Here is a 48,514-nt window from a genome sequence, read left to right on the forward strand (position 1 = left end):
GACCGCTTCCTCGGCACCCTCCCACGAACCGGGCACCGCAGCGCCGCGTGTGCCCGCCAACCGCAGGCTCCGTCGACAGGGCGAGCACATGCTCCGGCGGCCTGCAGCACCGCCACAGCCCCTTGGGCACAGCGACCGCGCTGCTCCCCGGCAGGTGAGGGCGGTGACCTTCCGGGATCCGGTCAGCGGCCGGTGACCGGATCGACGAGCACCACGTTGCAGCCCTCGCCGACGGCATAGGCGCACACCACCTCGGCGACGCTCCGGTGGATGCTCCCGTCCGCCTCGACCAGGCCCGCCTGCCAGGCACGGTGCAGCGACACCGCCGGCAGCGTCCGCGTCCGGTCGTGGGCCAAGGCCACCAGGTCGCCCAGTGCGAGCCGCCCGTTCACCCCGCCGTCGGCCAGGAACCGCAGGCTGGCCCCGATGACAGCGGCCAACGGCGCGGCCGTCCGAACGCCGGTGTGCAGCAGCAGTTCATCCGTCACCGATTCATTACCCATGGTGACCATCCTAGAGTGTCCGATGCGCCCCGCCCGCTGGCCCGCCGGAGGCAACGCGAAGGGCCCGCCTCTCCCGAGGAGGTACGGCTGATCGCCGATCAGTTCGCCCTTGAGTACCGGCGTTCCGCGCACCTGCGCCACGGCTGATTCCGGCGGGCCGCAGCCGCCCGGCGCAGTGCTCGGATCGTCGGGGTGCGTCGCTGCGGCCGGAAGCACCGCCGTGCCCGGGTTCCGGCGCGGCCGTGAAGCCCCCGTGGCCCTGTACCGGGACCGCTGCGCCGTCGGCCGCCCCGGGCCGTCCTCAGCAGGGCGGTCAGCTCGCTTTGACGGCGGCGTTCACCCGGCGGGCGCGGCGTCAGCGAGTGCCTACCGGCGGGTGGTTCTGGTAGGTGCTCGCCTGGAGGCGCCAGAGCCGGGCGTACAGGCCGTCGGGCTGGTCCTGGAGGAGCTGGTCGTGGGTGCCGTGCTGGACGATGCGGCCGCCGTCGAGGACGACGATCTTGTCGGCGGTGCGGGTGGAGCCGAGGCGGTGGGTGATCAGGGCGACGGTGCGGCCGGCGGCGATCGCGCGGACGCGGCCGTAGAACGCGGCTTCCGCGAGGGGGTCGAGGGCGGAGGTGGGTTCGTCGCAGATGACGAGCGAGGCGTCGGCGCGGTGGAAGGCGCGGGCGGCGGCGAGGCGCTGCCACTGGCCGCCGGACAGGTCCCGGCCGCCCCACTGGGAGGGGGCGAGGTTGGTCTCCAGGCCGTCGGGCAGGCGGCGGATCACGTCGTCGGCGCCGGCGGCCTCGGCAGCGGCGAGGACGGCATCGTCGTCGGTCGGCCCCTGGCCGAGGGTGATGTTCTCGCGGGCGGTGGCGGGCCAGCGCGAGACGTCCTGGGGGATCATCGCCAGGCGGGACCAGAGCTGGTCGGGGTCGGCGTCGGCGAGGTCGGTGGAGCCCCAGCGGACGGTGCCGGCGGTGGGGTGGTAGAGGCCGGCGATGAGCTTGGCGAGGGTGGACTTGCCCGAGCCGTTGTGGCCGACGATCGCGAGGACCTGCCCGGGCTCCACGGTCAGGTCGATGTCCTCCAGTGCGGGCAGGGCGCTGCCCGGGTAGGTGAAGGCGACGTGCTGCAGGGTGATGGCGGCGGGGCCGTCGGGCAGGGGCGCGGGTGCGGCGGGCAGGCGGGTGCGGCGGGCGCAGTCGGTGAGGAAGTCGGCGTGGTCCTGCAGGTACAGGCCGGTGCGGTAGCTGGTGTTGATGCCGTTGACGAGTCCGGTGAGCAGGGCGCGGGCGCTCTGGACGGCGACGAAGGCGGTGCCGGCGGCGGGCAGCGGGATGCGGCCGGCGGTGACGAGCCACAGCAGGGCGGCGTAGACGGCCAGGGCCGCGGTGCCGGCGAGGGCGTCGCCGGTGAGCTGGCGGCGGGCGGTGGCGCGGCCGGAGTGGAGGGCGGCGGCTTCGAGGCGGTCGGTGACGGTGCGGAACTCGCGCAGGAGCCAGGGGCGCATGGTGTTGGCGCGCACGTCGAGGGCGGTGGGGCGGCCGGAGATGTTGTAGATGAGGGTGTGGCGCTGGCGGCGGTCGGCGAGGGTGTGGCGTTCGGCGAGGTGGGCGGCCTGGGCGGCGGTGATGGCGGCCCAGGCGCGGGGCAGGACCGCGAGGAGCAGCAGGGGCAGCAGGAGGGGGTGGAGGGTGGTGACGGTGCCGGCGGCGACGAGGATGCCGAGCAGGGCGCCGAGGACGGGCCCGAGCGCTTCGACGGCGAGGTGGGCGTCCTTGCTGGCGCGGTTGGCGGCTTCGGAGGCGTCGCTCCAGGCGGGGTCGTCGTAGGAGGCGAGGGGGACGCGGCTGGTGGCGTCGAGGAACTGCTGCTCGGCGAGGGAGTCGACGCGGGGGCCGAGGCGGGAGGCGACGGCACCGGTGGCGGCGGCGGCGAGGGAGCGGATGGCGGCGGCGGCGGTGATGACGGTCAGGGCGGGTAGGGCGGTGTGGACGCGGTCGAGGACGGGGCCTTGGGCGAGGAGGGCGGCCAGGCCGTGGCGGGTGCCGTAGAGGAGGGCGGCGGGCAGGGCGCCGACGGTGATCTGGAGGGCGGCGAGGATCAGCAGGGCGCGGGGGTCGGCCTTCCAGGCCAGGCGCAGCGCGGTGCTCCACAGGGCGGGCAGGCGTCGGGCGATGGCGGTGAAGGGGTGGGCGGGTGCGTCGTCGTGCTTCTCGGCGCTGACGGTGTAGCGGCCGATCGCTGCCGGGGTGGTGGTCCGGCGGCGGGGCCAGGGGAGGCGGAAGGAGGTTCGGGTGGGGGCGTCAACGCGCTGAGTGTCTGTCACCCCTGGCGCAACGCTCACTCGTTCGGGTGGTCACGGTGGCGCAGGGTGGCGAATTTCAGGGGTGTTCGATGCGCAGGGCGGCACGGTAGGGCCAGGCGCGGTCGCTCTCGTCCTGGCCGATGATCGCGTCGGAGGTCTCCGTCCAGGCGTGGAAGCCGTGGGGGGCGAAGCGGGCGCCCAGGACCCAGGTGAGGCGGCGGCCGGTGAGGGCTGCGGCGAGGAAGGTGGCGAGGGACTCCTCCAGGCACGCGGAGCGGCCCGGCCACCAGCGCCCCGTCTGGTGAACGGCTTGGGCGAGGTTGCGGGCCGCGCCGGTGGCGGAGGGGCGGCCGGGCAGGCGGGTGGCGCACCGGGCGACGGCGAGGGCCGCGCGCAGCGGCAGGCAGCGCAGCAGGGTGACGGCGAGGGCGAAGGCGGCGGCGGCCGCGATCCGGTCGGTGGGGCGCAGCGGCCGGCGGGCGGCGAACAGGACCTCCTTGTCGGGGCGGTGTTCGGGGGTGGGGGCGGGGTGCAGGAGGTCGGCGGCGGCGAGGGAGGCGTGCAGGGCGGTCATGTCGGCGCGGATGCGGTCGGGGTCGGCGCCGGTGGCGCTCCAGTGGTCGACGAGGACGTCGATGGCGCCTCGGGGGTCGCTGGTGGTGGTGAAGTGGTGGTGGGCGTGGGCGCCGACAGGGTCGAGGGCACGCCAGCGGCCGCGTCCGCGGCGGGTGTCGAGGACGGCGAGGGAGCCGTCGGCGGCGCGGGCGGCTGCAAGGGCGCTCATGCGTGGGCCTCCTGGCGGGCGGGCTGGTCGGTGCTCTCCCACCAGTGGGTGCGGGGCGGGAGGGCGGCGAGCCACAGTTCGGTGGCGATGAGGGTGTGCAGGCCGTGCAGGGGAACCGTCTCGCCGCGGACGGCGGCGGCGAGCGCGGCGCGGGCCCGGTCGGCGTCGAGGAGACCGGCGGCGGTGAGCTGGGAGGTCTCCAGGATCCGGTGGAGGGTGGGCGCGTTGGCGCGGATGCCGGCGTAGAGGCTGGACGTGAACGCGGTCTTGGTGCGCCGGTGCAGCACCGTGTCGGGGACGGTGCCGGTGAAGGCGGCGCGGGCGAGGGGTTTGAGGTCGCCGGGTCGGCGGCGCTGCCAGGCGGGGACGGCGTGGCAGGCGTCGACGACGGGGGTGTCGAGGTAGGGGGCGTGGATGTCCAGGTTCCAGCGCTGGCGGGCAATCTCGGCGTATTCGGCATGGCCGGCGCCCATCATTTCCAGGGCAGTGCGCTGGGCATGCCGGCCCGGGGCGGTGCCCGCTTGAGCGGTGTCCGCGTGGTCGGCGACCAGGTCCGCGAGGGCGGTGCGGCCCGTGGGGGTGAGCCAGGCGGCGCCGGGCAGGGTCGAGCACCAGGACAGGGGCAGGTGCGCCCGTAGGGCGGCGTCGATCGGGGCGGGGCCGCGCAGGTGGGCGGCGAGCTCGGCCAGGGCCCGCGGGTAGGGGGTGCGCAGCGTGGTGGCGGCCTGGCGCAGGACGCGATGGGCGGGGATGCGCCAGGTGCGGGCGAGGGCTGCCAGGTGGCGCAGGGCCTGGGCGGGGTGGCCGGCGAGGTGGAGATCGAGTGCGGCGGCGGCGGGCGCGTCGAGGACGTCGTCGCCGCCGCGGCCGGTCAGGTGCGCAGCCGAGCCTGCGGCGAGGGCGGGGGCGAGTTGGGCGTCCTTGATGGCCAGCAGGCCCAGGGTCAGGGCGGGCAGGTCGGTGTGCGGGAGAGTGGCGGGATCGTCGAGGCCGGAGAAGTGCAGGACACCGTGGCCGCCGCGCACGACGCGGTGGTCGATGCCCGGCACGGCGGCTGCGATGCGCCGGGCGTGGTCGAGGTCGTCCTGCCGGTCGAGGTCGGGGTCGGTGTAGGTGGTGGCGAGGATCGGGTGCGGGGCGGTGCGTGCGGCCAGGACGGTCAGGGTGGAGCTGTCGATGCCGCCGGACAGGTCCGCCGACAGCGGGTCGAAGCGCCGGGTGCGGCGCACGACGGCGTCGGTCAGGGCGGTGTTGAGCTGCTCGGCACCGTCGGTGAACGTCAGCTCCGCGTCGGCGGCGGGGACGGGTTCGGTGTGCGGCGGCCGGCCGGGGGTGAGGATCAGGCAGCGGCCGGGCGGGACGCGGTGGATGCCGGGGAAGAGGCTGTGGGTGCTGGCGTCGAGGCCGCGGACGGCCAGCGGGGCCAGCAGCGCGGCGGGGGCCGGGGCGCGGTCGGTGTAGGCGGCCAGCGGCGTGGCGGCGGTGGCCCACAGCACGGCTTTCCCGACGGTGCGCCAGTAGAGCGGGACCGTGCCCGCGCGGTCGCCCGCCACCCGCACGGTGCCGTCGTCGTGCTGCACGATGCCCAGGTACGCGCCGGGCTGTCGCAGGGCGCTCGGCCAGCGGCCGGCCGCCGCGTCCCGGGCCGCGGCCGTCCACTCCTGCTGCGTGGCCAGGCACAGGCCCACGGCGTGGGTCTTCAGCCCGGGCGCGTCGGCGGTCAGGACCTCCTCGCGGCGGTGGCCGGTGATCCAGATCCTGCTGCCGTGCCTGTCCTCGAGCGGCCTGGCGCCGCGCGGGCGCCACGGGGCCGGGGTGTGCGGTAGCGCGACAAGGCCCGCGACGAAGGTGCAGTGTGCCGTCCGGATCCGCTTCGGCCGTGGCGCCGTAGGCGGGCAGGCGGCCCTCGGTCAGCCAGTCGTGCCGGATCGCGTCGAGCCGGTCCCACAGGCGGCGCGGGCCGCCCTGGTGGACGGTGGGCGCCTGGCCGGTGGGGCCGGTGGCGCGGGCCCACGACCCGTCGGGGTGCACCATGACCGCCGTGCGCGCACCGTGCTCCTGCGCGAAGCCGTGCCGGACGCCGGGGACGGCCAGGGCGTGGGCGCTCATCAGCTCCCAGGACCTCTGGACGTCCACCACGGGGTAGCGGCCCGTGGTGACCTGCTCGCCTTCGGCGCTCCAGGCGCGGCGGTTGTCGGGCGGCGGGGGGTAGTCGTCGCCGCGGCGGGTGTGCATGAAGCCGGCGCGCTCGGGGGTGACGGTGCCGCGGGCACTGCCGTCGTCCTGCAGGTCGAGGGCCACCACCAAGCCGGTGCCGGAGAGGTTGGCGACCAGGCGGCCGCCCGGGCGCAGCGCGGTGAGCCAGGAGGAGGGGATGCCGGGCACGGCGACGGTGGCGATGATGCGGTCGTAGGTGCCGGGGAGCGCTCCGGTGAGGTCGAGGGTGTGCAGGGCGGGGTGGTGGCCGGCTTCGTCGAGGCGGCGTCGGGCGGTGTCCACGAGGTGGGGGTCGATGTCGACGGAGGTGATCTGCTTGTCGCCGAGGCGCTCGGCGAGCAGGGCGGTGCCGTAGCCGGTGCCGGTCACGCACAGGACGGTGGAGGTGTTGGTGAGCAGGGCGTGCCGGTACATGGCGATGAGGAGGGTGGGCAGGGTGCTGCTGGAGGTGGGCAGGCCTTCGGGGTGGTCGTCGGGGCCGGCGAGGTCGGCGTGCAGCGGGCCGACGCGGGTGACCAGGGTGTGGTCGTGGTAGGCGGCCGACAGCCACCGGTTCTCGTCGGCCGCGCCGTCGCGCAGTGTCCACCCGGACTGCGGGAGGTGTCGCCACCAGCGGGGGGTGAACAAGTGCCGGGGCGTTTTGGCGAGCGGGGCTGCCCAGCGGGAGGCGGGGTGCGCGACGGCGGCCGACAGCGCCGCGGCGTGAGGTCGCCAGTCCACCGGCCGGCTCCTTTCCCTGTGATCCTGCGCGCCGGTCAGTAGGCCGGGTTGCAGGCTTCGGTCTCGGCCGGCGCGCAGTCGCTGCCGTCCTGGTTCGGGTTGCAGGCGGTGGCGGTGCGTCCGGCCCCGCCCGGGCGGGGGATCGAGGCGGCGAGTTCGGCCCACCGCTCCCCGGCGAGGATCTGCGCCAGCGGGGCGCGCCGGACGTTGCCCGCAGTCATCATCGTGGCGGACATGACGCAGCCGGCGACCGAGCCGTCCGGCAGAACGGCGGCGCGGCCCCGGGCGCAGTGCCCGCACAGCTCCTTCATGCCGCCTGCCTCCGCGCCGCTCGCGGTGGCGGCGCGGCCCAGGGCGCGCACCGGGATGCCGTCGGCCAGGGCCCGGGCGATGTTGGCGCGGGTGCGGGTCCAGGAGCCGCGGCGCAGGGTGATGGCCTCGTGCTCGGCGGCCCGGTCGCTGTAGTAGCTGGTCGCCAGGGACACGCCGGGCTGCCGGAGCACCGGCCACAGGCGCTGCCTGACGTGGATGAGGTTGGAGAACACCTCCACCCGCAGCCTCCGGGCGAGGGCGAGGTCCACCAGGTCGGGGAGCGCGGGGTGCAGGGTCGGCTCCCCGCCGATGAGCTGCACCTGCCGCACACCCGCGTCAGCGGCCTGCCCCAGGGCGGAGCGCCAGTCGTCGACGGTCATCTCCCCGTGCCCGCCCGCCGGGCCGGAGCCGTTGTAGCAGGTCGTGCACGCGGCCTGGCAGGCCCGGGTCAGGTCCAGCGCCACGCTCCGCAGCCGCACGCCGACCGCTGGAGTCGTCGCACCGGGCGGTCCGAGGGCCACGGTCATCGGCGGTCCTTCCTCGCAGGATTCGCTTCGCCGACCGGATGCAGCACGGAAACGCACCCGGCGGTGACGTTCACGCTACCCACAGTCCGCGCCTCGCAGGGCCTGAACCGGCTGATCCGCCGGGCGCCGGTTTCCAGCACCGACCAGGACGGGCCACTTCAGCGGTCCGGCCCGGTACGGGCCGCTGAAATGGGACAATTCCCTGATGAAAAATCAGATTGCAAGCTTTGCAAGGTTGTTGGCCGCTATGGACGACCGGGTCAGAGCCGACCTGCTGGCCGCCCGACCCGCGGCCCTGCAACCGCCCCTGCCCCGCACACACCCTCGTTCTTCCGCTGCCCAACGGCCGCCGACCAGCCGCGCTCACCACGCAGGAGTAGCCGCCGCATCATGTCCGCCCGCGTTGTCGGCGTCGGGGATTTTCGGCGCCGCAGGATCCACGCCGGGCCCCCACGACTTCACCTCCACCGGTGTCCATGACGCCGATCGCCCTACAGGTAACCTGTCCTTGGCTGACAGCCCAGGGCCCGAGCCGAGCGAAGGTGCCTGCCGGAGCGAACTGGTTGTGCCACCGGACCTCTATACCGCTACCGGCAGGGAGAACCCGTGCACTCCGGCAAGAGCCTGAGCGAGGCCCAGCAACGGGCCCTGGTCGAAGCGCTCGGGCACCCTCGTCGAGTGCTGAATCTACGGATGGCCAAGACCGGCGAAGCGCTCAAGCGGAACCACCTGGCTGTCTACGCCCCTCCCGCTCACGGGCGCGGCGCCGAATGGCGACTCAGCGACGAAGGCGTCCGCCTCGCCCGGACTCTGGCCGACTCTCAGGACCACGAAGTTCCTGAAGAACTCGACGCCCCCCACGGCCCGGGCCTCCCGGAATCCGTCAACCGTGACCTCAACGCCCTGCGCACCGTGGAGAACAGGCTCCGACGCTACGTCGCAGAGCTGGATTCGACACGGACTCCCGAACGGCTGCAGTCGGCGGCTGTTGCGGCACGGATCTGGGACATCCTCGGCGACGCTGAGGCCCGACTGGTCCGGACAGACACCTTGTGGACCGATTGGCGCGCCAGCATCCTCCTCGCCCTTCCCGAAAGAGCCGACAAGCTCCTAGGCATGGCAGTGGAAGGCGGGGGCTGGGCGGACCGCAGTGCTCTCGGCAACGGCATCCACCGCAACTGCAACATGGGGACAGTCCGACGTGCCGTGGCCCACGGCGCGCGTCTTCGCTGCTGGCCGGCGGACATCGACCCCCCGATCGCACCTGTCTACGAGAGCAGCCGTCAACGCGCCCTCCTCGGCTACCAGATGCAGGCTGACCTGGTGCCTGTCTTCCGGGCCGCTCTCGCAGAGAACACTGGAATCCGAACTTAGGAATATGCCGTCGGCTCGGGCACTCCGGCCTTTCGGAGCCTCCTATAGCCCGGAAATCAGAGGAAGTTGGCTCCTGCCAACCCGCATGCGATGGCTGGCAAGGGCCCGCGGATCGGATTTTCGGGGCGCGGGTGCAGAACGGTCACCGCGACCACGGATTCAGCCTGCTTGCCGTGCTTCGGCGGTGGCCTCACGATCCGCCCGACCACCAGGCATACCTCGAGGTCGTCGAACGCGCCCAAGAGACCTTCGAGATCGCGCTCGCCCGTCGACGCCGCGACAGAGGGTATCTACCGGCGTTTGATCCTGGTAGGTGATCGCCTGCAGGCGCTGGAGCTTGGCGCACAGGCCGTCAGACCGGGCTTGGAGGAACTGGTCATGGTGCCAGGCCGCGGAAGGCGAGGACCGCCTGGGCGTCCGGGAGAGGACGAAGGTATGGGCGATACCGTCCACGTCATTGAGCCGGTGGCCGCGCACCCACATGCTTCCGCTGCCGCGCTCCGTGGCGACCCCGGTGCCGCCGTTCACATCGAGTACCGCACTCCGTCCCGCATCCACGAACGTGCAGCCCTGCGCGGGCCCCGCCTCGGCCACCATGACCGCCTCACCTCCGACGACCACACCTCGTACCCCGTGGACCTGCACGCCCTCCTGCTCGTTCTTCCGCTGCCCGACGGCCGCCGACCTGCCGAGCGCACCGCACGGGGGTAGCCGCCGCATCCTGCCCAACGGCTTCGCCGGCGAAGGGGACCCGACCCTGGTGAAGAGCGGACACGGGGATCAGCCGGCGGGCGCGCGGCTGAGTGGTCCCGCAGCCCGCGTCGGCGCGGCCGGACCTGAGGGAGCGTCGTACGCGGGCCGCGCCGAGGGCGCAGCCAGTGTCCACTGTTGGAGGAAGTGCGGGTCGGAGGGCTGCGCTTCGGGCAGGGGCCGTCCGTCGGAGACCAGCTCGGCGCGGGTGACGAGGTGGGCATGGCTGCGGGTGGCCGGCCCGGACAGGTGCGGGCACACCGCCCGTGCCAGGTCCACGCACTCCTGGTGCAGCGCGGCCTGCAGCACTGTGCCGTCGGGTGTGGCCAGCACCCATGCCTGCTCGGGGAGGAGGTCTGCGCACACCTGGCAGCGCCATTCGGCGTGGGCACGGGCAAGGAGCCGGGCGTCGATGGCGCGCCACCACACCCGGGCCGCGGTCCACGGGGTGATCCAGGGCACGGGGAGGCCTTGGCGGGTCGGCCGGGGCAGTCCGGTGACCGGGGCGAGCAGCATCCCTGCCTCTTCCAGCGCGCTCCACACCGACTTCTCCATGCCGAAGAACGCGCACTGCCCGTTGCCGCAGGCGAAGACGGCGGCGTCGGGGTCGTAGGCCAGCTGCTCGGCGCACTCCTGGCAGGCCGGTTCGGGCTCGACGGTCGTCATCCCGTCACTCTCCTGCTCGTCGAAGGTTTTCCGGGGGCCGGTCGCTACAGCCACTGCGCCGCGGACGCGGCCGGTAGGCAGGGGGCGGTCCAGCAGGTGCTGGTGACCTGGGTCCAACCGGTGAGCCTGGCCGGGTCGGCACGGGCGGCGGGGTCGATGGTGTAGCCCACCGCGGGCAGGAGGCTGATCGCCTCCTTGAGGGGCGGAACGGGCCGGGGCTCCGGGCTCGCGGCGACCAGGTGGTGCCCGGGGCTGTTCGGGTCGGGGACAGCGAAGGTGTCGGCCGGGCCGAGGTCGAGCGTGTCGACGACGACCTCGGGGCCCGGTGCGACGACGATCAGCTGCCAGCGTTCCCGGTGCACAGATAGCTCGGCCATGTACAGCGCGGGCAGGCCCGCGTGGTCGGGGTGCAGTGCAGCCGGAGCGTGCTCGGTCAAGAACTCTCCTTCGGCCCGTACGGATTGTCGTCCCCCGCTCGTACCGGGCTTGGGTCCGCTCTGATCGTAGAGGGCGCGGTGCAGTGGAGGTGGGGCGGGAACCCGGCCCGACTGTGGACAGAAGTTCCAGGTCACACCCATGTGGCAACTTCGACTCTGTCAAGGCTGGTTGACGCTGTGCCATCTACCTGCTGCGATCGGCGCTGGTGAGAAGCACGGTCCGCTCCGGTCCCATCTACGCGATCTGTCGCAAGCTGCTCGGTCGCCAGCCCACCGACAAGGCGAAGTCGGGCAAGCTCTGCCACGCGCGCTGCCTTGAAAAGCCCGTCAAGACCGGTGGAGGCAGCTCTACTCCGTCCCGGACCCCGTCGTGCCGCTCCGCAGGAGAGGCCCGTGACAGCAGACCAGCAGATGGTGCGCCAGTTGCCTGCGGCAGGACGGACCGCGCGGACGCTCACCAACCGCAGCCGCGCCCGTCTGCCGGAGAACTTGCAGGTCGACCGCTTCGACGGCCCGCCGACGGTGTCCAAGCAGCCGCCAGCCTCACCGGTCCGACGCGCGAGCGGCCCCCGTTCCGACGTGCCCGGTGTGCGAACGTTCCGAGGACCGCGCGAGCCAGAGCACCTGACGGCTGGGCCCACGCCAGCTGTGTCGACCCCGGAGGCCTGGCGCCCGACGGCCGGCGCCAGGCGGGCAGCCGGAGCGAGCTCGAACGCAACAGGACAGCTGTGGAGTCCGGTGAGACGTTTCGCGGCCACAAGCTGAGCACTTGGAGGCGGGGCGGCTCCCCGCCCAACACCCGCGAGTCCCGCCGGTGACGGTGGCCCGCTGACTGCGCCGCGCGGGCGGCGGGGGATCGGCCGGCGTGCGGGAGAGTGGTTCTGCGGTTGGGCACGGCGGCGTTCCGGGTACGAAGGTGGCTGGCCTGCGTCGGCGCCCGTGTTCGCAGCGGACTTTCGCGCAGGACCGGGAGCAGGGCGGCGTCCACGTTGTTGGGCCAGGCGCAGCCTAGGATCACCGCAGCCACCGAGCCGAGGTCGGCCGGGGCAGCAGCCCGGCCGACGAGTCCGTCACCGGCAGACGAGGACGTGGACCCAATGGCCTGCGACCGGTTCTCCCTCCCGGTCCGCCAGAGTGTCACCCGATCGAGGGCGGGTGGTGGGCACCAGCCGACTGCGGGCACCCACCGGGCGTAGGGTGCGGCGGCATGGAGACCTGGGGAGAGCTGGCGGCCGCCGCGCGGGCGGACGGCATCGGGCAGGTGGCGGCGGACGCCGTGGTGATGGCCGATGGCGGCGGCGTGCTGCTGCTGCAATCAGAGGCTAACGGCGGCTGGACCGCCCCTTCGGTGGCGGGCGCCGGACCGGACGGCGGGTCGGTGGCCGCCGACCTGCGTGCCGAGGTGCTGGCCGCCAGCGGGCTCGCTCTCGGGCCGCTCACTGGCCCCGAAGCCGCGTACGACACCCGCTCTGCTGACGGCGGCTCGGCCGCGGTGGTGCGGCACTACCTCTACCGCGCGGCCGCGCCCGAGCCGGGGCTGGGAGACCTGCACCTCGACCGCAGCCGCTACCGCTTCGGCGGCTTCGCCGCCTGGCCGTCCCCCTCCCGCCCGCTGGCGGACGGCGCCCTCGCCGATGCCCTCGACGCGCTGTTGCGGACGGCCGAGGGGCGGGCGGCGCGGGAGGCGCTGTTCGTCGAGGTGCCCGGCGGCCGGGCGGAGGTGGTGGCGGGTGCCGTCGACTACGGCCACTTCACACTCCTGCTCGCCACCGGTCCGGAGGCGCTGGCGGCGGCAGTGGTGCCGGAGGACGGCCGGATCGCGGCCGGTGCGGGAGGGGCGGTGGTGGCGGTCCCGACGGCCGCGTACAGCCAGGAGGAGGCGGTGTTCCGCGTCGCCCTGTGCACCGGGCCGCAGGAGGGACCGGGCGCGCCCTGGACGCCGCTGGGCGCCGTCCCCGTCCACCTCGATCCCGTGTGCGGTGTCATCCTCGCGTCGACCGTCCACGGCGCGCTGCTGACCGTGCCGGTGGGCGCCGACGCGGCGAGGCGCCACACCCTGGCGGTGTGGCGGCTCGCCCGGCCGGACGGCGCTCAGGGGGACCTGTTCGACGTCCGGCTCTGGCCCGACTACCCGATCTCCACCCAGTAGGGATCGCCGTTGAGGATCCGGTCGGAGTTGTAGTAGGCGACGAGGCTGCCACCGGCGGACAGGTTCTGCGTCTTGGGCACCGGCCGGACGCTGAAGTTGCCGTTCGCGTACCCGGCGCCCTCGTACGAGGACGCGAACGGGTACTCGTCGCACTGCAGATCGGTGTCGAGGGTCCCGAACTCCTGGTCGCACGTTGTCGAGACGGTGGAGCGGTTGAGCTTGTAGCGGGTCTCCTCGGCGCTTCCCGGGCGGGGGTAGAGGCGGTGCAGCGGCTGGCCGCTGGCCACCCCGCCCGGGATGGCCTTGTCCGCCTTCGCCGGGCGCGTGTACACCGGGGTGGCCTGCGCGTCGTAGATGTGCAGCGCGACAGCGGCGTGGGCGGGGTTGGTGCGAGAGTAGGCGTTCATGGAGCCGATGGTGTCCGGGAAGAGTCCGGCAGTCGGCTGGCCGGGGATGTAGGTGGCGGAGTCCAGGCGGACGGGCTTGGAGGCGATCTCACCCCAGATGGGGATGTCGGAGTGGGCGTTGGCCTGCGCCGTGCACCGGCTGATCTTGTCGTCGCCGTAGCCGTTGCTGTCGGTGTCCCAGACCTCGGCGGTGCCGGTCATGCCGAGCTGCCACAGCAGCTTGCGGGTCGGGGCGGAGTAGACCAGCGAGCAGGGGCCGTTGCTTCCGTCGTCCCCGCTGTACCCGGCGGCCGTCCAGCCGACCACGAGGTCGGTGTCGACCAGGACCAGGCCGACGTCCTGGAAGTTGTCGAACCCGATGTCGAACAAGACGTGCCGGTCGTCCGTCTGTCCGCGCCCGGCGATGGTGCAGCGGTAGGTGGTCACGCCGGTGACGATGCCGTCGGTGAGGGAGTAGTAGCCGCAGGTCCCCACGAAGCACCAGCCCCAGCGGGAGAGCTGGGCGCTGATCGGGGAGGAGGGGTTGGGGTAGAGGGAGCGGCAGTAGTCGAGGGTCGGGGCTCGGTTGTCACCGCTGGCGGCGGCCATCCCGGCCGGGGCCGGGATGGCGGCGGCCTTCGCCGACTGCGCCACTGCGGCCTTTTCCCCGGTGTCGTGCAGCGTCGGCGGCGTGGGCGCCTGCTGGCTGCCGGCCTTCGCCTGCAGTTCCGCCTTCGTCCCGATGTACGTGCCGATGGGCAGAGGGTGGGCCGGGTCGTAGGCCAGGGTGTAGGACTCCTTCGCGGGCGCGGCGTGCGCCGTCTGCACCGTGGTGGTGAGGAGTGCGAACAGGGCGAGGACCAGGGCAAGGAGGGCGATCGGGCTACGCGCCCGCACACCTGCGTGCATGCTCTAACTCCCTTGCAGAGCAAGAATGTTGGTGCACGCACTCTAGGGATGGGAGGCTGTGCCCGCCAGAACTCCCCCGAATCGAACGGGCGATCGGCGAGAAACAGGTGCAGGCAGGCCGATTTCCAGCCACCCTCGCCACCTGCCCGCACGCCTGAGCGGCCCGGACGTCCATGGCCCGCCGGGCGGCTCAGCACAGAGTGGTCTGCTCGAAGTCGGGCAGGCCGAAGTGCGTGATGCAGGCGGGGTCCAGGCCGGCCTCGAACAGCAGGCGCGCCTCGCGGGCGTTGCGGACGAAGACCCGCTCACGAAGCAGCTCGGGGCAGCGCCCCACCAGGGACGGGCAGGGGCGGATGACTCCGAACAGCCCGTACCGGCTCCCGCCCGCCCAGGCGGCCACTCCATAGGCGTACTGCGGCGAGAGGGCATCTGGGTCGATCTGCGCCCGGGTGGTCAGCGTCGTCCACGCCTCCTGCTCCACGGCGGCCGCCAGCTCCGCCCGCTGCGCTGCGGACACCTCCGACCACCAGGCTCGGCCCGCTGCCAGATCGGCCGCCTGCTGCTCCTCGCGGCGGCGCTCTTCCTCCTGCTCCTGCAGCCGGCGCTGCTCGGCGTCGTGCTCCGCCCGTCGGCGCTCCAGCGCGCGTCGGCCCCGGGAGATCAGGGCGCTCAGGTCCCACTGGAGTTCCTGGTGCTCACGTCGTGCCTGCCGGTGGTGCTCCTCCCGCTCCCGCTGGCGGGCCGCGGCCTGGACTTCCTCCTCCTTGCGCTGCTGTTCGAGTTTCGCCTCGCGTTCCAGCCGGGCCTGCTTCAGCTCGTCCTGGCGCTGCCTCATCGTTTCGTGCTTGGCCTCGGCGTGCCGGGAGGTACGGCTGGCCCACACCAGCGGGCGTTTGGCGAAGTCCTCGTCGGCCGCCCGGCGCACCCGCCGGTAGCGGGGCAGGACCTGGTGGACGGTGAGACCGCCGGTGTGGACCCAGCGCACCACGTCGGCCAGCGGGGACGGCACGGTCTGCCACCGGCCGGCGCGCGGGTCGAAGCCGGCGACTCCGTCGTCGACGCGCCATCTCCCGTCTGCGGGGTCGACCCGCACCGACGGCACCCGGCCCATCCAGGCCGCTGCTTTGCGGCTGGTCACCCAGCACACCTCGATCCCGTCCCGGGCGTAGCGGTCGGTGCGGGCCCGGATGTCCTCGACGGTGATCGGTGACAGCTGTGCTTCCCAGGCGATGCGGCGGCTGCCGTCGGGTGCGCAGGCCATCACGTCGGCGCGCCAGGATCCGTCCGGGGCGCCGACTTCGAGTTCGGCGTGCCAGCCGCTCGCGCGAATGGCCACGGCGAGCTCCAGTTTGGTCAGGTGGTGCTCCATCGACTCCTCGGCGAGTTCGCAGTGTTCGGGCCGGCGGCTGTCGTGGGCGAAGTGGGCGAGTTTGCGGGAGGAGCGGCGGGCGTGGACGCCGTGACCGCAGTCGGGGCATGTCAGGGCGATGCGGGGTCTGACCTTGTGGACCGACTCCCATGCCAGGCCGCATCCCAGGTCGGGCAGGGTGGCGTCCAGGCGGCCGGCGTCGGGGTGCAGAGCGGTGAACACAACACCTCCATTCGCTGAAGGTCGCCCCTGGTGCAGGACTCGCAGTGCTGGAGTACCAGGGGCCTCTGACAAAGACGCCGCCTCTTGCCGCTTTTGCCCGCCCGATCGGCACGTCAGCCGTCGGCCTCCCTTCGCCCGGTCCCGGCTCAGCCCTCTGAGGCGGCGACCGCGGCGAGCCGCCCGGCCTCGATGATCAGCTCGGCTGCGTGATGCCAGTCCTCGTCCCCGCGCGAAGGCGTGTTCCGGGCCTCGTACAGCCGCTCGGCTGCCTGCCTGGCGGCGGTGGACTGCGGGGTGTCCGGGCCGGACAGGTCCCGCAGCGGCTCCTGCTGCGGCCAGCCGCCGCCGTACCAGCCCCTGATGTCGTCGGAGAACTCCTCGGCCACGCCGAAGTCCAGGTCCGGTCCGCCGAGGACGGCGCAGGCCACCGCCGCGATCTGTTGCGGGTCGGTGCTCTGCCCGGCATGGCACAGCGCGATGTACGCCGCGTAGAACGGCGCCTGGGGCTGCCGTTGCTCGCACCAGTCGAGGCAGGCGCGATCAGCCTCGTCCAGCGCCGCCTTGAGTTCACCCAGAACGTGCGGTGGCGCGTTGCGGGCGTGGTGGACAGCCCGGTCGGCGCGTACGTAGGCAGCGGTCAGCAACTCGCTCCGCCGGTCGATGTCCATATGGCGCTCCAGGACGGCCGCGGCCGGCTGCTCGCCGACGATGCTCAGCAGCGCGGCGAGGAACGCCTCTGCCTGCCGAGGTGATCCCGGCTGCAGCGCTTGGGTGGCGCGCAGGGCTGTGGTGTACGGCTCGCCGGTGGTGGCCTGGCGGGCGCGCGCGTTGCGGGCGGCGGTGGACTGCTTCTTGGGCACGGTGATTTCGATCCCTGGCGGCATCCCACGCCTGCCGCCGAGGTCGGGGACTCGTTGGCGCGCGGGGTCCGTGGGCCCTTGGCCGGTCGTCACCGTAGGCGTGGGCACCAGGTGTCGGCGGGTGGCAGTTCGCGTCAAGCCACGGTCAACATAGCGCACTGCAAGCTCCCCATGAGGTGCAGCGGCGGCGTGCCTGCGCGCCGGGAGCGATCAGCGCTCAACCCCTTCTGCGGCCTGACCCACCTGACAGCTCCAGACGCCCGTTGCCCTGGCCGGGCACCCTCGGGGTGCCTGGATGGCGCCTGCGGGCCGCGGGTCCTCGCGGGTCCGCTCCCCGCAGCGGGGCACGGGGCGCGGCTGCGGAACGGGCGGCACTCCGGCAAGGCCCAGGGCCGGGTGAGAACTGTGCCGGGCGCCGTTCCAGCGGGATGGGGCCGGTCGCGGAGGAACCACGTCTTCGCGACGTCAACCTGATGTGACGCTCCGTGACATGCGTGGGGTAGTTGGCGCTGTGCTCCGCGGGTGAGAAGCACGGCCCGTTCGGGTTCTACCTGCGCGATCTGCCGCAAGGCGCTCGGCCGGCAGCCGACCGCCAAGGCGAAGTCGGGCAAGCTCTGCCACGCGGGCTGCCTGGCGAAAGCCGTCCAGGCCGGTGAACGCGGTTCCCCTGCGCCGCGAACCGGCTCTCCCGTTCCGCCGGCCCGCCCCGCCCCGGCGGGCGAGCGGGCGGTGCGCCAACTGCCCCCAGCCGGCCAGACCGGACGGAAGCTGACGAACCGCAGCCGCGCTCGTCTGCCGGAGAATCTGCAGATCGCCCGCTTCGACGGCCCTCCCACGGCCTCCAAGCAGCCACCCGCCTCACCGGTGCGGCCCGCATCCGACCCCGCTCCGACGTGCCCGGTGTGCGAACTCCCCCGAGGGCCGCGCGAGCCCGCCGCCGAGACACCTGACGGCTGGGCCCATGCCCGCTGCGTCGACCCCGGAGGTCCAGCGGTCGGTGGCCGGCGCCAGAAGGGCGGCGCAGGCAGCGAGTTCGAGCGCAACGGGCAGCCGTGATGGCCGGTGAGACGTTCCGGGGCCACAAGCCGAGCGGCTGGAAGCTGGGCGGATCTCCCTCCAGTACCCGCGAGCCCCGCCGGTGACCGCGGTCCGCGCAGGTCGCTACTCGGGTTTGTGAACGGTGCGGGGCGGGCGCAGCGGGAGGTCGGAGTACCGCCGGTACCGGGGCTTGAGGGGGACGTCGCGGTGGTGCGGGCACGGAAGGCCGGCTTCGAGGTGGCGGCGGTGCTCGCCGCTGGGCGCGAAGCAGTGGTTCTGCGTGCCCTTGGTCTGGATCACGAGGCCGTACTGCGGCTCGGGCCTGGGAGCGGGGATCACGCCCTGATCGGCGGGCGGAGCGGCCGGGCGGCGGGGGACCTCGCGGTCGGTGACGACGTAGACGGTGTCGGAGAGCGGCTCGGTGCTCGGCGCCGGCTTCTTGCCCTTCTTGGATCTGGTGCGGTTGTCGGGCCGCGGGAGACGGACCTCCTGGATGACGGCGGCGACGTCGTGGGGGTCGGGGTCGGTGAGGCGGTCCCAGGTGGCCATGAGGGTCCGCAGCCAGGGCAGGAGGCCGGCGTCGGCGTCCTGGGCTTCCTGGGGCAGGTAGGCGCCGATGGGCACCACGGTCTGCGCGCACCAGGCGAGCGGGACGTCACGGTCGGTGTGCGCCGCGTAGAAGGTGACCCACAGCCACTCCCGTGACGACGTGGCCACCAGGGCCGCGTTCCGGTGCTCGGCCGAGGACCCAGGTTCGGCGCAGGTGCCGTGGAAGTAGGCCCGGCGGTGGGCGGGGTCGGGATGCGGGTGCCGGTGCTTCCACACGGGCCGGCCGAAGGCGGTGACGGCTTCGTGCGGCCGGGCGTCCAGTCGTGGTTCCCATCCGGCGTGCCACTCTCCCCAGGAGACGGCGACGACCGGCTGGTCGGGGAGGGCGGCGATCGGCCGGGCGAAGCCCATGAACCCGGTGCGCGTGGGAAGGCGCTCCCAGGTGACGGGCAGGTCCCGCGGCTGGTGCCGCTGCGCGGTGGCGAGCCGGGTCAGGCGCTCGTTCAGGTGGTAGACGCGCCCGTGCTTCAGGCGGGCGCTCTCTTGGCCGATGACGATCTGGGCCGCGGTGAAACGGGAGGCGACCGCAGGGGTGAGGGTCATGCGGTCGATGCCCCCGGCCAGGCGGACCGCGGTCTCCGGCGAGTCGAACTGCCGCAGCATGCGGTTGCGCCAGCGCGGGACGCGGGAGGCGACCGGCTGCTCGTAGTCGAAGTCGGCGGGGTCGCCGTCGTAGGGCCGGCCGCCGGGGAGCGGCTGTGGCGGCAGGACAAGCGAGGCGGGGTCCTGCGTTGGGAAGAACCCTTCGGTGTCGGCCTGCCAACGGCCGGGCAGTGCATGGGTCTCCAGACCGGCCATGCACATCGCGGCCATCTCGGCGGCCATGCGGACGGCGGGGGCTTCCAGGTGCCGGGCGGCCGCGAAGCCCTTGCGCAGGACCTTCATGGTGGCCGCCTGGTGGCCGCGGCGCGTGATCTGGGCCGTGGCCGCCTCGAGGAGGTCCACCACCGCGCGGGCGCTCTCCCATTCCAGGCCGGCGGCCGCGTCACCGCCGCGGGCAGCGCGGTCCTCGAAGCGCTCCCGGTCTGCGGCACCGGACAAGGACAGCAGGTCCGGGCGGCCATCCGGGCGGCGGGTGTCGTCCGGGCAGGCCCGGTTGATGTTCGACAGCAGGACACCGACGATGTTCGGGACGCTCTTGTCCGCCTGCAGGACCTCGGTGACCGCGGCGACCAGCTCCCAATCGCCGGTCCGTGCCGCGTCAAGCACCAGGGAGAGGAATCCGAACATCCGCTGGTCCGCATCCGGATGCTGCTCGCCGGCGCGGATCTCCTTGCTCAGTGCGTTCAGGCCGTCGATCCGAGCGAGCTGCTGCGGATCCAGACCGGCGCCGGTGCCGTTGCTCCGGCGCGCCTGCCCGCCGATCCGGTCCGCGGCCGCGCGCTGGAGTTCCTCCAGGTCGACCCCGCCGCGGCGGGCCTCGTCCAGGACTTGGTCGACCACGCTGCGGTCGGTGACTCTGTCCAGGAGCGCGGCGATCCGCTTGTTCTGCGCGAGCGTCTCGGCTGCCGAGCCGTGCAGGACGGGGACGCACGCCTGCGCGAGCAGGCGCAGCACGACTTCGGAGATGTCCCGGTCGTCGCGGAACTGCTCGGTGTAGAGCTTGCGAAGCGCGGGTCCGCGGTCTGCGTCGGACAGCGGTTGCGCGACGTCGGCGGCCTTCTGCATCACCGCGCGGGCCCGCGGGCCCATCTGCCGCACACGCGCAGGTGCTGCGACCGTGGGGTTGTCTGCGAGGTGGACCTCGTGGAGGTCCTGCGCGCGGGTCAGGGGCAGGGCCCCCATGTCCGGTGCCCCGCCTGCCGTGCGGCCTTCGGGCGGTGCGTTGCGCGTCAGTGCGACGGTGAGCACCGCAGCGGCGCCGGCGTCCGTTCCTGCGGCGCGCGCCCGTTCGACGAGGGTGTGCAGGTCCTGCTCGTTGCCGTCGGCGGCGGCCTGGACGAGGTCGCCGACGAGTCTGGCAATCTCGGCACCCGGGCCTTGGGCCGGTTGGAGTGCGGAAGGGAGCGGGGCGGACGCCAACGGTGCGGTTCCTCACGGTGGGTGGAGGTCGGCTTCTCCATTGTGGAGGAGATTCCGGCCGGTTCGGTGGTGATGATCGAGACTGACCGGTTCTGTTCGGCTGGCGCCTCTCGTCCCGCCCTGGCTCGGGCTCCTGCGCCGGCGGGGGTGGTAACCGCACTGCGGCGCTGCGCGCGGCTCGGCGAGACCGGGAGCGGTGGGGCAGGTGAACGGGACTGCCCCGGGGGCAGCTCAGCTGATCGGCTTTCCCGTCGTGCGTGCCCCTACGGCGGAGGCCGGGCCCGTGTTGTACGGGCCTCGTCCGTTCAGGGCGTGTTGCCACAGCGCGTTGCGCCGCGAGTCCAGGGGCCACTTGTCGCGCCGGTAGCGGGAAGGCATGTGCTCCTCGCTCGGGACTTTCGCCGCCAGTACGGCCATGCCGTGGGGTGCCAGCGTCAGCGTGATCTTCCGGTTCGTCACGGTGATGGCGCCGCCGGCCACGGCGATGGCGCCCTTGCGTTCGGTGCGCATCATCACGTCCAGGACGCGGGCCAGCGCCTCGTGCCTCTCCTCGATCGGGACCTCCCGGAAGTACACGCTGTTCAGGGCGTCCGAGTGGAAGAGCATCTGCCGGCTGCGGCCGGCCCTGCGGATCTGTGCCTCACCGGCGAGCGGAGGTCTGCTCCAGTCCACGGCCGGCTGTCCGTTGCGGTCGTAGAACCCTTCGGGAACCAGCGGCCAGGGGTCCGGCCGCGCGGCTTCGATACGGGCCTGCCGGGCGTTTTCACGGGCCGCGCGTACCTGCTCCTGCTGCTCCATGCGGTCGGCCTTGCGCTGCAGCTGCTCCTGTACGCGTTGGCGGTTCGCCGCCACGGCGGCGGCGAGGTCGTCGGTGGCCTGGTGGGGGCGGCCGAAGTACGACTGCGCGGGGCCGCTGAAGGCGAGGACCGTCTCGGTGCCCGGGGAGAGGATGAAGGTGTAGGCGTCTCCGTTCACGTCGTCGAGCCGGTGGTTGCGCACCCGCACGGTTCCGGAGCCGGGCCGGCGGGCCAACCGGCCCGTGCGCAGGAAGCGTTCCAGCAACTGCCGGATCTCCCGCTTCGCGGTGTCCTCGCAGACGAGGTAGGCGGCCATGTACCTGCGCAGCGCGGGCGGGGTGATCGAGGCCGCCTCGGCGACCTGCTTCGCCCGCTGTTCGGTCAGCGCCTCCACCGGCTCCCATGCGACGGCCCCGGCAGGGTTGCCGGGCCTCGGGCCGGGCCGGGCGCCGTTCACGGCCTGCCTGCCCGGCCGGCGGTGGTGACGACGCGCGCGAGACGGGTGATGGCGGGCGGCGGTGTTGCGAGGTTGCGGTCGCCGGAGGGGATCACGTCCAGGGCTCGTGAGGACGCCACGCTCACGAGGCCCGCGATGCCGTACCCGCGCAGAGCGGTGCCGACCGCGGCGAGGCGTTCCGCAGGCAGGTCCTTGGGCGAGTGGTTGAGGACGACCACCGTGTTGGCGGCGCCGCTCGGGCGGGCGAGGAGGTGGGCCGCGGTGTCGGTCGGGTCCCGGTCGAGGAGGCGGGAGGTGATGTGGTCGTCGTAGGCGTCCAGGCCCAGGAGGAGCGGTTCCTTGCCGTCCCTCCAAGCCTGCGCGACAGGCCGCCACCCGGAGCCCCATGCCTCGCTCGCGACCGGGGCGATCAGCCGGGTGAACTCGTCGGTGAGGAGCAGCAGTTCGGCGTCGCTCACGCGGCAGCCGAAGCGGAGGTCGTTGCGGCCGCGCTGGATCCACTGCGCGCGCGCCTGTGCCCACGCCCCGGGATGGCGGCGGTAGCCCTCGGCGTCGACCTGGTCGAGGAACTCCTCACGCCAGGACTCCAGGCCCCGCTCATCCACCTCGTGCGCGTCTTCGTCGGCGGTGGTGGGCGGGGCCTGGGCGGACCACCACTCGTCCGTGGCCACCGCGGTGGGCACGGGCGGTGGTGTCGGGGCGTCGGCGTCGAGCTGCGGGGCGTTGGCCTTCCTTCGGGCGAACTCCGCGAAGCGCGTCTCGAGGACTGCCACGAGATCCCCGGACGCGCCCGGCGTGGGCCTGTCGCGGGTGCCGAGGAACGAGGTGAAGGTCTCTTCGAGCCAGCGGTGGAGTACCCCGTCGGTGAACTCGCCGACCACTGCGGTGAAAGCGTCGCCCCACTGCTCGACGGCGTCGCCGGCAACCTGCTGGACGAAGGCGTCCAGGTTGCCGCGCAGGTCGGCGGCGACCGGATCGCCGGGCCGCAGGAACTCCCGGTTGCGGCGGCGGGAGTGCTCGGCCCATACGGCCGCGGCCCGCGGCCACAGCTGCGGCTCGCGGCTGCGCCCGTCCGGTTCCAGGTAGGCGAGGAACTCCTCGCGCCACTGCTCCAGCGGGGCCCTGTCCTCGGCGGGCAGGAGGCCCTCACCGCGGGTGGAGTCCTGAGGGTAGGGGGGTGCCTCCCAGAACAAGTTGGCGGCGTCCTCGTCGTCGCGGTCGTACAGCTCCTCGCCGTCGTGGCCGCTGATCCGCATGAGCGCGTAGGTGAGGAACATGTCGTCCAGGGCGGACAGGAGACCCGGGAGTCCCTGCGCTTCACGGTCGGCTTCCCGCCCCGCAGTGAGGCAGAACGAGTCGAAGCGCTCGTCCAGCCACTCCAGGACGCGGATGCTCTCGGGCCTGTAGTCCTCGCGGACCGCCTTCGTCCACGCCTGCGGGCGGTACCGGCAGACGGGGACCTCGACGTCGACGGGCACGGTCCCTGCCCGGTAGGAGAAGCTGGTGTCCAGGACCACGACGTCCGCCTTCCTGCGGGCCAGCTCCACCAGCTGGGTGTCCTCGCGCTCGTTCCAGAAGGCCACCGCCATGCTCCCCCGCCCGGGGCCGGGCAGGTGCTCGCCCGCGGCCCACCAGTCCACGGACCCCTGGTGGCGCAGGAAGTCGTGGAAGAACTCGTCGGCGGTCAGAAGCAGCACGGCGGCACTCTGGCGGGCGAGTTCCCGGGCGAGGCTGAGGGCAACGGTGGAGCGGCCCTCGCCTCCCTTCCCCCCGGGAGAGGTCACGGCGACGGTCATCTTCGGCGGGCGGGGCGGGGCGGGGCGGTGGTCGCTCGGGGCGTTCAGGCCTGCGGGAAGTGCCACCTCGGCTTGCGAGGGGGCACGGCCGGTCCAGTCCGGCGGGTGGGGGAGGAACAGCGCGGCGCGGCGCAGGGCGGCGCTCCACCGGGCGGCGTCCGCTTCCAGGTCACCTTCCACCTGCTGCCAGGCGGCGAGTTCGTCAGCGCCGGGTGCGCCCTGGCAGGGAGTCACGCCCTGCTGGGCGAGGATGCGCAGGGCCTCGCGGTGGTCGTCCGGGCGGGCACGGACGAGCACCTGCGCGGGGCCGGCAGCCTGCAGGGCCAGCTGCGTGCCCGTTCCCCTTTCCAGGCGCAGCGCGGGGACGCCGGACCAGATGCCTGCGGTGGTCGCGGGCAGCAGGCGGGCGAGAACGGCGCCCGCCGCGCCGCGGGCCGGCCACAGGGTGAGGCCCTCGCGTGTCGGGGAGACCCGGGTGATGCCGAACAGCGACCGGTCGACGGCCAGCGGGGGGCGGGCCAGGGCCCGCAGGACGGCGGCTTCGAGGATCTGCTGCGCCGGGTCGGCGGCGTCGGGTACGAGCCCGTACATCAGCCCGTCTTCCCGGAGCCGCTCAAGGGCCTGCTGGTAGCTCTCGCCCGTGATACCGGCGCGGGCACGTGCGTTGCGGTCGTCCTTGGCCATGGGGCATCGGCCCTGTTCTCGACGCGTCCACCCGGACTGGCCGCGCCGATCGGCACGGTCAAGGTCTCTGCAGCGAGGCTCTCCCCCTTCGCCATCGTCTGGGGCACGGGCGTCCGGGGCGCGTGCCGATGGCCGGTATCTGGGCTACCGACTGCCGAGAATAGCGCACGGGCCGCATCGGCAGGGACGCCGCGCACCGGTCCGGCACCGCCTTCCGCCGGAGCCGGCCGGCGGCCGGGGCCCGGGGGCCAGGGAGTTCCTGGCGGGGCGGGCGCAGAACGAGGCCGCGGGTGAGCTCGTAGGGTGTGGGCGTTCGTACGTTCAGGACAGGTGGGGGTAACTGCAGTGTCCGACATCGTCGTGTCCGTCCTGGACGTCGCGCGGGGTGCCGAGTCCTACGCGCAGATCGCCGGCCGGATCGCCGCCGCGCGCGCGGCGTCCGTCGACGAGCCGGCGTCGGGCGACCTGGCCGCACTCGCGGCCGCGTTCGACCTCGACCTGGTCCCGTCCGGGGCGTTCGTCGCCCGCGGCGGCGAGCGTGTGGACGTGAGGACGCTAGCTGCGGGCACCGTGGACTGCTGGGCCGCCTACGCGGTCGAGGACCGCGTGCACCCGCTGGTGCGCGCCCGTCTGCACCATCTGGTGCGCGCCGCCGGCCGTGGGGGCCGCACCCACGCCGCCTTGGCTGTGGGCCTCTACCGGCAGGCCGCCCCAGTCCTCGCCGAGCCAACGGCTGGCCGGTGGCTGTCGGCCCGTACGCACGCCGACGCGTTCCGTCTCGCACGGGACGTGGGCCTGGCGCAGCTGCGCGACGAGCTGGTGCGGGAGATGCTGGCTGCGGCCGACGTGTTCCTGGAGGCGGGTGAGGGCGCCGGCACGGTCCTCGAACTGCTGGAGCCACTGGCCGCGACCCCCGCGATCGACCGCGGTCCGGTGGCCGACGCGCTAGAGCGTGCGGCGGCCGCGTGCGAAGCGGACGTGCACCAGCAGGTGGAGTGCCTGAGCGTGCTGCGCGCCCTCCACCCGGCGGGTACGCCGCGGGAGGCCGTGGACGAGCAGATCGTGGCAGCGTGGCGCACCGCCGCCGGAAAGGTGCCGGGCTTCACCAAGGTGTTCTACCTCAACGAGGCGGCTGCGCATGCGCGGGCGGCGGGCCTGAGCGACCTCTACGACGCGGTCCGGCTCGACCTGCAGCATGTCGGCGAGCTCGGCATGTCGACGATCCGCGTGGACCTCGGGGCCCAGCCCGACCTGGAGCGCTTCACTGCCGCCCGCGCGGCCGCCGTGGACGCGGCCGCCGATCTGCGCGAGGCCCTGTGGCAAGTGGGCGCCCTGCCCGCGCCGCTGGGCGACGAGGACTCCACCCGGAACACCGTGGAGCAGCTGCCGGGCCCCTTCACCTCGCACCTGCTGGGGCTGACGACCTACGGCGTCAACCCCAACGGGCCCGTCCTGACCGGCCACCGGGCGGACCAGGAGGAGACGTGGCGGCTGCGCTGGCAGCTGGTGCACATGGACATCGCGGGCATGGCCGTCACCGCGCAACTCGACCGGATCGGCGCCCGGTTCGTGCCCGACGAGTACGAGCTCCTCGAGGTCCTGCAGCACCCCGTGGTGCTGCCGCAGGAGTCCGCGTGCGTCCTGGCTGAAGCGATGCAGGCCTACTGGCTGGGCATGGACCGCCTGGCCGTGCGCGGCGCCCTGCCCGTCGTCGAGGGGATGCTGCGCCGACTCCTACGCGAGTCGGTCCCCGTCATCTCCACGCCGCAGGGCGCGACCGCCGGCGGCGTCAAGCAGCTGGGCACCCTCATCTCCTCGATGACCGACGCCGAACTGCCCGCCCCCTGGCAGTCGTCGATGCGCCTGCTGCTCGCCGACCCGAAGGAGGGCCGCAACCTGCGCAACGTCCTCCTGCACGACCTGCAGACCCAGCCGACGCCCCGCCACCACCTCGGCCTCGTCCTGCAGACAGCCCTGTTCCTGCTGCGCACCGCCCACGAGGACCGTCCTGACGCGGCGACAGCCCGGACAGCGCCCGCACCCGGCTGACCCTCGGCCGTCCTGCCGTGCACCGCGGCGGCCCGGCCGCCGTCCGATGCGCAAAGGGGCCCCGGCGAAGGGCACGGCCCCGCGCTCCAGCCGCTCACGGGGGCACGGCATCGAGACGGTCGGGCCACCGCCGACCCCTCGCCCGCGACGCCTCCGGGACGATCCTCCGCAGGTGGCAGCGCATCAGAGCGGCGGAATGGCGCAACTCCCCGCGGGCGTGCCTTCGCTGCGGCCTGCCCGGACACCGGACGGGGCATCGCAGTCCGCCGTCGGCGCCGCCCCTCCGGCCCCGGGATCGGTCGGCGGCCCCTTCGGTGCCAGCGGCCTTCGCAGCGCATCCGCCGGCCGGCTCTCGGGCGCGGTTGCGGTGCCGCGTCCGTTCAGTCCGGGAGATCGTCCGGGTCGTCGGCTTCGGGCCTGCGGAAGTCGGCGAGGGTCGGCATCGGCTTCAGCTCCCCGGTGACCGGCGCCCACGGGGAGAGGTCTTGGGCGCAGGGGCGCCGGATTGCCACCACGTCGGTGAAGGCGATCCCGGACAGCGACCCGTCGGCCCACCGCACGCGCATCCAGGGGACGTCGTGCGGGCCGCTGGAGTGCTCTTCGATCTTCCAGACATCCACGCGGAACCACAGCGGCGGATAGTAGTGCCCGGCCGGTGCGGGGCGGGCCCAGTAGATCTCCATGACTTGGCCGCGGCCCGCTTCGGTGTCGGGCATCAGGCGGCGGGCCTGGGCCAGCGCGATGGCGGGAACGTCGCTCAGCACGGCCCGGCCGTCGAGGTTCCACACCTGCTCCGGGCTCTCGGCGGGCCAGACGCGGTGCTGCTCGTACATCGTCTCGCCGATCAGGGTGAGGACCTGCTGCCGCCAGGCGGCGACCATGAAGTTCGCGGCCAACACCGTCCCGGGCGAGGGCGCACCGCCGGGCCGCGGGCCGGTGGCGGCCTGCGGGGTGTCCGGCTGCTGCGCCTCGGCGCCGAGCCAGACGGGCTCGTGCTGGAGGGATCGGCGGGCGTGGTCGGTGAGCTGGGGCCAGACGTCGGCGGGGAAACCGCGCTCCGGGTCACGCGGGACGGTGGTGGCGAAGGTGTCGAACCAGCGTTCGGCGCGCATGTCCTCGTGCATCACGGACCAGCCGAGCGGGTGGTCGGGGCATTCGAAGCCCTGGTCGTCGTCCCACAGCAGGTAGACCTCGGCCTCGCCGAGCAGGGCTTCCTCCAGGTCGTGGTAGGTGAAGGCGTCGGTGCGCCGCAGGCTCACGCGGCCGAGGCCGGGGAACCAGTGGGCCAGGTGGCCGGCTGCGTCCAGGGGCTGGCCGCCCGGGTCGACGCTGTGGGGGTCGCCGGCCAAGTCCTTGGCCTGCTGGACCAGTTCGCGGGCCTTGTGTGCCGCGACCATCAGGGCGAGGTCCTCGGCGTGGCAGCGCGCGATCGGCGCCTTCCCTGAGAGCAGGTCGTCGGCGATGTCGCAGAACGCCCGGGCCATCCGGGCGCGCCACGCCTGGTCCTGGCGGTCGCTGCAACGCGGAAGCCGGGGGACGACGTGGTCGTCGGGCGCGTCGGGGTCGCAGAGCACTACGGGTTCGTCGCCCCAGCGGAGGACGTCGAGCGCGTACATACAGGAGCCGAGTTCGGCGGCCACCTCCCCCAGCAGGCGCAGTTCCTGCCGGGTGGCCAGGTCCGAGAGCTTGCGCCCCTCCCAGCGCCTGCGCTCGGTCGGGGTGAAGCCGTCCCAGGGGCCGGCGACCGGTTGCTCGGCTTCTCGGGCGTCTGCGAGGACGGCCCGTCGGGCTTCGCTGAGCGGGACGCCGTGCTCTGCCATGTAGACGCGCACGGCCCGATCGCGCGCCCGGGTGGAGTTCTTGGACATCGTGGTCCTCACCGCAGCCGTGCTCCACGCTGCACGGGCTGCCGAGAGGTCAACACCGCCGTGAGGATACGCCTGTCGGGGGCACGAGTCGTGGACTCTTGGCCTCTGGGCCCTCAACGGCGTGGACGTGAAGAGCGGGGCATCAGGCCAGTGCCGTGGCCTTTCCGCGGCCGACTATACCGATTCGGGGCCGCGCCGATCACCGGTGCCGGGCCTGGCGCGATTCGCACGGGCGGCAATGGGCCGCCGGCCGACGGCCTGCTCGAGGTTCTGCGTGGGGAGGACCTACGGCGCAGACGGGCCGAGGCCCCGGTCCCCGGTCGGCAGCCTGCCGGCCGGGGCCTTCCGTCCCGCTTCCGTGCCTTGCGCGGCGGCAGCGGTCCTGTTGGTGGCGTTGCGAGGCGTCGCCGCAAGCGGTGAGGGTTCAACTGCCGGGTCTGGTCGGGCCCCGGCCAGCCGGCGGTTCGCACCTGAGGCCCGGTGGCGGTGCCGGGCCTCAGGCCTATCGGTGCTCGCCCCGCGGGCTGTCGGGGTTTCCCCGCGCGGGGAGCACGGGGTGGGCGCTGGCCTCGATGGAGCCGGTGGCGGCCGGGTCAGGCCCGTTTGGCCTCATGGGGGTTGGTGGGGCCGGTGCGCCGGAGCGGGAGGACGTTGTCGGGGCTGTCGGCGAGGGAGGTGAGGCGGTAGTAGACCGTGTCCTCGATCTTCTCCATCCAGCCGCGTTCGACGAGTTGGCCGCGCAGCCGGGAGAAGAGGCTCGGATCCATGTTGATCTCGGCCGCGATCTCCTTGGCGTCGATGGGGACTGCTCCTGTGGAGGGGTCCTGGTCGAGGGAGGCATACAGCATGACGATCTGGCGGAGGTTGGGGGCCAGGCCGCTCACCCGCTTCATAATCTTGACCACGTCGTGCCGCGACTCGATCTGCATGACCGTCACTTCCCCTCAGTCTTCTTGTCGCTGCGCGGTCTGCGCGTCTTGGGCGTCGGCTCGACCCACTCGGGGATGGCCGGCGGGTTCCACGCCTTGATCGCCTCTCGCTGTTCTGCGGCGCTCCCCTGGGAGGCGAGGTAGGGGGTGACCTTCCAGAAGGTGTAGCGGCCCAGCTGCTTGCCCGGCAAGAGCAGGCGCATGGACGCGAGCTTGGCGATGTGCCGCTTGAGCGTCTTGGTCTCCATCTTCAGGCGCTGGGCGATGTCCGTTTCCAGCATCTCGACCGGCTGGTCGGGTCCGGGCATCTTCGAGAGGAACCACAGCAGAACGCGGCATTCACGGTCCGTCAGCGCCTCCACTCCCTCGGCGACGCCGTTGAGCCTCTGGTTGTCGACCGTGCTGTAGCCGGCCTGGTAGCCGAACCGGACCTGCGGGACCAGATTGCCCTGGGAGTCGTACCGCCGTGCTCGCTCTGCCACGTTCGCCTCCCTCCGATGGACTATGAGTACATAAGCGGGCCGCCATCGGCCCAAAAATAGACTATCGGTCCATGGACCATGAGTACATTTGCGGCGCGCCCAGGATCACCAAAATGGACTCATGGTCAATGGACTCATGGTCCATTTTTGGGATCGTGGGGTTCCACCAGTGGATCGCAGGATCACTCGGCGGGGTTCTGTGATCCTCTGGCGGAACCGCCTGATCCGGGTCAGTGATCCTGCGATCCCGGCCGGGGGTCTATTCGTGCAGGTCAGAGCGTTTTCCTCTGGTGCGCCTCTGGTACGGGTCCAGGAGGTGCCGCGTAATCGACCTGCGGTTGCCGGGTTGTGATGCTGCGGGAGCGAGGTGAGGTGGAGCAGCGAAGGGGTGCAGGTGGGTTCTGACGTCAAGCCGCTGTCGGGACCCCATGTCGGCCGGTGGGTCCCTCACCTCGGCTGGGGAGTGCGGTGTTGCTACGGGGCTGTGCTGTCTGGTCCAAGGGCAACTGCCCAGTCCGCGCCGTCCACGGCGCGGACGGTGCGTTGCTGTCCTGCCGCCCGGACCGGTCACGGTCCGGGCGGCAGGACAGCAACGCAGGGCAGGCGGCAGGATGGCGGGTCCAGCGCCGCCTGGGCGCTGGCCAGGGTGCGGTAGCGGAGCGCGCCGCGCTCAACCGCCTTACCGCCCGCGGGCCGCGTCGGCGGGCTGTCGCACGTGGTGCCCGGCCCGGCAGGGCAGGCGCGTGGCGGGGGCGGCCGGGGAGAGTGAGGGGGCGTCGTTCTACGGCTTGGGGGAGCGCCACTGGCCCGGTGGCCGGTGGTGTCCGGCAGGCGTGGCCGAGGAGGTCAGGAACGCGCCGTCGACCTCGATGCGGGCCGCCGCCGGGACGCCGCGTGGTGGAGCTGCGGAAAGGCCCTGGCCGCCGGAGAGCGTTCCGAGGAACTGGCGGCCCTTCGCAACGTCGTTCAGCGGCTCACGGCGGAGAAAAGTCTGCTCCTCGACGGACAGGTGCACCTACCCGGAAGTGGGCGGGTTCAGCAGAGGGTGGCCTGGCCGTCGGTGCTGCGGGTGGGGCGGGGCAGGATCACGGTGCCGGTGAGGGCTTCGTGCAGGCGCGGGGCGAGGGAGGAGTTGCGGGGATCGGCGGCGCGTTTGATCGCATCGGCGAGGGCTTCCCGGTCGCCGAGGACGACGACGATGCGGCGGGCGCGGGTGACGGCGGTGTAGAGCAGGTTGCGGCGCAGCAGGAGGTAGGAGGAGGACTTGGTGAGGGGGATGACGACGATGGGGTACTCGCTGCCCTGGGAGCGGTGGACGGTGATGGCGTAGGCGTGCAGGAGTTCGTCGAGTTCGTCGAAGCCGTACAGAGCGGTGGTGCCGTCGTCGGTGGTGACGTGCAGGCGGCGCTCCCTGTCGTCGAGGGCGGTGACGGTGCCGGTGGTGCCGTTGAGGATGCCCTTGCGGGGGTCGTTGCGGATGGCGATGACGCGGTCGCCCAGGCGGAAGGGCCGGCCGTCGCCGAAGTGCTGGGGTGAGCCGTCCTTGTGCGGGTTGACGGCGTCCTGGAGGGCGAGGGCAAGGTCGCGGGTGCCGGCGGGGCCCTTGGTGGTAGGGGCGAGGACCTGGACGTCCTCGGGGCGGACCTGGTAGGTGGCGGGCAGGCGGCGGGTGACGAGGTCGACGACGGTGTCGGTGATGGCGTGGTCGGCGACCGGCAGGAACCAGAACTCGCCGCCGTTGACGGTGTGCTGGCCGTGGCGGATGCGCTGCGCGTTGGGCGGGATGGTGCTGGCGCCGTCCTGGCGGAAGATGGTGTCGAGCTCGGTGCGGGGGATCGCTTCGACGGACAGCAGGTCGCGCAGCACCTGGCCGGGGCCGACGCTGGGCAGCTGGTGGACGTCGCCGACCAGGAGCAGGTGCACGCCGACGGGGAGTTTGGCCAGCAGGCGTTCCAGTAGCGGCAGTTCGAGCATGGACGCCTCGTCGATCACCACGAGGTCCACTCCGTCGAGAGGGTCCTGCACGTCGAAGAGGCTCATCGGTGCGGTTCCCTCGTCGCGGGGCTTGCTGATCATGCGGTGGATGGTGGTGGCGGGGCGGCCGGTGAGCTCCGACAAGCGCTTGGCGGCACGGCCGGTGGGTGCGGCGAGCGCGACGCGGCCGCCGACTGCCTCGACGAGGTCGAGGACCGCCCGGACCGTGAACGACTTCCCGCAGCCGGGGCCGCCGGTGAGCACGGACACCGCCTGGGTGAGGGCCATCAGGACGGCGGCTTCCTGGCGCTCGGTCAGCTGGACGGCGCTGTCCATCAGCGGCAGCGGGCCCTTGTGCCAGGGGTGCCGGGCGGCCAGGCGGCTGGGGGCGGCGCACAGGCGGGCGATCCGGGCCGCCGCGGAGACCTCCGCGGCGTGCAGCCGCGGGGTGAACACCGCCGGACGCAGGCCGCCGCCGCGGTGTGGCACCTCCTGGACGACGACGCGGCTCTGCTCGACGAGGTGGTCGAGCTGGTCGGGCAGCAGCTCGGCCAGGCCGCCGTCGTCGCGCAGGTTCGCGGCGGCCTTGCGGGCCAGCTCGGCGTCCCACAGGAACGTCTGGCCGCCGCGGACGGCAGCCTCCTCCAGGGTGTGCAGGAGCGCGGCCTGCAGCCGCTCGGGGCTGCGCTCGGGCCAGCCCAGGGCGAGGGCGAGCTTGTCGGCGGTGGCGAACCCGATCCGGAAGACCTCGGTGAGCCGGTAAGGGGCGTCCTGGACGATGTCCAGGACGTCGGTGACGGTGTGGGCCTCGCCCTTCTCCACGCGGAAGTGGTGGGCGATACGCGGGGCGTGGGTGGGAGAGATTCCGGCGCCCTGCAGGAGGACCATCAGCTGGCGGATCTCCTGGTGGACCTGCCAGGCCGCCACGATGCCGGTGTAGCGGGCCCCTCCGATCAGATGGACCTCCCGCAGCCGCTCGGGCGTGGTGTCGATGACCTGCAGGGTGTCGAGGCCGAAGTGGCCGACGATCGCGTCGGCGAGTTTGGTCCCGATGCCGCGCACCAGGCCGGAGGCGAGGTACTTGCGGATCGCGTGGACGGTGGCGGGCTCCATGTAGGAGCAGTCGACGGCGTGGAACTCCGCCCCGTAGACGCGGTGCTGGGCGTGGGTGCCGACCAGCTGCAGCGTCTCGCCGGGCTGGACACCGGCGAGGACCTCGCCCTTCGCGGTCAGGCTCTCGCCGCTCTCCAGGCCCAGGCGCAGCGCGGTGAGACCGTTTCCGGCGACGAACAGGATCCGTTCGACGGTGCCCTGCAGCGTCTGGACGCCGTCCGCTTCGCCCTGCTGCTCCATGTTCGTTCCCCGGTGCTGTGCTGCGGCGGCCCTGCGGGCCTGTCCGGCTGTTGGTGGTCACTCGCGGGCCGACAGGTGCCGCCTGCGGTGAGGATCATCGTGTCCTGCCCCCGCCGCCGGGCGCCAGCCCACAGGCCGTTGCGGGCAACTGGCATGCGGCGCCGCTGTGGTGCGGCACGAGGTTCGCTGACCTCGTCCGCTGATACGCCGCCGCCGCAACTTCCGACGGGTCATCATCCCCGGTCGTAGATCGCCCGCAGCCACGGCTCCCTGACGAGGGGCTCGACGTCCGGTCGCAGCATCAGAGGGCCTGTCGGACCCGCTGGCTAGAGTCGCGCCGTGAGTCAGGAGATCAGCTACGTCGTCGGCGACGCAACCGCGCCCCGGGGTGAAGGCCCGAAGATCATCGCGCATGTCTGCAACGACGCGGGCGGCTGGGGCAAGGGCTTCGTGCTGCCGCTCGCCCGACGCTGGCCGCAGACCAGGACCGCGTACAGGGCCTGGTACCGCGACCGGGAGAGCAGCGGCTTCGCGCTCGGGGCGGTGCAGTTCGTGCCCGTCGAGGACAGCCTCCTCGTTGCCAACATGATCGGCCAGCACGGCTACGGCCCCAGCAGCACCCCGCCCGTCAGGTACGAAGCCATCGGCGCAGCCCTTGCCACCGTCGCCGAACGTGCGCTGCAACTGCGAGCTTCGGTGCACATGCCGCGAATCGGTTGCGGCCTTGCCGGCGGCCGGTGGGAACTGGTCGAGCCGCTCATCGTGGAGCAGCTGACCCGGCGCGAGGTGCCCGTCACGGTCTACGACTTGGCCTGACGGCAGCTGGCAACCACCAGCGCTCCCTCGCGTGGCGCGGGCCCCGCGAACGCGACGGTCCGGGCTCTGCGCGACCGCTTCGCACGCCACCACCCGCTGTCCGCCGAGGCGAGCGAGCGCGCGGCCGGGGTGGGTGATGGGGCAGGACCAGGAGATGTCGCCCGTCGTGCAGTCGGAGTCGACGGCGAGCGTGCCGGCGAGCGCCTGGCCGACTCCGTACCTGCGGTGGGTGGCGGCGGTCCAGATCATGCCGATGCGCGGCCGGCGGGCTTCCACCACACCGCCGGACTCGAAGTCCTCCCCGAAGGTCGGCGCACCCGACGCGGGCTGCGTCGATGCCCACGCCGGACAGCCGGACATCCAACCCGCTGGCTCACAGTGCGGGACGTGGAAGCGGGCATCGATCCTCCTCGGCCGGCCAGCAGGCCGCCCCGTACGTCGTCCTACGTCAACACCGGCCTTGCAGGCGCCACATCGTGAGGGTCAGCGGGTGCCAGCTCGGCCGGGTGGTGGTTCCGCTGTCCGGCTTCGGCAGCCGACGGACATCACCCCGCCACTCGTAGGTCGTCCCGTACCCCAGGGTGCCTTCGATCTCGTCGTAGGACACGAGCGGAAGGCCCGGGTCGGCCAGGGCGGCCCCGGCGGCCGCGCACGCCGCCAGGACATCGTCGTGGCGGCGGAAGAAGTCCTGGGCGATCTCCCGCACCGGGCGCGGCGTGAAGGCCGCAAGATCCGCTTCCCCGACCTCGTCACCGAAGCGAACGCGCAGTGCGGCCCTCGCGTAGTCGCACGTCTCCTCGAACGCCTGCTGCACGCCGACCTCCAGCCCGGGGGACCAGACCGGTTGGGTATCGAACCTCCGGAGCAGGGCTTCCCCCACCAGCCGCTCGGCGGTCTGCTGCAGCGACCCCTCGTCCGCTTCGAGGGCTCCGGCTTCCACCGCCGTGGCGAGCTGCGCGGTCAGCGCGGCCGCGGCCGGCGCCAGGGCCTTCTTGAGCTGCTGGAGCTGGGCGATCCGGCCGAAGTACGGGTCGCACGCGGCGAGGACCCGGGCCGCGTTGGTGGGGAAGCTGATCGTGATGTGGTCCGGCAGCGTGGCGAGGTAGAGCTCGGCGTCGGCATCGCCGGCGTCCCGGAGCCGGATACTGTCACCGTCCGATCCCGGCCGGTCGTCGGCGACGATCTCGAACAGCGACCTGGGGACGCCTTCGTTGTCCCACCGCTGCCGGCAGGTGCGTGCGGCAGCGGCGGCCTCGTCGGCGTTCGCCCGGTTGAAGCGCGCGGAGGCGGCTTCGAGCCCGGTGAGCCTGGCGTCGAGCGGGTTCTGGCGGGTTTCCTGAGTAGGCATCATCGCTCTTTCCTGGTGGGTGTGACAGCGACGGGGCCCCGCCGGGCATGGCGGAGCAGCGGCCCCGGATGGTGCCCGTGCGCGGCACGGGAGGAAAGGTGGGCCGTACGAGGGGTGCCGGACCTCCGGACGGTCCCGGCACGGTGATGCGATGGTGCCCCGGGCCTCACCGGCCCGAGGAGGATGTTCAGCGAGAGCCTGGCAGACACCACCGACATCCCACCCCGGGCCGGGGATACGGAATCAGGGCCCGGCTCCGTCAGTGGGCCGTCGCCGGTCGGATGACGCGCTCGGCCGTAACCGGCCCGGGTGCCGCTCGTTCTGCCCGGTACCGCGACGGAACGACGCGGCACCGGGCACGGCGCCCGCGACGGTGCCGTGCGGTGCTGCCCCAGGGGGGATCATGACCGTGAAGAAGCAGACGGGCTGGCGCCGGTTCTTCCGGAAGGCGGGCGCGTACTGGGCTACTGCGTCCGAGGTGCTGGCGCGGGCCGACAAGATCGCCGTCAGGGTGGATGCGGTGCTGCGCGAGTGCCAGAAGGTCGTCGACGAGGTGAAGCAGTTCCGGACGCGCTGGGCCGACGGCTTCGGTCCCAGCCCCGCCTGACCGCGCCGCCGACGCGAACGGCCAGGTGCCTGGCCGGCCGGACGGCCCCGTACCTTCCGTAGCCCGGGCGGCCCCGGGTCGCGTCCGTGCAGCACCTCTCTTCAGGGCCGTCCGGTTCGCCGCTGCGCGCATGCTCCGCACCCCTCAGAGCCGCCGGCGTCCACTCCCCGGCTGTCAGGTGAACGGGGCCGGTGTCACCCGATCCGGTTCGGCGGCGTGCCGTCGGGGTTTGCCGAGGGCGGTGGCGGCAACCTGAGGTGCATGCGTACCTCTTCTCTCCTTGCCCGGCGGGCGACGGCCGTCGGCGGTGCGGCGTTGACGGCCGTGCTGCTCGCCTCCTGTGCGTCTGTCGCTCCTGGTTCGGCCGGTGGCGACGCGCAGCCGCCTTCGGGCGGTGGGGCGGGGGCCGGGGGGTGGCCGGGTCCGGCGACCTCCGCCACCTCGCAGGCGCGTACCGAGCTCGCGGCGCTGCAGGTGGCTCCGCAGCATGCGATGTCCGGCTACTCGCGCGACCGCTTCCCGCTGTGGGCGCCGCAGGGCGGCAACTGCGACACGAGGGAGGCGGTGCTCAAGCGCGACGGCAAGAACGTCGCCACCGACGGGCAGTGCAAGGCCACTTCGGGCAGTTGGACCTCCCCCTACGACGGGCAGGCGGTCACCGACGCCTCCAAGCTGGATATCGACCACGTCGTACCGCTGGCTGCCGCGTGGCGGGCGGGCGCGGACACGTGGAGCGACGAGCAGCGCAAGGCGCTGGCCAACGACCTGACGCGCCCCCAGCTGCAGGCGGTCTCCGCCTCCTCCAACCGCGGCAAGGGCGACCAGGGCCCAGACCAGTGGAAGCCCCCGCTCAAGGAGGCCTGGTGCTCGTACGCGAAGGCGTGGACGGACGTGAAGGCCTTCTACAAGCTGACGGTGACCGACGCGGAGAAGTCCGCGCTCGGCCAGATGATCGACACGTGCGGCGCCTGATGCCCACCATCGAGCCGGCCATGTGCGAGGACGAAGCGACGGCCGGACCCGGCGGGGCGATGACCGTCGAAGTCGGCGTCGTCACCGGCGACCTGACCATCCGCACCACCAGGCAGAGTGGCGGCCTGGTGGACGTCCAAGTGCAGTACAGCGGCGCCGCCGAGTGGTACCACCTGCAGGGCAGCCCGGCCACGGTTCCGGAAGGCGAACTCGAGGACTACCACCACCGCGTCCTGGACGCGATCGAGGATGGCGGCGCAGCCGAAGCACCGGCCTGACCTGAGACGGCGGGGCCGACTTCGGCCGCAGCACGCCGGCGGGGCCGGCGGCTGGCGCGCAGGGCCGCCGACCCGCTACAGGTCGACCCCGGCGGCCCGGGCGGCGGCGTGCAACTGCTCCGATACCGCCGCCGCGGCCTGCCGGGCGGCCGGGTCCTGGTGATCGAGCAGCAGGCCCACGAGCTCGGCGGCGGCCGCGACCACCGGCACCCAGACCTCGGCGGCGCGCAGTTGCAGGAGACGGGCGGCGGCACGGCCGCCCGCGGTCTCGGCAGGCCTCTCGGCCGGGCCGGCCGTGCTGCTCGCGCCAGTGGAGCTGTCCGGGCGGCCGGTGGGGATCAAGGCGGCCAGACCCGCGCCGAGGCCCGGCAGGCGGCCGGTGGAAGAGGAGTTCACCTGCCGACAATCCGGGCCCGGACGCGCAGGACACGGGTCGGCGCCTGGACGCGAGGCGATCCGGCCGTCGCGCGAGAGGTGAGCGGTGCCTGGAGCGAGCAGGCTGCCGCCGACACCCTCGCCGAAGCGCGGTTGGAGGCCTGCGCCGAAGCGGCCCACACCGCAGTGGCCGTCCCGTGGAAGCCGGCCACCCCGCCCACCGCACGGCGAACGCCCGCCCGCGCGACAGGTGCCGCACACGGCCCGTTGCACCCCGGGGCGAAACGGGCGAGGGGCGCGGGCTAGCATCCCGGCCATGAGTTTCTCCCCGGGGGACAACGCGGTCCCGATGGTCGCGGAGCCGATGCTGTTCGGCGCTCCGACCTGCGAGGTGTGCGGCGGCGAGATGCCGGAGCGCAAGGACACCGGGCGGCGCCCGAAGTACTGCTCGAAGCCGTGCTCGTCGAAGGCGGACCGGCAGCGGGAGAAGGGGCGCCGGCAGGCTCTCGCCGAGGCTGCGGCCGCCGCCGAATCCCCCCGGGGAGAAATGGGCGCGCGCGCCGAGGGCGTCCTGCCGCCACTGGACTTCCCGCTCGACGAGCAGCAGGCGCAGCTGCTCGAAGTCGCCGCCGAACTCCACCGGCAGACCAGGACCTTCCTGCTCCAGCTCGAGCGGGCCGCCCGCCGCGGCGACCGCGACCTGCTGCGCAGCGCCGGAGAGGACATGCGCGCCGCCGCGTACGCGCTCTCCGCCCGCCACCGCGAACTCGTCGGACACCTGCTTGAACGCCACCCGCTGGCACCGCCGGCCCCGGCCGGACCGGCGACCTTCCCCGGCGTTTCTCCTCGGGGTGAAAGCGCGGGCATCGAGCGGATCGCCGCGTCCGCCAGCGCCGAACTGCTCGCCGCGACCGCCCCAGCCGGCCCCGTCGCGGTGTCGCCCGCCGAATCTCCCCGGGGGGAAACCGCGGCTCCCGGCGCTGTCCCGAAAGCCTCCCGGGAGGCACGGACACCCGTCGTTGCGCCCCGGGGAGAAACACGGGCCCGGCCCGCTGACCCGGCGCCGCGCCCCGCTGCGCCCCGGGGAGAAACCCCGGCCGTCTCCAGCGGCCGCCCGGCGCTCCCCACGCCGGCCGGGCAGCAGCTGCGCGCGCTGGCCGACCAGCGCCTGGCCCAGCAGGGTGCCGGCGCCCGAGCGGCACTCGGCACATCCGCCCCCGCCGCTTCGGCGGCGCGGGCGGCGGGCGCGACGGTGAGTGTGCCGCGCGACCCGATGCTGCGCGGCCTGCCCCGCACCACGGACGTGCACATCCCGCTGCCGCAACCGGACTTCGGCTACCGCTGGGAGCTGGCCGGGTGGACGGTGCAGCCCGACGTCCTGGTCGTCCTGGGCGAGGGCCACCAGGTCGGCTGGGTCGAGCGCGGCCTGGACGGCGGCGACGGCTGGGTCGCCGTCCACGGCAACCACTTCCTGGGCGATGCCGCCACCCAGCAGGCCGCCCTCCACGACACCCCCGAGCAGGCCGCCCACACCGTCCACCAAGCCCACATCCACAACCTCCAGCCTCAGGCTTCCACCCAAGCGAGCCGGTCCGGATGGTCGACCTCGGATCAGAGCCGCTGACCTCCACCTCGCGGTCCGGCGCTGCGCCGACGGCCAGTGCGTGGCCGATGAACTGGCACACCCGGGTGAGGTCGGCGGCGAGGTCGCCCAGCGCGGTGCCGGACGCGGAGGCGGTGGCGGCGCCGATCGCGGCCAGCGCGACCCTCTCGGTCGGCTGCAGGTCCATCGGTCCGGTACCGGGGCGCTCCAGGGTGAAGTGAGCCGGGTCGAGCTCGTAGAGCAGCTCGCCCTCCAGTGGCCCATCGCAGTCGAGCACGATCTCTCAGGCCAGGATCCGCTTCACGGCCCGGGCGTAGCGCTGCAGCGCGCCCCGGTTGACCTCCTGGCGCTGGCGGTCGGCCAGGGCGCGGATCCAGATGGCGGCGCCCCGGTCGCGGCGGCCTCGGCGATCGCCTCCCGCTCGGCAGCGCTCAGGCCGTCGTAGTGGCGCTGTCGTCGTTCGGCTCGCCGCCGAACAGGATCAGGTCGAGGGTGCTGGTGCTCACCTGTGCTCAACCGGCTGCGGCCGCCGTGGGTCACGGCCTGGGGGACAGCCGCTGGGACAAGCGAACCGGCATCCGGCTTCACCGCAGTCCATGCGTGGCGGACGTGCTCCGAATGCTGCGCACCGCCGATGGACAGGGCTCTGCGGGTCTAGGGCGGCCCTCGACCGGTGACTGCGCTGCCTCACCGGAGTCGGCGGTCGGCGAGGGCCGCTTCACCCACGCAACAGCTGGCCCGGCCGAGTTGCCGGTTCTGGCCGCGGGTAGGGACGGCGGTGTGGACGACAGCGTGGAAGAGCCCTTGGTTGCGGGGGCCGGCGCCGGGACGGGCAGCAGGGACACAGTGCTGGTGGTGGTACGAGGGCCGAGCGGCGCCGGGAAGTCCAGCACCGCCGCCCGGATCCGCTGCGCGTACGGCCGCGGCTTGGCCGTCGTCGGGCAGGACCTGCTGCGCCGTGAGGTGCTCCGCGAGCGGGACGTCCCCGGCGGCGCGAACATCCCCCTGATCGGCCTGGTGGCCCGGCACGCGCTCGATGCCGGTTTCCACACCGTCGTTGAGGGCATCCTCGACGCCGGCCGGTACGGTGCGATGCTCACCGGCCTGGCCGCCGCCCACCGCGGGCGCACCTTCCTCTACTACCTGGATGTCGGTTTCGACGAGACGGTGCGCCGGCACGCGACCCGGCCGCTGTCCGCCGAGGTGAGCGCCGAGCAGATGGCCGGCTGGTACCGGCCGCTGGACCTCCTGCGCGGTGGCCTCGAACACGTCATCGGTGAGGACAGCACCCTGGACGACACGGTCACGCGGATCCTGGCCGACACCGCGCTCACCCCGCCCGGCTGGACGCCGCGCCCGTGAACCGGCCCGCCCGGACGCATCACCTGGTGAGCAGGGTCCAGCGACCGGCCGTGAGCGACGGCGCTGTCCGGGACGGGCTGCTCCAGGACCAGCCGCACCGTGACTGGCCGTTGTGTTCCTGCGGGGCGGATCGGCGCCTCGCGGTCCATCAGCGGGGCGAGCACGATCGAAGCGGTGCGCAGGGCCGGGCCCGCGGTGCAGCCCGGTGGGCGAAGAGCCGTCAGCTGATCCAGATGCCGCCGGGCGACAGGCGGCGGGCGAGGGAACGGCCGGGGCGGGTGATGGGGCAGGACCAGGAGATGTCGCCCGTCGTGCAGTCGGAGTCGACGGCGAGCGCCCCGGCGAGGGTCTGGCCGATTCCGTGCCTGCGGTGGGTGGCGGCGGTCCAGATCATGTCGATGCGCGGTCGGCGGGCTTCCACCACGTCGCCTGGCTTGGAGTCCTCCTCCAGGTCCCACCACCGGTGGTGGTCGACGTCGCGGGCGGCGAGGAATCCGACGACGTACCCGCGGGCGTGGAGCAGGTAGGCCCGGTCGCGGGCCGGCAGCGCGGCCGGTTCGCCGTCGTGCGACCACGAGCTGAAGTCGTAGTGGCCCTCACGCCGGGGGATGCGGGCGGCCTGCGCGGCCAGCTTCCGCCAGGAGAGCGGCGACTGCGAGGTGACGACGGCCAGGTCGTGCTGCCAGCGGAGGTTCTTCGGCGCGGGGAGGCCGTACGCCCAGACCGCGTGGAGGCGGCGGTGCGTCTCGTCGTTGTCCCGTTCCGTGCTCGGGGCGCCGCACGGGCACTGGTGGGGCCTGCGGGCCGGGACGGGGAGGAAGACCACCGGCTCGGAGGCGACGGCGGAGCGGCTGCCCTGGCCGCCCCCCAGCGGGCGCCGGGGCGCGTCGTCCCGGTGGCCGGTCCACCGGTCGGTCCAGCCGGGGAACTGCTCGGGATGGGCCTCCCGCAGGCGCTTCACCTGCGGGTCCAGGGTGGGGCGCACCCAGACGCTGCCGGGCTCCGCGCGTCCGTTGAGGCGCAGGCCCTGCTCGTCGGCCTCGGCGCGCAGGAACTCCAGGAACGCCTGGGGCGAGCTGGAGAAGTCGACTCCGCGCAGGAGTTGGCGCTCACCCGGGGCGAGCCAGTCGTCGAGGGGCAGCGCGAGCTTGTCGGCCAGGTCGTACAGGGCCCGGTAGTCGTGGTCGAGTTCGGCGCTCTGCAGGGCGCAGCGCGCGTGGAAGGACTGCTCGAAGGGGGTGGCGAGCGTGACCATGCTCTTGCCCCGGACGGTGACGAGGGTGTCGCGGTAGCCGTTGTACCTGATCCACCGGGCAGCACGGTGGTGGTAGTAGTCGATGGCGTCGAGGAACGCCGGGGGCAGTTCGGCGTCCTCGCCGCGGTCCCGGGCGGTTTCGACGTAGCCGTCGCGGTCGAGGGTGACCTCGCTGAACCAGCGGCGGGGCCGGACCCTGATGGTCCGTCCCCGCCAGGTGTGGTCGCGGTCGAGGTACAGCGTCTCGAACACGGGGGTGCTCCTCGGTTTCCGGTGCGGGGCGGCGGCCCGGCGGGAAGGAGCGCCGGACCGGGAGGGCGGTTCAGGCCGCAGGGCGGCCCGGGGTCTACGGGAGTCCGGGCAGTTCGGGCATTGGGGCGCCGTCCCGCTCGACCCCGGCGACGCGGTTGCGGCAGTACCGGCCCACCTCGACACGGCACTTGGAGCACCGGGTCGCTACGCAGGCGATGTAGACGCGCCGGATGGCAGCGGTCTTGTCGTCCATGGCGAGATCATGGAACGCCGGACCGCCCCGCGCAGGTGTTTGCCGATTTTCCGCCCGAACGGAGCGCGTTCGGCTACATGACGGCCGATGACCGGCCCGGACGATTCGTCCGAACACGGCAATGCGGCCGCCGTCCGACGGGGCCCGGCGCCGCAGGCTCGGCTCCCTGCCGGACAGCCACCAACCGGCCAGACTCCGAAGCTGGGCCAGCGTCAGTCCCTGCGCGCATCGGCGGGCGCGACCGGACACAGGCCCCGGTCGGCAAGGCAAGCGATGCGGTCAGGCATCAGGGTCTCCCTGAAGGGCGGGGCGGCGGACGTGACGGACGGCGCTGCGGGTCAGCCGCAACTGCTGGCGGATCTGCTGGGCCGCGGCGCGCTGGCGGGCCGGGGCCGCGGGCGGCGCGTCGGCGGGCAGCGCGTTGCTCTCGATGCGCCGTCGACGGCATCGGGGGCAACCTCCTGCGCTGTCGTGCTCGTCGAGGAGCCAGCCGTCCTCGCAACGCGGTTCGGGGCACGACGGAGCGGCGACGAGGTCGAGGGCGATCTCGTCTGCGTTCTCCGCGATCCGGCCGGCGTCGAGATGGCTGAACCGTGCCGACCAGCGGCGCTCGATGCGTTCGCGCAGCTCGCCGGCGGAGCGGTGGTACAGCTGGTCCAAGACGGTCTCCCGGACGGAGCGGGGGATGCCTCCGCGCCGGGCCAGGGCGGCCTGCAGCACCGGCGGAAGGGCGTCGGTCACCCACACCGCGGGGTGTCGGCCCTGCGGCCCGGCCGTATGCGGCTGATGGACAGTCACAACCCACTCCTCTCCCCGGTGGCCGGCACGGCCATCGAGTCCCGGCCCTGGCAGCCGACCGCGTCGGCGCGCGGGGCGGCTCCCATCGTGTCCCGCGGCACCGACACCCGCTCCGGCCGACCCTCGCCCGACAGAAGCGCGCTCATGCCGCTTCCACCCCGCCCTCGGGCTCGGCGGGCGCGGCCGCGGCGATACCCAGCAGCCGGTGGACCTCACAGATCCGCCCGCCGAGGATCTTCTCGGCGATCTTCTCCCGGGCGATCCGGGCCTCCCGCTCCGCGCGGGCCAGCAGCACCTCCCGCTCGGCACTGCCGCGACGGCCCAGCACCACGGCTCGAGCCGCGTCCCCTTCCCGGCGCGCCCACCCGGAGCTCGCGTAGCCGTCCAGGGCCATCTCCCGCCACAACTCGCACAGGTCCCGCACCGCGCGGAGCTCGGCCAGGCCCTGCCCGTACCCGTCCAGGCGTGCGTGCCGGGCGCGAGCCTCGGCGCGGACCTCTTCCAGGGAGACCGCCGCCCGCTGCGCGGTCCTGTCACGCGACGCCGCATCCGCGAGATCAGCCCAGAACGCAAGCCCCATCACAGTGCACTCGCGTGCCGCCAGATCGAGGGCTACGGCCAGTTCCTCGGCACGCCGCGCCTGAACCGCCGCCTCGACCAGGGACCGGCCTGCAAGCCGAACGGCACCCTGCGCCTCCCGGGCCGCGACACGGCTCGTGGCGTCCTCCTCGCGACGGCGCACGATGTCGGCCAGGCGCCGATCGAAGATCCACCGAGCGGCCCGGTGACGGGCGAGGTGGGCCTGCTCACCAGCGGCTTCGACAGCGGCCTGAGGGGTGGGATGCCGGTGGCGCGAACGCAGGGCGGCAGCGTAAGCCGCCTCAGCCTCCCGGGAAGCAGCGGGCAACAGCGCGCAGTGAGCCAGCGAACGAACTGCCTCGGTGTCGCGCAGCACTTCGAGGGCCACCAGCTCAGCCAGCAGCAACGGGTCCACCCCCAGCGCCTCGCCCTCCCTGCCCGCGACCGCACTGTCCCGCGCCTGCTCCCGGGCGCTCCGCAGGTCGTCGACGGCCCGCTCGCGGGCCTCCGCCACCCGGACAGGGGCGTGCTGGTCCACCCGGATCAGCACCAGATCCAAGCACTCCAGCGACACCCCCACGATCGCCCGGGTGATCCTGCAGTTGCCGCACAGACCCGCCTGCTCGGGGCTGCGGCAGTCCTCGCACGGCAGGGCGCGCCGTGCCCGCTCGGCCTCGGCCGCCCGGGCCTCCCGCTCAGGACGCCCGGCCTCCCACCGCGCCAGCTCGGCCGCGACGCGCTGCCGGGCAGCGGCCAGCGCCTCCTGCCGGCCGCGGATGTGCGCGGACAGCGCGTCCTCGACAGCGGCCCGGCGCTGCTCCTCACTCGCGTCGCCGGGCAGCGCCGCCACGACCTTGCGGGTCAGGATCAGCCGGATCGACCGCCGGTCGGCGATGCGCAGTTCGCAGGCGGTGCAGTCCCTGCCGGTGTCGAGCCGGATGCCGTCGTCGCAGGCCGCCTCCGGGCAGGCAGTGCCCTTGGGCAGGCCCCGCTCCCGCAGCCACCCCACGGGATCGGTGATCGGAACCGCGCCCTGGCGCCGACGCCGGAAATCCAGGCGGCCGGCCAGCATTTCCGGCGCGTCGGGCATGCCGCTCCAGGCGGCGACCGCGTCGAGTTCGGCGGCCATCAGGGTCAGGACGAAAGCCCTGGTCGAGGCGCTGCCGATGCGGTGCCACACGTCCGCGACCGGAGCCACGACGTCCGCCAGCCGCCGGTCGCGGGGCATGCCGAAGGCATCGAGCAGACGGCCGACCTGCCCGTGCGCCATCGACCGGCCGCGGCCCGATCGGTCCTTCCGGCGCTTCCGAAGCTCGATGACCCGCTGTTCCCCGCGCAGCGGGCCCGAGGCCGACCCGACAGGCCCGGCCGCCGACGAACTGGTGCACGCCGTCGTCCCGCGTTCCTCGCGCGCGCCCGCGCGCTCCGGCCGACGGTGGGTCACCCCCGCGGCGCCCGCGCCGGAAAAGCCATCAACAAGGTCAGCACACCCACCTACATCAGCCACCGACGAGTGCTCAGAGTGAAGGGGGGTAGCAGCGGCCAGGTCTGCAACTCCGTCTTCCTGCACGCTCTCCACACCACTGACCTGGTCTTCTTCGGCCCCTGCGGGGGCCTGCTCGGCGGGGGTAGCAACGGCCAGGCAGCTGCCGAAGTCCGCGGCGTCCTCGAAGCGGTCCTCCCCGTCGGCCGGATCGGCGAAGGGCGGCTCCTCCGGCTCCGGCTCACCGTCCAGATCCCACCACAACTCCGCGCCGAACTCCTCACCGAGGGACGCCGCCGGATCCTCGCCCGCCACCCCCGGCACGCCGTCGGCGACAGGCGAAACCGGCTGCGGCACCGAGTGCAGGCGGGCCTTCCCCGCGCCCGCCGTCGACGGCATACCAGTCGCCTTGTACGCGGCCGCAACCGCAGGGATCACCACCCGGGCCCGCGACCGCAGACCCGACGCGCCACGGCGCGGCCGCGCCACGATCCCGTACTCCTCCAGCCGGGCCAGGACGTTCGCGGCACCGTCGGGCGAGCAGCCCAGCATCCGGGCCACCGTCACCGCCGGACGGCCGGCCCGGGTGTCCACCCGACCCCCGCACAACCGCACCCGTCCCCGCGAAGACGCCGACAACACCATCAGCAGCAGCGCGAGCCGGTCGGTCGCCGCACCGCGCCCGGCCCGTGAGGCCAGCAGCCCCACCATCGGGTCGCGGTTCCGGAACACCCATCCCGGAGCGAACAGGAACTCCACCAGGTGGAACAGCACCGACAGCTCCGCCTGGTCCAAGGCAAGCGGACCGTGCCCGATCCTCTCCGGGGCGGCCGCAGACGGGTTCCGACCGGCCATCATCGCCTCCCACAGCGGGACGACCCGCACCCGCAGCGTGTCGACCGAGCCCTCGGTGCCGTCGTCGGGAACATCGACCACCGCGGGCCGGACGCCCTCGGGCAACCCGGCACCCCGCAGGACGCGCAGAACCGACTTCATGTAATTCTTCGACGACCCGCACCAGCGGCCCAACTCACCCTTACGGATCGTCACCACACCGCCATCCGCCGGCGTACGGGCCATCAGCACCACGGCCGCGAACCTCACCGCGTCGCTCTGGCCCACCAGCCCCGGCGACCCGAGCAGCGCCCGCACCGCCCCGTCCAGCCGGGCCCGCATCACAGATGACAACACCAACGGGTGCAGCGGCTCCGCCTCTGGCAACCCCTCCGCCATGGAGACGTCGTGTACACGTCGTCTACCAGCACCCGGCCGGGACGCGCCGAGGCGCTCGCCCGACACCAGACCGAAAGGTGTGCGGTGAGTACGGAAGGGCCGTTGGTCCGGCCGCCGGCCTGCGGCTGAGGCGGGCGGCCGGCTACCCAAGATCGAAGGCGAGTTAGCGTTCATCGGCCGCCACCCAGGGTGGACTGCGGAATGGCGAAGGCCACCGAGACGGCCGCCAGCAGGGCGTGCACCGCTGCCTCGAGACGTCGACGCATCTCCGCATCAAGCAGGAGCGCCTCCGGCATCGAACGCTGCTTCAGGACAGCATAAGGATGCAGACAGCCTGATCCCGGGCGAGTCATGGGAGTAGCCGAGCTGTTCGGCGGGATCGTAGGCATGGTCACGAGCTGTCCCGCAGGGCCGACCGCGGGGCGTCGAAGACCGCCCAGGCTGTGGTGGAGATCCGGGAAGAGGCTGGCAAGGTGGGTGAAAGGTCAGATGAGTCCTGGCCAGATGAGCTGGAAACAGGCATAACCGAACCAGCCCTTGAGTGGGTAGCGATGATGCACTCCGGGCGAGAGAATGAGGGAAACACTCATCACAGCCCGGCGTTTTGCTGTGGAGCTGCGCAGGGCCTGTGATGATTCGGTTGTAGGAGTGCCTCCCCCCTTCTTAGAGACGACGCGAGCGGCCCAGGACAGTCCGTCCCAGGCCGCTCGCGTCATGCGGTGCGCGGAAGTCAGCGCCGGTTTGGGGTAGCCAGTGATGTTGGGACCGGGTACCTGGCAGCAGAAGGGTTAGGCTGCTGCGGACTGGCCGTTTCGGCGAGACGGAAGCTCTTCAAACCACTGTCCGAGAGGCACGTAGTAGAAGGGCTCGCCGGCGTACTGGAACAGGGCTAGACACTTTGAACCCGGGTCGGTCGCAAGGGTTGAACGGACCTGGCTGATGAACAGACCGGTGTCGGGTTGTAGCTCGTCTGGCAGTGCACCACGCGCTGTTTCCACCGCAAGGTTTTCCCACACCCGAAGGCCTTGCTCCTCATTGGCGGGGCGGGTCTCTCCAGGCCACACATGGCGCTTCAACGCTCCGTACAGGCGTACGAGCACAATGTCTTGCTCTGTGAGGTAGTTAGTGTCGATGACCCCTTCAGCAGCAGCTTCGCTGGCGATTCGCGGTAGTACTTCTGCTTCTTGAGCCAAACGTCGCAAAGACCAGCGTCTTGCGTGCGGGCTGGACATGACCGAGCCTCCCATCTACTGGGATCACTCTAGCGGTCGACCTCAAAATTCTGAAACAGACAGACTCAGCGGCGTGTCTTCGGTTCCGGTGCAGCTCCACGCCACCGCCCCGGTGAGCCCTGATTTATCGGGCATTTCGACCAAATGCTGCCAACGAGTGAGCGAACGGCGTTCATCTTGTGGTTCTGACTGCATCACAAGTGGGTGGTTCGAAGGGGTGCCTGCTGTGCCGCGGGGAGGCTGCGGGAACGAGTGGCTGCGGCCACGCAGGTTGGCGGTTCGCGGCAAACGTTGACTGCGACAGGGGATGCCGGTTTGCAGTCGTGATTGTTAGATCCATAAGCAGGAAAGAGGGCGCGCAGTTAATCTGCATGAGAGATGGCTCGAACGCATGCATGAAAGTATGTGAAGTTGTGAAATTAGGTCAAACGGGTGGGCCCGCCAGTTAGACTGGCGGGCCCACCCATTAAATCGCCGCTGATCAGATCGCCGGAGGCATTGGGCCTTCAGACTCCAGGTCGTTGAGAAGCTCCTCGATGGCAGCAGAAACGATCTGGACGATGAGTCCCCGGCGGAGGCCACGAAGCGAGCTCTTAAGGCCACGCAGATACTCGTAGACCTCCGGACTGACACTCGCCGTGGCAGGTTCTGCAGGAGCGAGCTCTCCCCCGCGCTTGTCGATGAAAGAGTCAGCTACCTCTACCTGGCCTGAGGTGTCAGCGGGAAGCCGACGTAGAGCCTCATCAAGGTAGTGGCCAGGCGCCAAACGTCGGCGCCCCGATGAGTCACTGTCGTTCCCCGCGCGCATCCAAAGGCGCTGCTTCACGTCAGGCTCGAGACGTCCAGACCAGCTCTTCCAGCTCGCAGTCTTTTGAGCGTTTTTGTACCGCTCGATGACAGCGTCTTGGTGGGGCGTTTTTGCCTTGCGGGCTGGAGGTCGGCGCTCGATAGGTGCTTCAGCTCCAGCAGCGGTGAACGTTGCGGGGTAGTCGTTTCGACGTCGACCCTTGAGCGAAGGAAGGGCATCAGCGAGGGTGAGGTTGCCGACGGGCTCCAGGATGACGGGCTCTGCGCCCGGCTCGGCGACGGCGGCCGACTCCGCGACGGGCTCCGCGGCGACGAGCTCTGCGCCCGGCTCCGCGACGGCGACGAGCTCTGCGCCCGGCTCCGCGACGGCGCCCGGCTCCGCGACGGGCTCCACGGCGACGGGCTCCACGGCCGGCTCGGCGACGGCGCCCGGCTCCGCGACGGCGACGAGCTCCACGGCCGACTCCGCGACGGGCTCCGCGGCGACGAGCTCTGCGCCCGGCTCCGCGACGGCGACGAGCTCTGCGCCCGGCTCCGCGACGGCGCCCGGCTCCGCGACGGGCTCCACGGCGACGGGCTCCACGGCCGGCTCGGCGACGGCGCCCGGCTCCGCGACGGCGACGAGCTCCACGGCCGACTCCGCGACGGGCTCCGCGGCGACGAGCTCTGCGCCCGGCTCCGCGACGGCGACGAGCTCTGCGCCCGGCTCCGCGACGGCGCCCGGC

37 protein-coding genes and 2 pseudogenes (1 of these 39 only partly in view) are annotated in these 48,514 nt (G+C 73.0%); 12 read left to right on the forward strand and 27 right to left on the reverse strand.

The annotated features are described in order from the left end of the window. Positions 1-2: a 2-nt sliver of a hypothetical protein gene (locus tag ACIP60_RS25400; protein WP_400688085.1), read on the forward strand. Its footprint begins 205 nt before the window's first position; just 2 of its 207 coding nucleotides fall inside the window; its start codon lies beyond the left edge, outside the window; its stop codon straddles the left edge of the window (only 2 of its three bases are visible, at positions 1-2). A 180-nt stretch (positions 3-182) separates the two neighbouring features. Here ACIP60_RS25400 and ACIP60_RS25405 read toward each other — a convergent pair whose 3' ends face one another. The 6 genes and pseudogenes from ACIP60_RS25405 to ACIP60_RS25430 form a co-directional block, all read right to left on the reverse strand. Continuing rightward, positions 183-644, reverse strand: a complete 462-nt coding sequence (locus tag ACIP60_RS25405; RefSeq protein ID WP_400688087.1) for a hypothetical protein — start codon at positions 642-644, stop codon at positions 183-185. Positions 645-858: 214 nt separating this feature from the next. Further along, entirely contained in the window at positions 859-2,817 is a 1,959-nt protein-coding gene (locus ACIP60_RS25410; RefSeq protein ID WP_400688089.1) for an ABC transporter ATP-binding protein, read from the reverse strand. A 55-nt stretch (positions 2,818-2,872) separates the two neighbouring features. Further along, positions 2,873-3,580 (reverse strand): lasso peptide biosynthesis B2 protein, encoded by a 708-nt coding sequence (locus ACIP60_RS25415; RefSeq protein ID WP_400688175.1) that lies wholly within the window; start codon positions 3,578-3,580, stop codon positions 2,873-2,875. Next, positions 3,577-5,268, reverse strand: coding sequence for an asparagine synthase-related protein (locus ACIP60_RS25420; protein ID WP_400688091.1), 1,692 nt, complete (start codon positions 5,266-5,268; stop codon positions 3,577-3,579). Before ACIP60_RS25420 ends, ACIP60_RS25415 begins: the two co-directional genes overlap by 4 nt. Before the next feature lie 688 nt (positions 5,269-5,956). After that, positions 5,957-6,211, reverse strand: a pseudogene (locus ACIP60_RS25425) (methyltransferase domain-containing protein); the annotation flags it as partial. Positions 6,212-6,552: 341 nt separating this feature from the next. Beyond that, positions 6,553-7,356 carry a radical SAM protein gene (locus ACIP60_RS25430; protein ID WP_400688093.1) on the reverse strand — a complete coding sequence of 268 codons (804 nt, stop codon included), beginning with the start codon at positions 7,354-7,356 and terminating at the stop codon, positions 6,553-6,555. Positions 7,357-7,962: 606 nt separating this feature from the next. Here ACIP60_RS25430 and ACIP60_RS25435 point away from each other — a divergent pair. Continuing rightward, positions 7,963-8,730, forward strand: coding sequence for a hypothetical protein (locus ACIP60_RS25435; protein ID WP_400688095.1), 768 nt, complete (start codon positions 7,963-7,965; stop codon positions 8,728-8,730). Positions 8,731-9,165: 435 nt separating this feature from the next. Beyond that, complete coding sequence (locus ACIP60_RS25440) at positions 9,166-9,441, forward strand: hypothetical protein (protein WP_400688097.1); 276 nt, start codon at positions 9,166-9,168, stop codon at positions 9,439-9,441. 69 nt (positions 9,442-9,510) lie between these two features. On the opposite strand, the gene ACIP60_RS25445 is transcribed toward ACIP60_RS25440, so the two are convergent. Next, positions 9,511-10,146 carry a hypothetical protein gene (locus tag ACIP60_RS25445; protein ID WP_400688099.1) on the reverse strand — a complete coding sequence of 212 codons (636 nt, stop codon included), beginning with the start codon at positions 10,144-10,146 and terminating at the stop codon, positions 9,511-9,513. Positions 10,147-10,190: 44 nt separating this feature from the next. Beyond that, a complete protein-coding gene (locus ACIP60_RS25450) occupies positions 10,191-10,583 on the reverse strand; it encodes a hypothetical protein (RefSeq protein ID WP_400688101.1) in 393 nt (130 codons plus the stop codon). A 1,207-nt stretch (positions 10,584-11,790) separates the two neighbouring features. Between ACIP60_RS25450 and ACIP60_RS25455 the strand changes: the two genes are divergently transcribed. Beyond that, positions 11,791-12,732 carry a hypothetical protein gene (locus ACIP60_RS25455; RefSeq protein ID WP_400688103.1) on the forward strand — a complete coding sequence of 314 codons (942 nt, stop codon included), beginning with the start codon at positions 11,791-11,793 and terminating at the stop codon, positions 12,730-12,732. On the opposite strand, the gene ACIP60_RS25460 is transcribed toward ACIP60_RS25455, so the two are convergent. The 6 genes from ACIP60_RS25460 to ACIP60_RS25485 form a co-directional block, all read right to left on the reverse strand. After that, on the reverse strand, positions 12,711-14,027 hold the full coding sequence (locus ACIP60_RS25460) for a NucA/NucB deoxyribonuclease domain-containing protein (protein WP_400688105.1): 1,317 nt from the start codon (positions 14,025-14,027) through the stop codon (positions 12,711-12,713). The two genes, ACIP60_RS25455 and ACIP60_RS25460, sit on opposite strands and share 22 nt — an antisense overlap. Positions 14,028-14,217: 190 nt before the next feature. Continuing rightward, the gene (locus ACIP60_RS25465) at positions 14,218-15,618 is read right to left on the reverse strand and encodes a competence protein CoiA family protein (RefSeq protein WP_400688107.1); all 1,401 of its coding nucleotides are present in this window, start codon (positions 15,616-15,618) and stop codon (positions 14,218-14,220) included. A gap of 146 nt (positions 15,619-15,764) precedes the next feature. Continuing rightward, positions 15,765-16,478 (reverse strand): hypothetical protein, encoded by a 714-nt coding sequence (locus tag ACIP60_RS25470; protein WP_400688109.1) that lies wholly within the window; start codon positions 16,476-16,478, stop codon positions 15,765-15,767. Between the two features lie 1,161 nt (positions 16,479-17,639). Beyond that, complete coding sequence (locus tag ACIP60_RS25475; RefSeq protein ID WP_400688111.1) at positions 17,640-20,147, reverse strand: hypothetical protein; 2,508 nt, start codon at positions 20,145-20,147, stop codon at positions 17,640-17,642. 231 nt (positions 20,148-20,378) lie between these two features. Further along, a complete protein-coding gene (locus ACIP60_RS25480) occupies positions 20,379-21,338 on the reverse strand; it encodes a hypothetical protein (protein WP_400688113.1) in 960 nt (319 codons plus the stop codon). A gap of 59 nt (positions 21,339-21,397) precedes the next feature. Further along, a complete protein-coding gene (locus tag ACIP60_RS25485; RefSeq protein WP_400688115.1) occupies positions 21,398-23,881 on the reverse strand; it encodes a hypothetical protein in 2,484 nt (827 codons plus the stop codon). A gap of 345 nt (positions 23,882-24,226) precedes the next feature. Between ACIP60_RS25485 and ACIP60_RS25490 the strand changes: the two genes are divergently transcribed. Continuing rightward, on the forward strand, positions 24,227-25,930 hold the full coding sequence (locus ACIP60_RS25490) for a hypothetical protein (protein WP_400688117.1): 1,704 nt from the start codon (positions 24,227-24,229) through the stop codon (positions 25,928-25,930). Between the two features lie 380 nt (positions 25,931-26,310). On the opposite strand, the gene ACIP60_RS25495 is transcribed toward ACIP60_RS25490, so the two are convergent. The 4 genes from ACIP60_RS25495 to ACIP60_RS25510 all read right to left on the reverse strand — a co-directional run bounded on the left by ACIP60_RS25495 (position 26,311) and on the right by ACIP60_RS25510 (position 32,536). Continuing rightward, positions 26,311-27,798 carry a hypothetical protein gene (locus tag ACIP60_RS25495; RefSeq protein WP_400688119.1) on the reverse strand — a complete coding sequence of 496 codons (1,488 nt, stop codon included), beginning with the start codon at positions 27,796-27,798 and terminating at the stop codon, positions 26,311-26,313. A gap of 593 nt (positions 27,799-28,391) precedes the next feature. Then, positions 28,392-28,727 (reverse strand): replication initiation protein, RepL2, encoded by a 336-nt coding sequence (locus ACIP60_RS25500; protein ID WP_400688121.1) that lies wholly within the window; start codon positions 28,725-28,727, stop codon positions 28,392-28,394. 5 nt (positions 28,728-28,732) lie between these two features. Beyond that, positions 28,733-29,209: a hypothetical protein gene (locus tag ACIP60_RS25505; protein ID WP_400688123.1), complete on the reverse strand. Its 477-nt coding sequence runs from the start codon at positions 29,207-29,209 to the stop codon at positions 28,733-28,735. A gap of 1,035 nt (positions 29,210-30,244) precedes the next feature. Next, positions 30,245-32,536 carry an ATP-dependent RecD-like DNA helicase gene (locus tag ACIP60_RS25510; RefSeq protein WP_400688125.1) on the reverse strand — a complete coding sequence of 764 codons (2,292 nt, stop codon included), beginning with the start codon at positions 32,534-32,536 and terminating at the stop codon, positions 30,245-30,247. Positions 32,537-32,875: 339 nt separating this feature from the next. Here ACIP60_RS25510 and ACIP60_RS25515 point away from each other — a divergent pair, with 339 nt between their 5' ends. Then, positions 32,876-33,352 (forward strand): macro domain-containing protein, encoded by a 477-nt coding sequence (locus tag ACIP60_RS25515; protein ID WP_400688127.1) that lies wholly within the window; start codon positions 32,876-32,878, stop codon positions 33,350-33,352. A gap of 448 nt (positions 33,353-33,800) precedes the next feature. Here ACIP60_RS25515 and ACIP60_RS25520 read toward each other — a convergent pair whose 3' ends face one another. Continuing rightward, positions 33,801-34,700 (reverse strand): hypothetical protein, encoded by a 900-nt coding sequence (locus ACIP60_RS25520; protein ID WP_400688129.1) that lies wholly within the window; start codon positions 34,698-34,700, stop codon positions 33,801-33,803. A 409-nt stretch (positions 34,701-35,109) separates the two neighbouring features. Between ACIP60_RS25520 and ACIP60_RS25525 the strand changes: the two genes are divergently transcribed. The 3 genes from ACIP60_RS25525 to ACIP60_RS25535 all read left to right on the forward strand — a co-directional run bounded on the left by ACIP60_RS25525 (position 35,110) and on the right by ACIP60_RS25535 (position 36,557). Beyond that, on the forward strand, positions 35,110-35,307 hold the full coding sequence (locus tag ACIP60_RS25525; RefSeq protein ID WP_400688131.1) for a hypothetical protein: 198 nt from the start codon (positions 35,110-35,112) through the stop codon (positions 35,305-35,307). A gap of 261 nt (positions 35,308-35,568) precedes the next feature. Next, positions 35,569-36,279: an HNH endonuclease family protein gene (locus tag ACIP60_RS25530; RefSeq protein WP_400688133.1), complete on the forward strand. Its 711-nt coding sequence runs from the start codon at positions 35,569-35,571 to the stop codon at positions 36,277-36,279. After that, entirely contained in the window at positions 36,267-36,557 is a 291-nt protein-coding gene (locus ACIP60_RS25535) for a hypothetical protein (protein ID WP_400688135.1), read from the forward strand. Before ACIP60_RS25530 ends, ACIP60_RS25535 begins: the two co-directional genes overlap by 13 nt. Before the next feature lie 75 nt (positions 36,558-36,632). Here the strand turns inward: ACIP60_RS25535 and ACIP60_RS25540 are convergent, their stop codons facing one another. Next, complete coding sequence (locus tag ACIP60_RS25540; RefSeq protein WP_400688137.1) at positions 36,633-36,953, reverse strand: hypothetical protein; 321 nt, start codon at positions 36,951-36,953, stop codon at positions 36,633-36,635. Between the two features lie 295 nt (positions 36,954-37,248). Between ACIP60_RS25540 and ACIP60_RS25545 the strand changes: the two genes are divergently transcribed. The 3 genes from ACIP60_RS25545 to ACIP60_RS25555 all read left to right on the forward strand — a co-directional run bounded on the left by ACIP60_RS25545 (position 37,249) and on the right by ACIP60_RS25555 (position 39,897). Next, positions 37,249-38,556 (forward strand): hypothetical protein, encoded by a 1,308-nt coding sequence (locus ACIP60_RS25545; RefSeq protein WP_400688139.1) that lies wholly within the window; start codon positions 37,249-37,251, stop codon positions 38,554-38,556. A gap of 40 nt (positions 38,557-38,596) precedes the next feature. Beyond that, entirely contained in the window at positions 38,597-38,980 is a 384-nt protein-coding gene (locus ACIP60_RS25550; protein ID WP_400688141.1) for a hypothetical protein, read from the forward strand. A gap of 407 nt (positions 38,981-39,387) precedes the next feature. Further along, positions 39,388-39,897, forward strand: a complete 510-nt coding sequence (locus tag ACIP60_RS25555) for a kinase (protein WP_400688143.1) — start codon at positions 39,388-39,390, stop codon at positions 39,895-39,897. A gap of 220 nt (positions 39,898-40,117) precedes the next feature. Here the strand turns inward: ACIP60_RS25555 and ACIP60_RS25560 are convergent, their stop codons facing one another. The 7 genes and pseudogenes from ACIP60_RS25560 to ACIP60_RS25590 form a co-directional block, all read right to left on the reverse strand. After that, positions 40,118-41,404 (reverse strand): hypothetical protein, encoded by a 1,287-nt coding sequence (locus ACIP60_RS25560; RefSeq protein WP_400688145.1) that lies wholly within the window; start codon positions 41,402-41,404, stop codon positions 40,118-40,120. Positions 41,405-41,498: 94 nt separating this feature from the next. Next, positions 41,499-41,657, reverse strand: a complete 159-nt coding sequence (locus ACIP60_RS25565) for a hypothetical protein (RefSeq protein WP_400688147.1) — start codon at positions 41,655-41,657, stop codon at positions 41,499-41,501. A gap of 279 nt (positions 41,658-41,936) precedes the next feature. Next, entirely contained in the window at positions 41,937-42,455 is a 519-nt protein-coding gene (locus tag ACIP60_RS25570; protein ID WP_400688149.1) for a hypothetical protein, read from the reverse strand. After that, positions 42,452-42,601, reverse strand: coding sequence for a hypothetical protein (locus ACIP60_RS25575; protein ID WP_400688151.1), 150 nt, complete (start codon positions 42,599-42,601; stop codon positions 42,452-42,454). The genes ACIP60_RS25570 and ACIP60_RS25575 overlap by 4 nt, the downstream gene beginning before the upstream one ends. Next, positions 42,598-45,750: a hypothetical protein gene (locus ACIP60_RS25580; RefSeq protein ID WP_400688153.1), complete on the reverse strand. Its 3,153-nt coding sequence runs from the start codon at positions 45,748-45,750 to the stop codon at positions 42,598-42,600. The genes ACIP60_RS25575 and ACIP60_RS25580 overlap by 4 nt, the downstream gene beginning before the upstream one ends. Positions 45,751-46,538: 788 nt before the next feature. Beyond that, positions 46,539-46,982: a hypothetical protein gene (locus ACIP60_RS25585; RefSeq protein WP_400688155.1), complete on the reverse strand. Its 444-nt coding sequence runs from the start codon at positions 46,980-46,982 to the stop codon at positions 46,539-46,541. Between the two features lie 481 nt (positions 46,983-47,463). After that, positions 47,464-48,514, reverse strand: a pseudogene (locus ACIP60_RS25590) (hypothetical protein); the annotation flags it as partial.

The sequence above is a fragment of the Kitasatospora sp. NPDC088783 genome (assembly GCF_044750705.1).
Taxonomy (GTDB): domain Bacteria; phylum Actinomycetota; class Actinomycetes; order Streptomycetales; family Streptomycetaceae; genus Kitasatospora; species Kitasatospora fiedleri.

Bases quoted from the DNA above. Each gene is read 5' to 3' on its own strand.
- ACIP60_RS25500 (WP_400688121.1), bottom strand. From the start codon at position 28,727: ATGCAGATCGAGTCGCGGCACGACGTGGTCAAGATTATGAAGCGGGTG.
- ACIP60_RS25495 (WP_400688119.1), bottom strand. From the start codon at position 27,798: ATGTCCAAGAACTCCACCCGGGCGCGCGATCGGGCCGTGCGCGTCTAC.
- ACIP60_RS25455 (WP_400688103.1), top strand. From the start codon at position 11,791: ATGGAGACCTGGGGAGAGCTGGCGGCCGCCGCGCGGGCGGACGGCATC.
- ACIP60_RS25565 (WP_400688147.1), bottom strand. From the start codon at position 41,657: ATGGACGACAAGACCGCTGCCATCCGGCGCGTCTACATCGCCTGCGTA.
- ACIP60_RS25445 (WP_400688099.1), bottom strand. From the start codon at position 10,146: ATGACGACCGTCGAGCCCGAACCGGCCTGCCAGGAGTGCGCCGAGCAG.
- ACIP60_RS25510 (WP_400688125.1), bottom strand. From the start codon at position 32,536: ATGGAGCAGCAGGGCGAAGCGGACGGCGTCCAGACGCTGCAGGGCACC.
- ACIP60_RS25530 (WP_400688133.1), top strand. From the start codon at position 35,569: ATGCGTACCTCTTCTCTCCTTGCCCGGCGGGCGACGGCCGTCGGCGGT.
- ACIP60_RS25485 (WP_400688115.1), bottom strand. From the start codon at position 23,881: ATGGCCAAGGACGACCGCAACGCACGTGCCCGCGCCGGTATCACGGGC.
- ACIP60_RS25575 (WP_400688151.1), bottom strand. From the start codon at position 42,601: ATGAGCGCGCTTCTGTCGGGCGAGGGTCGGCCGGAGCGGGTGTCGGTG.
- ACIP60_RS25585 (WP_400688155.1), bottom strand. From the start codon at position 46,982: ATGTCCAGCCCGCACGCAAGACGCTGGTCTTTGCGACGTTTGGCTCAA.
- ACIP60_RS25430 (WP_400688093.1), bottom strand. From the start codon at position 7,356: ATGACCGTGGCCCTCGGACCGCCCGGTGCGACGACTCCAGCGGTCGGC.
- ACIP60_RS25415 (WP_400688175.1), bottom strand. From the start codon at position 3,580: ATGAGCGCCCTTGCAGCCGCCCGCGCCGCCGACGGCTCCCTCGCCGTC.
- ACIP60_RS25580 (WP_400688153.1), bottom strand. From the start codon at position 45,750: ATGGCGGAGGGGTTGCCAGAGGCGGAGCCGCTGCACCCGTTGGTGTTG.
- ACIP60_RS25545 (WP_400688139.1), top strand. From the start codon at position 37,249: ATGAGTTTCTCCCCGGGGGACAACGCGGTCCCGATGGTCGCGGAGCCG.
- ACIP60_RS25460 (WP_400688105.1), bottom strand. From the start codon at position 14,027: ATGCACGCAGGTGTGCGGGCGCGTAGCCCGATCGCCCTCCTTGCCCTG.
- ACIP60_RS25440 (WP_400688097.1), top strand. From the start codon at position 9,166: ATGGGCGATACCGTCCACGTCATTGAGCCGGTGGCCGCGCACCCACAT.
- ACIP60_RS25520 (WP_400688129.1), bottom strand. From the start codon at position 34,700: ATGCCTACTCAGGAAACCCGCCAGAACCCGCTCGACGCCAGGCTCACC.